Below are 57,671 nucleotides of genomic sequence, written 5' to 3' on the forward strand. Positions count from 1 at the left end.
GTGAGCGCAACGAATGGCCCACGGCTTTCGTGATTTGACTAAATAGGTTTCTGGCTTTCTGGCTCTCGGTCAGAACTTCTGCTTTGCCCGCTTCGGCATAAAATAGGTTCGGATATTGACGAGTGCTTCGGCGACGGCAGCAGCATCCTGGTGGGTCGCTTTCCGTTTTACCTCGCCGAGCTTGCGGATCGGCGCAATGATATCCCCAGTGACGGCATGACCTCGAAGGACAGGCTGCCAAAGCCTTGGCGCGTGTCGTGTTCCAATGAGAAAGCAGATGTCCCAATCAAATGGATCAAGGGTCTGATCATCGATCTGGGTGAACCTTGGCCGGTGGTCTTTCGGTCTCTCGGAAAGGCTTGCAGATATCCGATTATACTCTGCAACGATCGTCTGCACGGCCCGATGTTCGGTTGTTTCCATCGGCAGGTTTAGGGCATCCGGGCCGGTCAGTTCCGGGATCCATTGCCGTGGGTCGATGAACCTGGGGCCGATGATGAGGGCCGTAAGATAACCATCGAGTCTGCTCATTGACCAGATAGGCGATGGCGGACGACGTCTCCTGATAAAGGCTTCGAATGCGTCGTCATCGAGCTTCGGTCGCGGCGTCATCTCCTGGCTGTTCTGTGTCATGCCGCTTGTCGCTCCTGCTGTGTCATCGCTTCGCGTTCCGCCTTCCAGGCCCAAGGCAAAAGGCTCTCCATCTCGTTGGCTTTCACTTTGCCGGAGATGATGCGCTCCAGCACATCGGCAAGCCAGACGTCGGGGTCCACGCCGTTAAGCTTTGCCGTGTTCACGAGCGATGCCAGGACAGCGAAGGTCTTTCCACCCCGCTCGTTGCCCACGAATAATGAGTTCTTTCTCGTCAAAGCCACGGATTTCATGGAACGCTCGACGACATTGGAGTCCACCTCGATCCGGCCATCCTCTAGAAAGGCTGTCAATCCGCTCCAGTGGTTGAGCATGTAAGTGACTGCCTTGCCAAGTGCCGATTTCGACGACACCTCGTCGCTCAGTTCGGTGAGATGGACCTTCAGTTCTCTCATGATGGGAGCTGCCTCACGACGCCTGCCGCTAAGCCGGGTATCTTCATCTTCCCCTCGTAGTTTTGCTTCGATGCGATAGATTTCGGCAATCCTGGCAAGGATCGACAAGGCCTCCGAAGAGCCGGTCAGTTTGACGACGTCAACGAACTTTCGCCGTGCATGAGCGAGGCAGAAGGCCAGCCGCATGGGGGCAACGTTGCTCTTGCCGCGTCGTTTGACCATGGTTTTATAGGCTTGATATCCATCAACCTGAAGCACGCCGGCGAACGACGACAGTTGCCCCTCGATCTCGCGAGCGCTGCGGCTTTCGGCAAAAATGTAGGCCACCGCCGGCGGCGCCGGACCGTTCCATGGCCGATCGTCAACCGCTTGTGCCCATAACTGGCAGACCTTGGTTCGTTTGCGCCCCGGATCGAGGCGCGGAAGTGGCGTCTCGTCACAGAACACCCTCGGCTGCGAGCGGATGAAGGCGGTGAGTGCATCGTAGAGAAGTTCGAGCCACCAGGCGACCCGCGTGACCCATGCCCCGAGCGTACCGCGATCAATGATGACGCCGCAGGAGGCCAGCATCTGCGCCTGGCGATGCAGCGGCAAATGCCAGGCAAACTTCGAAACGGCGACATGGGCTGCAAACGCCGTGGTCACCATGCCGCCGTCCATGATGCGTGCTGGTGCGGGTGCTTGCACGATGCCACTCTCGCAAGCCCGGCATGCATAGCGTGGCCGGATCGTCCGTTTCACCCGGACTACTGCAGGCACGATGTCGAGCGCCTCGCTGACATCAGTGCCGATGCAATGAAGTTCGAACGAACAGCAGGGGCAAGTCTTGCTCGCTGGCTCGATGAGCTCGTCATAACGCGGAAGGTGTTTCGGCAAACGGCCGATATTGCGGGCTGGCGATCGCCGTGCCTGCGTTTTGTCTTCATCGACCGGCGCGACATCGTCATTGGCAGCAACGGGAATGTCGCCTAGATCGCCAAGATCGAGCATTGCCTGCGTTGGATCGATCGTCGTCATCTTCTCCGATTTCGTCCCGAAGAGCTGGCGCTCAAGGAAGGCAACGCGCGCCTTGAGATCGGCATTCTCTTCGTCGAGCGAGAGAATGATCCGGGTCAATTGCGCAGCATCCTGGGGCAAGGGATCGGGTCGAAGCGGCATGACAGACCCTACCACACGGGTCTGAATCTTCAAGCAAAACCAATAGGATCAGCCTGCTTTTGAGGGCCTCCTCACCGCGTTTCGTTTGACGCGCGTCCAGTCAATGCCGGCCAGCAAAAGCGAGAACTCCTGGGCACTCATCTGCATAGCGCCATCGCGGATCGGAGGCCAAACGAACTTGCCCGCCTCCAACCACTTCGTCGCTAGGATCATGCCTGATCCGTCCCAATAAATGCAGCGAAGCCGATCAAGACGCTTGGCGCGGAACACGAACACGTCGCCACAATAGGGATCGGCCGCAAGGGCTGACGCCACCAAAGCTACCAGGCCATTCATGCCGCGCCGGAAGTCGACGGGTTGCGTCGCAACCATGATCTTCACGCCATTTGGCGAAACTCCGATCACCGGCGCCCTCGCAACGCCGCTACCATCGCCTGCGCCAGTTCAGGCGCTACCGAGCCGATGACCGTCATGCGTGCGCCCGCAATCTCGATCTCAATTCGGCCAGCGAGAACCTCTGGGGCATTCGATGGCGAGCCTTCGTGTCGTGCGCCATCCCCAACCACTGTCACCGGCACGAACACGGCAGGCGGCAAACTAGTCTTTGCCGACCGTTGAGAGGTTAGTCCGGCTTCCCGTCGCCACACATTCAGCAAGCCGCGATTGACGCCCCAGCGCCTCGCAACAGCCGAAATGTTCACTTCAGGTTCTGCGCTCTCCGCGAGAATCCGCGCCTTCTCCTCGTCAGTCCAATTCCGCCGCTGCCGCCGACCGGTGATCACCTCGATCCGCCGATACTTTCCCTCATGCCTGGCTTCATGCATGCCTTCATCCATGACTTCAAGCATGGCATCAGCGCGATCTCCAACCATCCCGGTCCACTCCTATCAATGATAGAGCTTATCTCGAGGCCTCATTCACAAAAGAAAAGGTGGGCTGTTCGTCGCGCTCACCGTCCACGTGATACCGCCGACGTAACTTGGCGGTCAGCTTGCTGAGAGGGTGGTGTCTGCTAGGGCGCGGGACGGCGTCATCGTCATCGGCGCGACGAACTATCCGCACTTGATCGACCCCGCATTACTGCGCTCTCGCCGTCTCGAGCGCCATTTCGAAATCGGGCTTCCAGACGAGAAACCACGCGCGGATATCTTCCGGTTCTACCTTCGTGGACGCCTTTCCGACGAGGAGGTCCGGACTGTGGCGTCGGATTCCGAAGGCTGGTCTGGCGCGGCATTACAACACGAAATGCAATATGCGACATGCCCCGGCAATTCTATGGCCCGGCAAACAGTTACGATCCACCAATCTGTCCTAGGATGCGGGCTGCGCCACGGCCTCCGCAATCGGAGCGGGTCGTCGTTCCAATTCAGGTGGAATCCGGAACCACAGGACATAAAGCGCCGGCAGGAAGATCAACGTCAGCGCCGCGGCAACGACCAGACCGCCCACCACCGTAAAAGCAAGCGGCGACCAGAACGGGTCGCGGATGATCGGCAGCATGCCGAGGATCGTCGAGCCGGCGGTCAGGAAAACCGGCCGCAGACGCTGCGCGGTGACGTCGATGACGCCCTGCCAACTCCTGCCCTCCTCCTCCATCCGTCTATCGATCTGGTCGATGAGCACCACTGAATTTCGGGTGATCATGCCGATGAGCGCGATCATCCCGAGGACGGCGATGAAACCGACAGGCACGCGGGTGATGAGCATGATCAGCACCACGCCGATCAGCCCGAGCGGCACGACGCTGACGACCAGGATGAGGCGCTGCACGCTCTGCAGCTGAAACATCAGGACGATGAGGATGATGACGGCCATGACCGGCAGCATGGCTACGACTGCTGCGAGCCCATCTTCCGCACCCTCAACGGAGCCACCGACCTCGATGAGATAATTGGGATTGTCGCGAATGAGTGCGGCGATCTGCGGCGTGGCGGCGTCGACGATGTCAGTCGCCAGCACGCCTTTTTCCGCGTCGGCCTGCACCGTGATCGTCGTCGAGCGGTCATGCCGCCAGATCAACGGTTGCGTTGTCTGGTATTCCACCGTCGCGATGCTTGAAAGCGGCACGGTGTGATTGGGACCGACCGGTATCTGCAGCGAACGCAGCGTATTGATGTCGACGCGTTGATCCTCCGTCGCGCGTGCGACAACGTTGACCAGATAGATGGAATCACGCACCTGCGTGATCGGCAGGCCCGAGGAGGTCGCAAACAGCGTCTGCGCGATAACGGACGAGTTCAACCCGACCAGCCTGGCGCGGTCCTGGTCGACGTTGATGACGACCTTCCGGATAGGTTCGTTCCAGTCGAGGTGCGGTTGAACGGCGCCCGGGACGGTATGGAGAACGTCAGCAACCTTCCAGGCGAGATCGCGCACTCCGACGATATCAGGGCCGCTGACGCGATATTGAACGGGCCAGCCGACTGGTGGGCCCATTTCCAAGGGAGAGACACGGGCGATGATATCTGGAAACTGTTCGTCGAGGAGTTTTTGAAGCCTCTGCTGCAGGGCATCCCGCTCAGAAACGCTCTTGCTGATGACGACTGCCTGCGCGCGGAAGGGGGCGGGTGGATTGAGGTCCATCGAGAGATAAAACCGGATCGGGTCGGAGCCGACGTAGAAGCTCCAGTTGGCGACCCCTTCGTCGGCGGCGAGGATTTCCTCCACTCGCTTCACCTGGGCGGCAGTAGCCTCTTGCGAGGCATCTTGTGGCAGGACGAGCGACAGAAGTAGTTCCGGACGATCTGACGATGGGAAAAATTGCCGGCGCATATACTGTGAGCCGAAAAGCGACGCGGCAAACAGGGCGACGGTCGCCAGAATGACGAGAACGCGCATGCGGACGCAGGCGCCGAGCAGCCTCTTGAAACCACGCATAAGCTTGCTCTCGGTCTTTTCGCCGGCTTTTTCGCTCGGCTTCAGGACGGCGAGGCCAACGATCGGTGTCAGAAGCACCGCCACCAGCCAGGACACGATCAGGGAAAAGCCGATCACGAAGAACAGCGAGCGCGCGTATTCGCCCGAGGAGCTCTGGGCAAAGCCAACCGGAATGAAGCCTGCAATGGTGACAAGTGTTCCCGCAAGCATCGGAAAGGCGGTGGATGTATAGGCGTACGCTGCCGCCTTCACGCGGTCCATTCCTTCCTCGAGCTTCGCCATGGTGATCTCGACCGTCACCATCGTGTCGTCGATCATCAGCGTCAGCGCGATGATCAGCGCACCGAGCGAGACACGCTGCAATGCAATGCCGGTGATGTCCATGAAGAGGAAGGTCAGCGCCATCACCAGCGGGATCGAGACTGCGACGGCAAGGCCCGCTCGCACGCCAAGTGCAAGAAAGCTGACGCCGAGGACGATGATGACAGCCTGCGCTAGCGAAGTCGTGAAGCCGCGAATGGCGGTTTGCACGACCGTCGGCTGGCTCGCGACACGCGTCAGGTCGATGCCGATCGGCAGGTCGTGCTCGAAACGGCTCATGACGGTATCGATGTTTCGGCCAAGCTGCAGAATGTCGCCGCCGGAGGCCATCGAGACGGCAAGCCCGATCGCCGGCTTGCCGTCGACGCGAAAGCGCGGTTGCGGCGGATCGACGGTGCCGCGCACGATATCGGCGATGTCGCCGAGGCGAACGAAGCCGGAGGCGGTCGGAATATTGAGCTCACGCAGATCCTTTTCGCTGGCGAGACTGCCGGAGACCTCCAAGACCGTACGATCGCGCTCGGTCGTCAGCTGGCCGGTCGGAAGAACGGCGTTCTGCGCCTGAATCGTCGAGATCACGCTCGGCATGCTGAGGCCGAGGCTGGCGAGCCGATTGGTCGAGAACTCGATGAAGATCGTCTCGTCCTGCGTGCCAATAAGCTGAACCTTGCCGATATCGTCGAGCTTGAGCAGGCGGTTGCGCGCCTCGTAGACCCAGTCACGCACCTCGCGGTCACTGAAGCCATCGGCAGTGAAGCCGTAGATGATACCAAAGGTATCGCCGAAATCGTCATTGAAGAACGGCCCGCGGACGCCAGCCGGAAGCGTCGAGACGATATCCCCGACCCTGGTTCGGGCCTGATACCAGGATTCACCGACCTGGTCGGGCGGCGTTGCGTCGTCCAGCACCACGTAGATCACTGACTGGCCGGCGCTGGTCAGGCTCCTCAGGTGATCGAGATGCGGCACCTCCTCGAGTGTCCGCTCCAGCCGGTCCGTAATCTGGTCCGTCGTCTGCTCGATTGTGCCACCCGGCCACGCGGCAGACACGATCATCGTCTTGAAGGTGAATTCCGGGTCTTCGTCGCGGCCGAGATTGAAATAGGCGAGGATGCCGCCGACGGCGCTCAGAAATGCGAGGAAGACGATCAGGCTTTTGCGCTGAATGGCCCATTCGGAGAGATTGAATCCCCCGTTCATTGGACGCTTCCTTCAAGCAGGCGAACCGCCATGCCGGGACGCAGCTGCTGGACGCCGGCGACGACGACCTGATCGCCGCTCGACAGCCCCTTGCTCACGAGGAAATCCTGCGTATCGAATCGATGGACCTCTACCGGCACGAGCTTGGTGGTGTTGCTCGCCGGATCAACGACCCAGACGGCTGGCTGGTTGTTCTGGTTGAAGAGCGCCGTCATCGGCAGCCGCGCGACGGGCGCGCCTGCGATCTGGATCGTACCACGCACCGAACTGCCGAAACGGAACTCTTCAGGCGCGTTGTCGAGGCCGACACGGACGGTAAAGTTGCGCGTAACCGGATTGGCGGTCGGCGATATTTCCCTGACGGACCCACTCGCCTTCACATTTGGATTGCTTAGCAGCCGAACGTCGACCTGGGCATTGCTGTTGGCGGTCTGGATCGTCGCCTCCGGCACCTGGAACACCGCATCCCGCGGACCGACCTGCGCCACGCGGACGACCATCTGACCCCCGCCGACTACCTGGCCCACTTCGCCGCCGATACCGGTGACGACGCCGGCGCCATTGGCTTTCAGCGTGCGGTTGTCGAGGTTGGTCTGGGCAATCCGCAACGCCGCCTCAGCGGCATCGACCCCGGCCTGGGCGACATTGGCTTGGGCAATGGCCGCGTCTAACTGTTGACGGGTCGACGTCCTCGGAAAGAGCTGCTGCTGTCGATTGCGCTCGATCTCGGCATTCTGGAAGGTCGACTGCGCCGAAAACAGATTGGCTTCCGCCTTGCGCAGCGCATCCTGGGCATCTTCGGAATCGAGCCGGGCGATCACCATTCCGACCTCCACGCGATCACCGACCTCGATGTCGCGCTCCCGGATTTCCCCGCCCTGGCGGAAGCCGAAGCTGGTCTCGACCCGTGGCTGGATTTCGCCGACGAGGGAGCCGAACGTATCCTCGGGATTGAACGAGACGGCCTGCGTCTTGACTGGCCGCGTCGGCAGCTCGTCCTTTTCCTCGCTTCTCTGGCAGCCGGAAAGGACAAGGGCGGCGAGCCCCGCATACACGAAAATCGCTTTGTGTCTCGACATCAAGGAACGCAACGGCATGGCGGCCTCTCACTTCTCGAACACACCCACAAGTTGGCGCGGCTTACACCGTGTCAGCGATCGGCAACCCGGGCGACCGGAGCACGCGTAAGAAAGGTCAGTAATCGACCGCGTCGCGGATGATCGGGCAGGTCATGCAATGCCCGCCGCCGCGCCCGCGTCCAAGTTCAGCACCGGTAATGGTGATGACTTCGATACCTTCCTTGCGAAGCAGCGTGTTCGTGTAGGTATTGCGGTCATAGGCATAGACGACGCCCGGGGAAGCGCAGACAAGGTTGGCGCCGCTATCCCACTGGGTGCGCTCGCGCATGTAGTCATTGCCGCCGGTCTGAACGACACGCATCTTCTTCAAGCCAAGCGCGTCGCGAACCGTCTCGACGAAGCTGCCCTTGTCCTTGTGCAACTCGACACCGCCTTTGCCGTCCGGGCGGTAGGAGAAGGCATCGATCTTGTCGACGATGTCGGGATAGATCAGCACGCAATCACGGTCGGCGAACGTGAAGACCGTGTCGAGATGCATGGCGGCGCGCAGCTTTGGCATGGCCGCGACAATAACGCGTTCGGCTGCACCTTTTTCGAACAGCGCCTGGGCAACCTGGCTGATTGCCTGGCGTGAGGTCCGCTCGCTCATGCCGATTAGCACGTTGCCCTTGCCGATCGGCATGACGTCGCCACCCTCGAGCGTGGCAAGCCCCCAATCCTTGGTCGGATCGCCCCACCAGACGTTGACCTTTCCGGCGAAGTCCGGATGGAACTTGTAGATCGAGGTGGTGAGAATGGTCTCCTCGTGGCGGGCCGGCCAGTAAAGAGCGTTGAGCGTTACCCCGCCGTAGATCCAGCAGGTGGTGTCGCGGGTGTAGAGCGTGTTTGGCAGAGGCGGCAGCAGGTATTCGTTGACACCCGCCGCGTCGCGTATCAGCGCGAGCTGCTCACCACCGATCGATTCCGGAAACTCAAAGGTCGACAGGCCGCCGATCAGCGTTTCCGCGAGCTCGCGGTTGGAAAGCCCCTCCAGATAGGAGCGAACCTCGTCGAGCAATCCGAGCCCGATCTGGTTTGGAGCGACCTGATGGTCGAGGATCCACTTCTTCGCTTCCGGGATGGCCACTGTTTCGGCGAGCAGATTGTGCATCTCAACGACTTCGACGCCGCGATCGCGCATCTTCGTCATGAAGTCGAAATGGTCGCGTTTGGCATTGTCGACCCAAAGCACGTCGTCAAAGAGAAGATCGTCGCAATTGCTCGGTGTCAGGCGCTGGTGAGCCCGGCCGGGCGCGCAGACCATCACCTTGCGAAGCTGGCCCACTTCCGAATGCACGCCGAAAGGGATGTCTGTTGTCATGACGTTCCTGCCTTTCTGTTCAAGGTGTGATCATGCCCGTCAACAGGCCGTAGGCCCCGATCACGCCAGCAATCAATGTGACGGCGAAGATGATGAGCTCGGTGGAGGTAAACAGCTGCAATTTCTGCTCACGCCGCGCCCAGACATAAAGAATGGTGCCGGGCACCAGGAGGACGGCGACGAGAAGCACATATTTGAGACCGGCGGCAATGAACATGAAGATCGTGTAGATGATGGCGATCCAGGCGAAGATCTGGTCACGACCGCGCTCATTGGGCGTCGTTTCATAGCCCACGCCGCTGCGGGCAAGCAAAACGCCATAGCCGGCGACGAGGAGGTAGGGCAGTAGCGAGGTGACGCTCGTCATGTCGAGCATGAAATTGAAGGCGTCGCGCGACCAGTAGGTGGAGATGATGAACAGCGACACGACGATATTTGTGAGCCACAACGCGTTGGCTGGTACGCGATTGGCATTCTGGGCGGCAAAGAGCCTCGGCATGTCGTCGGACTTGGCCGCGGCGAAGAGCACTTCGGCGCAGATCAGCGACCAGGCGAGATAGGCGCCCAACACCGACACCAGAACGCCGATCGAGATGAATACGGCGCCCCAGTGGCCGACAACGGCTTCCAGAACCGCGGCCATTGAAGGCTGCTGGACGGCGGCAATCGCCGATTGCGGCATCACCGCATACGGAAGCATGGTCACCGCCACCATCAGACCGGTGACGCCGACAAAGCCCAGTATGGTAGCGGCGCCGACATCGGAGCGTTTTTCGGCAAAGCGTGAATAGACGCTTGCGCCTTCGATACCGATGAACACGAACACGGTGATCAACATGGTATCGCGGACCTGCGCGACGAGCGACTTTGCCGGCATGTCCGCACCGCCAAAGAAGTTCTCGGAGAACTGCGTATAGTTGAAAAAGAAGATCAGCAGCAGGATGAAGACGAGGATCGGCACGATCTTGGCGACGGTGACGACGGTGTTGATGAACGCTGCCTGCTCCACCCCCTTCAGGATCATGAAATGGAAGGCCCAGACGCCCACCAGCGACACGATGATCGCAATCGCGCTGCTTCCGTCGCCGAAGATGCCCGGGAAAAAGCGCCCCAGGGTCGAGCCGATGAGCACCCAGTAGAAGACGTTGCCGAGGCAACTTCCAAGCCAGTAACCGAAGGCCGAAAGGAAGCCCATGTAGTTACCGAAACCAGCCTTGGCATAGGCGAACACGCCCGCGTCGATGTCCGGCCGTTTCTCGGCAAGAGCCTGAAACACACGCGCCAGCATGTACATGCCGGTACCCGCGATTGCCCAGGCGATGATGGCTCCGAAAGGTCCTGTGGCGGCGCCGAAGCGACCGGGCAAGTTGAAAATGCCGGCCCCGACCATGGATCCGACAACCATGCCAGTGAGTGCCAAACGCGAAAATTTCTGCGTGGATTGAGATGCCATGTCGCCCTCTCATGCCAACTGATGTTGCTTTTTAAAGCTTATGCACGTCGTGTAATTATTTGCTTCGGAACGATAATTTCGTTTCCCTGCGACTGTGATCCGTATGAAATACCACGAATATGCGATGCCTGCAATTTTTTACGACCACTGGCTGTATTTGAACAACCATTCGTCGCGTTGCGCGATCGACTAAATGCTAATACGTCCCGTCGCGATGCCCAGTATCGCGACAACTGCGCCGACCGCCGCAACCATAAATATGGCGGTCTCTGCGGGAGTAAAGGTGCGCTTACTCTGTTCGCGTCTCGCCATGAGGTAAAGGATGGTTCCGGGTCCATAGATCGCGGCCGACAAGAGAAGGTGCTTGGCCCCCGCGGCATAGATCAGCCCGGCGGTATAGAGAAGCGCGATACCGGCCCGCACGAAGTCGCCACGATGACCGGACGAATCCCGCTCGTATGTCTCGCCAGTCCAGGCGAGCTTGAAGCCGTAAGCCGCAACCAAGAGGTATGGGATCAGGATCATCGAGCTCGTCAGCTCAAGCGCCAGGGTGAAGGCGTATTGCGCAAAGAGAGTGAGGACCAGGAAAACCTGGACCACAATATTGGTGAGCCAGAGCGCATTCGAAGGAACACCGCTTTCGTTCTCTTTGGAAAGAAAGCGCGGCATCGTGTCGTACTTCGACGCCGAATAGAGAATTTCGGCGGCGAGCAGCACCCAAGAAAGGTAGGCGCCGGCGACCGAGATTATCAGAGCGGCACTGACGAACAGCCGACCCCACGGCCCGACCACCGCTTCCAGCACGCCAGCCATCGAAGGATTCCTGAGCGTTGCGAGATCTGTGCGCGGCATTATCCCGTAGGACAGGAGCGTAATCAGAACCATCAGCGAAAGCACGCCGAGAAAGCCGGTCAGCGTCGCGATACCGACATCGGCACGATTGCGTGCGTAACGCGAGTAAACACTCGCGCCCTCGATACCGACAAAGACGAAGACCGTGACCAGCATGGTCGCGCGCACCTGGCTGGCAATATCGGCGAAGGTCGGGTCACCGCCGCCCCAGAAATTGGCGGCGAACAGGTCGTATCTGAAACCCGCAATCACGAAGACGATGAAGAGCAAGATCGGAACAATCTTCGCAAACGTAACGATCGTGTTGATTACCGCGGCTTCGCGAATGCCGCGCAGGATAACGAAATGCATGCACCAGAGGAGGATCGAAGACGTTGCGACCGCGAGTATCGTGTTGCCATCGCCGAAGATCGGGAAAAACAGCCCAAGTGTCGATTTGATGAGCACAAAATATGAAACATTGCCCAGGAGCGCCGCCGACCAGTAGCCAAGAGCCGAGAGGAAACCGAGATAGTTGCCGAAGCCGGCCTTGGCATAGGCATAAATGCCTGCGTCGAGATCGGGCCGGCGCCGCGATAGTGATTGGAAGACGAAGGCGAGCATCAGCATGCCGACGCCGGCGATCGTCCAGGCGATGATGGCACCGAACGGTCCGGTTGCGCGGCCGAAGGCCTGTGGCAAGGAAAATATCCCCGCGCCGACCATCGAGCCCACACACATCGCCATCAGGGTCCAAATCGAAAACTTTCCTTCAGAGGGAGAGGTCATGACACAAACCGAGTTGTTGGATGGGTGACGTTTAGCGCGTCATTTGACGCAAAGTGCTCAGCAAGAAATTGAGAAACTGCGCCTCCAGTCCCGTTTGCAGGATCACGCACGGGCCGCGCCTGTATTGAATACCGATAATCAACCACGTGCATAGGTCCCGAAAAGGTAAAGGACGATGATGTAACAGAGTATCTGCAGTGCGTAGGTCTGGCCATTGCCGGTATAGGCCTGGCGAACCCACTGCGCCGCTCCAATGACCGCAGCGCTGGTTCCGTTCCAGACGGCCCTGGCCAAGGGTTCGGTGACCGCTGCCAGCGCCGGTTTATAAAAGCGATAGAAGGCGTCGATGCCCGTTCTCGAAAAGCGGCCGAGATTGCCCCGGTAAATAAGCCAGGCGACGAGAAGGATCGCAGCCGACAGCATAAGTGCGACCGTCATCGCTGGCAGCGGATTCCAGTGCGCATAAACCTCTTCGAGCGACATTCCCTGCCAGACGAGCCTTGAGGAAAATTGCGGGTCGATTGCTGCCGAAATCGGACCCATCACGAATTTCGGGAAAAATGAGAGTGCCAGAATGGCGGCCGCAAGTACCGCCTGTGGCACAAGCAGGCTGATCGGGGCTTCACGCAGATATAGCCGGTCTCCTTTCGGTGGGCTCAGGAAGATCGCGTAGGCGAAGCGGAACATGTAAAGCAGACCGAGCAAGGTCGCAGCCACGCCAAGCGCGGCCAGCCCGTACCACCCACGATCGATCATGGCACTGAGGAGCAGCCATTTGGCGCCGAAGCCGACGAGTGGCGGCAGTCCCGACATCGACAGCAGCGCGACGACGGCAAGCACGAACGTGAGCGGCATTGCCGTCTTAAGTCCGCTGATTTCGTCGAAGCGGCGCGTGCCGGTTCGCAAAATGACGGCAGCTGCCACGAGAAAAAGAATGCCCTTGACCATCAGATGGTTGGCGATGAGATACATCGCCGTCACCCAGCCAAGATGGCTCATCATCGCGATTGCCGTCATGATATAGCCGATCTGGCTCATGCTCGAATAAGCGAGCATGAGCTTTACGTCATCCTGCTTGAGCGCCATCGCTGCACCGCCAAGCGTGGTCAGAAGGCCGATCCAGGCCATCACATGTGCAAGCTCCAACCCCGTATTTGCCCTTATCGCCAGATAGGTGACAAGAAACAGGCCGACGATCGCGACCTTGCTGACCACGGCCGACAGCATCGCCGACATGTCATCATCGGCTTCCGCATAGGCGCCGGGAAGCCAGACATGCAGGCCGATCGCGCCGGCCTTAATGAGAAAGCCAATCCCTAAGAGGGTGAATGCCATCGACGCCATGCTGGATGAAACGAGCGCGTCCAGGGAGATGGTGCCGCTCGCTGCAGCCGCAAGCCCGAAACCGGAAAGAATGCAGAAGGCCGAAATCAGGGAAAACATCAGGAAGGGCAGAGCATGCGGGTGCGCACTTCGCCCTTGCATGATGAGGAAATAGGTCGACAGGGTGACCAGTTCCCAGTTGAAGAAGAACTCGAGACTGGTGGGCGCCCAAAGCAGTCCGACGATCGCAAGCAGCAGGACCGTCATGAATGGATAGTAGCTGGGACGCTGATCGGTGCGATAAAGCCCCGCCATGGCAACGACGAGCCCGCCCCCAAGCAGAAGGGCGGCGAACAGCTGATTGAGCCCGGCCATCCCGGAGACTTGTGCCATGCCGAGAAAGAACACGAGCGCGAGCATCAGCACGCATTTGATCCGGCCGGGAAGAAAGTCCACGCAGAAGACGACGAGACCCGCCAGGAGCGGCAGGAAAAGCTGGAGCGAGGCAACCCCGGCAAGTCGTGATGCGATCCAGCCTCCCGCAGTCAGTAACATCACGCAGACAAGCGACGGCGCGAGTGCAGCGATATTGGGCCAGGCTTCGGCAATCTCGGCCGACGCCCGTGTCGACTGCTTGAACCAGCGAAACATATAGGCAGCTTCGAGAAGCGACCCAGCCAGAATGAGGATCACCCAACCGTAGCGCTCGCCCGCGGCAAGCCGCACCACGAGCTCCCACTTTGCCCAGAAGCCGGGGAAAGGTGGCAGACCGGAGATTGCAAGGAGCAACATGGCAAAGACGAGGAGCGTCAGCGGTCGGTTGGCGATGGCAGGCCATGCCGCAGTGCGTGGGAGCCCAACCGCACCAGCCAGCCAGAACAGGCCGGCCTTCGCGAAAAGATGGTTGAAGAACAGTCCGCCGACCACAAGCGGCATCGCTGCGTCGGCGTCGAGTTCTCGCAGCAAGGCAAGCGACAGCATCAAAAGGCCCATCTGGGCAATCGACGAATAGCCGAGCAGGCGCTGCACCTTCGCCTGCGGCAGACCGGCGAGATTGGAGAAGAGAAAGGTCAGGCCACCCGCCCAGGCAATGAGGTCGTAATGGCTCGCAAACAGCGGCAAAAGCTTGAACAGCGCAAAGAAGACGCCCGCCGACACACCACCGGAGATGAGGGCTGCAATCCCGGCGGGCGCGGTTTCGTAAACGTCGAGACCCCAGCCATTGGCGGGAAAGGGTTTCAGTTCGAGGATCAGCGCCGATAGGACAAAGAGAAGCGCCGTCGTGCCGATCGGGCCAGATATCAGCGCACCGTGTTCGATCATGTCGTCGATGTTGAGGGTTCCGGTGACGTGGTAGAGCAGCACCGCGCCCAACAGGAAGCATGACGAGGCGAGCACCGTCGCCATGATATACTTGAAGCTTGCCGAAAGTGCCGCAGGGCTGCCCGCCGTCCCCAGCAGGCCGTAGGTGGCGATCGACATGATCTCCAAAAAGACGAACTGGTTGAAGAGATCGCGGGTCATGACCATGCCGTTGATGCCCATGACCAGTATGAGATAGAGCAGCAGTGCCGCATAGGAGTTACGCAGCCGGCCCCATAGCTGCCAGACGCCGAGCATTGCGGCGAGATTGACGCTAACGGCGAAAAACCCCTCCCAAAGCCCGAAGCGCAGATTAATGGAAAAGGGTGGAATCGCTCCGGCGGTATAGATCTCGTTTGTCGACCCGCCATGGAGCAGCCACCACAACTGGACTACCGAGACCAGCGTCATGCCGGCAAGGGCGGTGAAGAAGACGATGGCCGGGAGCGGCTTGGCAATGCGATAGACAAGCGGGATGAGAAAGCCACCGCCAAGGCCGAGCAGGAAAATCGTCAGCGGTTGCAGCACGCCGCCTACCATTTCGATTCCGTCAGCGCGTCGATGGAAAGAGTTTTCCTGGCATCATGGATACGGATCGCAAAGGCAAGCATCACGGCGGTCACGGAAAAGCCGATGACGATCGCCGTGACCACCAGCGCGGCGGGGATGGGATCAACCGAACGCACCGTTGCCTCGGAGATTGAAAGCGCCTTGTCGATGATCGGGGCCGTTCCCCCGGTTACATAGCCTGTCGCGACCATCACCAGATGCAGGCCGGTATTGATCAACGAAAAGCCGATGATGATGCGCAGTATGTTGCGATGGCTAAGCATCCCCCAGAAGCCGATGAGGACGAGCGCGAAGCCCGTGACCATGAGAATGTGCGACACCGGCAGCCCCATGTTTCCTCCTTCAGCTTCTGAAGCGATCGATGACGACGCTGAGCTCCGCCCCCACCTTGATGCCCAACAGCGCCGAAATCACCGGGATCGCCCCGGCGCTGGCGAGTGAGCCAAACTCTCCCTTGGGCAGGATGTGGCTGTCGAGAAACCCGCCTGCGAACCAGAGTCCGCAAATTCCGAGCACGACGTAAATGACGCCGGCCAGCGATTCCGTTACGCTTAGAAAGCCTTGATGGAGGCCCGTATCGGGGCGGGCGAGCACTAGCAGCATCACGCCCGACGCCACCACAGCCCCTCCCTGGAAGCCGCCGCCGGCCGAAAGGTGACCGTTCATGATCACATAGGCGCCGAACAGGAAGATCAGCGGCAGGATGATCTTCGCGCCGTTTTCCACGAGCTCGCTTGGTCGCGGGGCTTCGTTCGTGCGGTCTTGCGCCGGCGATCCGCCAAGCAGGATGCCGACGCTCGCAGCCACCATGAAAAGGACGGCCACTTCGCCAAGTGTATCGAAGCCGCGAAAGGTGATCAGGATGCCGGTGACGACGTTCGCTCCGCCGAGATCCTGTGGCACCGCGGTGAGATAGTGCCGGGCAAGCGGCGAGAGCGTCTGGCGTTCGCTATATCCGCCTGCGACGCCGGCGAAGATGAACGCGAAGACGAGGATGGCAAGAAGGCTGAAGACGCGTTTTGTCATGCCTCGCCCTCCTTGGCCGCCTCATCTGCATCGCGAAGCGCGTCTACGACCGTCGTCTCCGCCATCGGCGTGCGCACCGCATGGGCCGCGCGCGACAGCGCGTGCGACGACAGGGGGTTGGTTATCAGAACGAAAACGGCGACAATCAAGAGCTTGAGCGACCAATCGGGATGGTAGATGCCGAGCCCGGCGACGACAAGGATGTTGCCGAGCGTCGAGGCCTTGGTCCCCGCCTGGATGCGGGTAAAGACATCGGGCATGCGCAAAAGCCCGAGGCCGGCGGAAAAGAGAAAAAACGCGCCGACAAGGATGACGATGCTGCCGACCAGCTCCTGCACGTCTCACTCCTTCTCTCTACCGGCGTCTCCGCCGCCGGTTCTGCGAATGGCATAGAGAAAGATCAGCGTCGCGAGCCCGGAACCGATTGCTGCTTCCGCCATGGCGACATCGGGCGCGGCAAGCAGCACGTAGGAGACGGCCGCAAGCAGGCTCGCGAGCCCCGAACTCACCATCGCCGTCATGAGATTGGGAAGGCGCACAGCAAGAACCCCGCTGATCAGGATGCAGCCGCACACCAGTATGACGAGAAGCTCTAGCATCGTGTCACGGCCCCTTTTCCAGGAAACGAGCGATAGCAAGCACGGCAAGGAAGCTGAGCAGCCCGTAGACGAGCGCCACATCGATATACACGAACCGGCCGGAAAGATGCGCATAAAGCGTCACCAGCGCGATCGAGACCACGGTCAGCATGTCGATTGCCACGACGCGGTCCATGAGGGTTTTGCCGATGATCAGACGCAGCGCCCCGAAAACGATGCTGAAGAAGATCAGGACGGCGGCAATGCGAACGATGAAATCAGCCAAACGCCGCCCCCAGGTGCTTTTCGAAGGGGCCGGCGATCATCGCGGCGGCTTGCTCCGGGTCTGTCGTCTTCACATCGAGCCAATGAACGAAAAGGGAGTCGTCCCTGATGTCCATGACCAGCGATCCGGGGGTCAGCGCGATCGCATTGGTAAGGGCAAGGCGACCGATTGGCGATTTCAGCCGCATCGGGATCCTCACGATGCCGGGATGAATGTCGATGCGCGGCGAATAAACGTAGCGCAGCATGTTGACGTTCGCCTTCACCAGTTCAATGAAGAATACCGACGCAAAGGCAAGGAAATGGTATGCGGCGCCCGGTGTCAGCGCGGTCTGCTGCCATAGTCCATAGCGACGAGAAAAGATCGCTGCGATGGCAAGGGAGATGACGGCGCCTGTCATCACGACCGGCAGAGCGAGAGAGGCGTTCACGATCAGCCAGAGCGCGAACAGCAAAACCCAAAGGCCGATCAAACCCTTGAGGGTTTCTGGCAAGCCGCGTTCGGTAGTTTCGCTCTCCGCCGGCATAGCATCGACCTTCGTCGCCACTGCTAGTAGCAATCAAGCAGGGTTACCCCTCGAAATCAAGAGGGGCCGCCCTCCCCAAGGCCGACACCGATCGAACGTAACCTGACATCGTCCATGAAGGTTGTGGCATTGCTCGCTCAAAATCTCGAAACCCGAGAAGCCGCAAGGTGATCAGAGCCTCAACCAAATGTCCTCGAAATCAAGCTTGAAATTTGCAGCAGAGCCGTTCAGGCTTTCAAAGCTTTTCTAAGAAATCGTTCAAAGGCCCTATTGCGTCGGAGACAATTCGAAGACAGTCGATCCTCGAAATTATCTTAATGCTCCGCTAACATTTCATAAGTTTAATCAGAGTTAGAAGCCGGGGAGTAACTTGGCGGCAAGGCGCTCTCTGCCGAATTGCTGCCAGTCCTAACGTTAGCAGCCACTTTCCTCCCCGACAGCTTCCTTGAAGCAATCAATGATCGACGAGTGGTGATCAAGATGTTTGCAAGGCTATTGGTATTAAGCCGTTATATCATGATCCTGCCAGTGGTCGTGACGTTGATTGGAGCCATATCGCTGATAATTTACGAAACTGCGGTCATGGCTTTAAGTATCCGCGATACAGTGGAGGACATTGCTATCTCGACGCAAGCAGTCAAAATGTTTGCGGTCGGAGTGGTCGAGGGCATTGATGTCTTCCTAATCGCGGTAGCCGCCTACATTATCAGTATCGGCCTTTATACGCTTTTCATTGACGAGAATTTGGATCGCCCCCGATGGCTCATGCTGAAGGATCTCGAAGACCTGAAAGCAAATTTGGTCAGCGTGGTAATTGCCGTGCTTGCGGTCCTGTTTCTTCGAGAGGCTGTTGCGTGGGATGGGTCGCAGAGAATTATCTATCTGGGGGTGGCGACAGCCCTCATCATCTTTGCGCTTGCTTTCTACCTTTCTAAGCACAAAGGCTCCCCGCCGTAATGGCGTCACGAAGATACTCCCGTTTTCGCCGCTTCCTGGTCCGGGCCTGCGCACCATTTCGGGCCCGGCAAATTGCCCGGAGAGCACCAATGACATCTATTGCGCCGGAGCCGTTTCCTCTATCCGCTCGCTTCCGCCGAGCGCCCATCGGGTGACTGGACGAGCAAGAAGGACGAGGACGATCCCGAAGCCGGCGCTGACAAGGAAGATGCGGGTGAACGCGTCCGGAAGGCCGGCGGCATGTTCGGTGTCCATGCCTGCGGCCAGCAATCCCGCCATCAAATTGCCGAGCGACGCGGCGACAAACCAGAACCCCATGATCTGGCTGGTGAAGCGCTCTGGCGCAAGGCGGGAGAAAGTTGAAAGCCCGACCGGACTGAGCATCAGTTCGCCCACTGTGTGCAGCAGGTAGGTACAGACGAGGAAGAGCCCGGTAACCTTTACGCCCGTTGCCGCCGTGTGCGCCGCCGGCACTAGGATCAGGTAGCCCAGGCCCATCGCGACGAGCGCCAATCCAAACTTCACGAAAACGGGAATGGTCCAGCGTTTCTCGGCGTAGATCCAGAACGCCGCAAAAGCCGGGGTCAGCAGGATGATGAAGAGCGAGTTCAAGTTCTGGAACCATGAGGCAGGCACGGTGAAACTGCCAAGCTGGCGCTGTGTGAGGTCGTTTGCGAAGAGGTTGAGCGAGGAGCCGGCCTGTTCAAAACCGGACCAGAAGAGCGCGGCAGCCACGAAAAGGAGCGCAAGGACGATCATGCGCCGCTTCTCCGAGCCACTAAGGTCCCCTGCCAAATATATGTTGAGGAAAAAGCCAATAGCCACTGTCACGATGATCAGGCCCATGGCCTGTGCCAACCCTTGCGCACTGGTCAGATTGATCTGACCGGTTAGCGCTGCTGCGGCGACCAGGACGACGACGAGGCCACCGATGGCACCGGTGAAGAGGTGGTCACGACGGCCGGTCGCCGCGTCGGGGTGATGGTGCACGGCAGGCGCACCACCCTTGTCGCGAAGCGAGGTGCGGCTCGCCCGCAGGAAGTTGATCAACCCGAAGAACATGGCAGCGGCAGCCGCGCCGAAACCCCAATGCCAGCCCCAGTTCTCGCCGAGATAGCCGGCAATAAGTCCTCCGAGGATCGCGCCGATGTTGATGCCCATGTAGAAGAATGAGAACCCTGCGTCGCGGCCGCCGATATCGTTCTTGTCGTAGAGTTGGCCGACCATGGTCGAGATGTTTGGCTTGAGAAGCCCGGTGCCAATCGCGATGCAGAGGAGGCCGAGGAAGAACACCATTGCAGCGGAGCCGGAAACCGCAAGCAGGACATGCCCGATCATGATAACGACACCGCCAACGACGATCGCGCGCTTGCAACCCCAGAAGCGGTCGGCGATCCAACCACCTGGCAGCGCCAAGATATAGGCCGACGCGGTATACAGGCCATAGATCGCTGCGGCGTCGGCTGTGGTGAGACCCAGGCCGCTATTCTCGACCCGATCCACGAGGTAAAGGATGAGGATCGCCCGCATGCCGTAGTAGCTGAAGCGTTCCCACATCTCGACGAGAAAAAGCGCAACCAGTCCTGGTGGATACTTGACAGACGTCGTCATCGGCTCCCCCCAACTAATGCATCTGCGCTAGTATAGCGCCAATCACCGGGGAAAGCGCGCGCTACTGACCGTAACCTTGGCGTCAGCAGCATATTGGGTGAGATTGATTGCAGCCTTGGGCGATCGCAAAGGTGATATCAGGTTAGGTCTATGAGGACAAAGCGTGACTAAACCGGACTTAAGGCGCGCACTGGCGGACTTCGAGTGTGCAACTTTGCTTAGGCGATGGGGCTGGATTGCAAGGGCGGTCCACAGAGCCGGCCGGGTGCTTCCTGCGAGGAGGTTTTTTCGTATCAATGCTGCTTGAGGCGAGTACGGCCACCTCTGGAAACGAATTTGCTAGATACGCGATTGATACTCGTGGTTGGCGCACCACTATCCTCCGTAGGAAATCTTGCCCGAGCAAACACAGTTGGTGGAAGACACAATCATGTTACGCTCATCGCTCCTAGTCATCTGCGTGACCATTGCAGGAGCCTCGCTTGTAGCGTGCGCTCCTCATACCGAGCCCATCGATGTTAACAGCAATGCCGCGCTCAGCACGAAGTCAGCAAATAGGAGCCCAGGCCCTACCCGCGTCAAAGGCAAGACTGACTGCAAGGCAAAGCCCAATTACGCAGGGATGCTTCGCACACTCTGCTATTGACCACTTAGAGCCCTTTCAAAACGGAGTTGGGTGGCTAAGCCGCGGGAACACTGACATAGCGGCGTTAGACGTTTTTGAAGTTGAGGCCCTGTGCTAAGTTGCCGACAATCTACCGATTGACTAAGACGGGTGCGGCGATTTCTCGCCGCACCCAACGCGTCTGGCTTTACGCCTTGATGAAGGCCTGGAGATCGGCGTTCAGGACATCGGCGTTGACCGTCAGCATCCCGTGCGAAAAGCCTGGATAGGTTTTGAGCGAACCGTTTTTCAAAAGCTTGGTCGACTTGAGTGCCGAATCCGCGATCGGCACAATCTGATCGTCCTCACCGTGTAGGACAAGCGTCGGCACGGTGATTTCCTTCAGGTCTTCCGTTTGATCGGTTTCGGAGAACGCTTTGATGCCATCATAGTGGGCCTTGGCGCCGCCCATCATGCCCTGACGCCACCAATTCTGTATCACGCCTTCCTGGATCTTCGCACCATCGCGATTGAAGCCATAGAATGGGCCGGCCGGAACATCGCGGAAGAACTGCGCGCGGTTGGCGGCAAGTGCCGAACGGAAGCCGTCAAAAACGTCGATCGGCAGGCCCTCCGGGTTCGAGGCCGTCTTGACCATGAGCGGTGGAACGGCGGAGACGAGAACCGCCTTGGCGACCCTGCCGGCCTTTTGACCATGCTTGGCGACATAACGAGCGACTTCACCGCCGCCCGTCGAGTGACCGATATGCACGACATTCTTTAGGTTCAGGTGCTCGACGACGGCAAACGCATCGGAGGCGTAATGGTCCATGTCGTGACCTTCGGAGACCTGGGCCGAACGGCCGTGACCGCGGCGGTCATGGGCGACGACGCGATATCCATTGGCGAGGAAGTACAACATCTGTGCGTCCCAATCGTCGGACGACAGCGGCCAGCCGTGGTGGAACATGATCGGCTGTGCGTCCTTCGGACCCCAGTCCTTGTAGAAGATCTCAACGCCGTCCTTGGTGGTTACAGTGCTCATGCTTTTGCTTCCTTCAGTGGAGTGCTTCGTGGATGCAGCGTTGGCTGCAACGCTGAAAGAGGTTGGAATTGCAAAGGACGCAGCGGCGGCAGCTCCAGTGATGAGGGCAGCGCGGCGTGTAAGAGGAAAGAGGTTATCGGTCATTTCGGCTCCGGTTTCCGTCGAGTTGGGTGCGCGACGGGTGTCTGATGGACGGATATTGTCGAAGAACATAGCCATCAGCAATTGCATCAATAATTCACATTTAATTGCGCATATTGAAATTATCGGCGGGCAACCACTCCCGCCACCCATGAGGAGAATCAGGCAGCCCCCGGACGGTTGATCGTCAGGAAATGTCGGACGACTGGTCTTTCCGAGCCTGAATGATAAGTCAGAACCTTGCTCTGCAGGTCCGCATCGGCTTGCGACACACGCTTGTGCTGGCGCAGATGCTCGGCCCAGGACTCCACCATGAACCATTCGACAATCTTTTGAGGATCGGCCGAATCCTCGGTGATGCCCCAGCCGTAGGCGCCATCGCGGCGACGTTCCTCCGAGAGTTCGTCGATTGCACGAAGGAAGGCAGTGCGGTGATGTTTTTCCACCTGGTACTCGATGAGGATCAGGACTGGGCCACGGTCATGGGCGACCGGTTCTGCGACCAGCGGTTCTGGCCAATGGTTTGAGGCCACGAGATCAGCATCGCCGGCCGGCAGTTTGATGCGATGCATGATGATACCAGCGACCAACAGGCCAGCAGCGCCGATCAGCAGTGTACCGGGTACGCCGGCAACTTCACCGACTGTGCCCCAGCCGATGCTGCCGGCCGTCATCGCGCCGTTGAAGACGGTCAGATAGACGGCAAGGCCACGGCCTCGCACCCAGTTGGGCAGAATTGCCTGGGCCGCGCCGTTGAGAGTCGTCAGCGCGGTGATCCATGCGCCCCCGAGGAAAAGCAGGACGATGATGGCGACCCATTGCGGCGGGGCGAGCGAGAGCGCTGCCATAACGAGAGCAGTAACGACTGCGGCGCCGAGAAGCAGTCGATCGGCATCGAAGCGCTCACGCAACTTCGGCATGACGAGCGCACCGCCGATGGCACCGGCACCGACCGCACCAAGCAGAATTCCGTAGAAGCCGGCATCTCCGCCAAGCAATTGCCTGGCGACGAGCGGCAGTAGTGCCCAGACGGCGCTGGCGAAGGCGAAGAAGATTGCCGCGCGCAGAAGCACGACATGCAGCGGACGGCTGGCGCGGGTATAACGAAGACCGGCACGGAATGCGCCAAGGAAGCCCTCGGCGAGCGCGTCATCGGCATTCTTTGCTCGTGGCCACCAGACGAGGGCAGCGATGACAACGAAATAGCTCGCGACATCGGCGCCATAAGTAATGCCGGCACCAAAAGCTGCCAGAAGCAGGCCACCAGCAGCAGGTCCTATCGAGCGTGCAATGTTAATGCCGAGCGAATTGAGGGCGACGGCGCTCTTTACATCCTCCCGCTTTACCAGTTCCGGCACGATCGCCTGCCAGGTGGGACCCATCAGCGCAGCACCAATGCCGCCGAGGAAGGTAAGTCCGATCAGGGCGCTGACAGAAAGCATTCCGGTGTGTGCCAGAACCATCAGCGTGATGCTGACTGAGGCGAGCAGGAATTGCACGGCGATCAGGAACTTGCGGCGATCGAGGATGTCGGTCAGCACGCCGGCCGGAATGGCGAGAAGGAAGATCGGCAATGTGCCGGCCGCCTGAACCAGCGCCACGGCAGCAGGCGAGGCCGAGAGGTCCGTCATCAGCCAGGAGCTTGCGACATCGCGCATGAAACTGCCTGTGTTGCCAAGCACCGTCGCTGTCCAAAGAACTGCGAAGACAGGTTGAGCGAGTGGGGCGAAACTGCCCCCTGAGGACCGTGCGGGGCTCATTTGGCTGCTCCTTTGGTGAGATCAACGGCGGCGACGAGAACGAAGGCGCCAGTCAGGCCCAGATGTTCGAAGAAGGCATTCGTTGCCATCATCCTCTCCATGCCAGGGGCGAGTTCCCAGAAACGCAGCGCCACGAGGGTTGCGAGAAGTGTAAACCCGGACAATGCCAATGCCCCTGCCCAACGCAGCAGGCCCGAGACCACCATTGCGGAAGCGGTGAGCTCAAAGGCGATCAGCCAGGGCAAAGAAACGAGCCGGATGCAGGCCGAAATGGTCCATCTCGGCGATCGCGCCATTGAAATCTGCGATCTTGAAAAGCGGTCCCTGGATATAGGCCGCGCAAAGCGCCAGAAGCGCAACCGTGCGCGTGGTGGGAGCGGTGACGACTGCTGCGAGCGCGCTCCGCTCTTTTTTGAATGATGCTTTGTCAGTCATGTCTGCTCCTTTGAATGTGGCCGGTCGTAAGAAACGGCGCTCTGTATGGCTGTTGGAGCGATATTGGCTGGAATTATTGCCGCCAGCAATTGCATCAATAATTTTGTATTAATTGCGAAATTTGCAATTAAGTCGGAGGTGGGAACGGGGCAGCGGTGATACGCTGCCCGCGCTAGACGCCTATGGTCGTGACGGGTCTCAGACGGCCCAGCAGGAGCAACCAAGCGCGCCGAAGAAGCCCTTCAGGTCGGCGATCGGCAGTTTCGAAGTCCAGGCGCCGGCATGGTCATGGCCGTGGACACCGCAGTCGTTGGCGCAGCCGCACGAAGCGATCGCGGTGCGGCGCAGCGAGTGGCGACCAGCCCCTTCCGGTTCGCCCCAGGCGGCATAACCGCCAAACTTTCTGACCGGCGACCAGTCGGGCATGGCTGGCGGCACGTCGCTTTCGTCGAGCGCCTTGAAGTCGCCGGCGCCATAGACGACCTTGCCGCCGACCATGGTGAGATCCGATGTCAGGTAGGAGATCTCGTCTTCGGCACAGGAGAAGAAGTCCTTGTCCGGCACGACGAGATCGGCGAACTGACCCTTCTCGATACGGCCCTTCTTGCCCTCCTCATTGGAGAACCAGGTCACCTTTTCCGTCCACATCCTGAGGGCCGTTTCGCGGTCGAGGCAGTTGGCACGTGGATAAAGCTGCATGCCGCCAACTGTCTTGCCGGTAACCATCCAGGCAAGCGAAACCCAGGGGTTATAGGAGGCGACGCGGGTGGCATCGGTGCCGGCCGAGACGTTGACGCCTTTGTCGAGCATGCGGCGGATCGGCGGGGTGGCTTCAGCGACGCCGTGGCCATAGCGCTCCACGAAATATTCACCCTGAAAGGCCATGCGATGCTGGGTGGCGATGCCGCCGCCAAGTGCTGCGATGCGGTCGATCGAACGCTCCGAAATGGTCTCGGCATGGTCGAAGAACCAGTTCAGGCCTTCGAGCGGAATATCCTTGTCGACCTTCTCGAAGACGTCGAGCGCGCGCGAGATGGTTTCGTCATAAGTGGCGTGCAGACGCCAGGGCCAGCGGTTCTGAGCCAGCACCCGAACGACCTCTTCGAGCTCGCCTTCCATTTCCGGTGCCATCTCTGGTCGCGGCTGGCGAAAATCCTCAAAATCGGCTGCCGAGAAAACCAGCATCTCGCCGGCGCCGTTGTGGCGGAAATAATCATTGCCCTGCTTGTATTTGACCGAGGACGTCCAGTTGAGGAAGTCCTCCTTTTCCTGCTTGGGCTTCTGGGTGAAGAGGTTGAAGGCGAGGCGGACAGTGAGCTGGTTTTCGTCCGACAGTTTCTGGATGACTTCGTAGTCATCGGGATAGTTCTGGAAGCCGCCGCCAGCATCGATGACGCCGGTGATGCCGAGCCGGTTCAGTTCGCGCATGAAGTGGCGGGTGGAATTGACCTGGTAGTCGAAGGGCAGTTTCGGGCCCTTGGCCAACGTCGCATAGAGAATGCCGGCATTCGGCTTGGCCAGAAGCATGCCGGTCGGATTGCCATTGGCGTCGCGGGTAATCTCGCCACCTGGCGGGTTCGGTGTGTCCTTTGTGTAGCCGACGGCACGAAGGGCTGCACCATTCAGCAGTGCCCGGTCATATAGATGCAGCAGGAAGACAGGCGTGTCGGGCGCAATCGCATTGATCTCCTCGATCGTGGGCAGGCGCTTTTCGACGAACTGATGTTCGGTAAAGCCGCCGACAACGCGCACCCATTGCGGGGCGGGTGTCACCGCGACCTGGCGCTTCAGCATGTCCATGGCATCGGCAAGCGAGCGAACGCCATCCCAGCGCAGTTCCATGTTGAAGTTCAGGCCGCCACGCACGACGTGGGTGTGGTTGTCGATCAGGCCCGGCAGGACACGCTTGCCCTTGAGGTCGACGATCCTGGTGTCGGGGCCAGCGAAAGCCATGATTTCTGCATCCGTGCCAACCTCCAGAAAGGTACCGTCCTTGATCGCGACGGCAGTGGCATTCGGTTTCGAACGGTCGAGCGTGGTGATCAAACCGTGGTGGAGGATGAGGTCGGCGAACATGAGATATGCTCCTGGCTTCATTATTAAGATTGTTTTCAATGCTTTGCGCCGGGGCAACTGGGCATCGGCCCCATCGCAAGCGGATCCCCTCTTGCGGCCTCAGCTATCAGACTTCGTCTGAGCTTGGCGAGACACGACGATGTCATTGCGGACGTCGCCTTTCGGCATATGGCCGAACATGTGCGGCTTGATCTGGTTGATCCACGACACTGCCGCGGGCTCCTTGGCGATCAGCGTTCTTGCGAAGGGAATGAGCTGTTCGCCAACCAGAATGCCAAGCAGGCCGACCAGGGCGACCACCGGGGGAGCGGGAGAGCGGACATTGAGCAGGCTGTAGACAATGCCGACCAGAAGACCGGCGCCCAGGGAAAGAAGATAGAGTTTCATCGCAGCGTCCTCAACGATGGAGGCGCCGTTTCGGCAAGACATGCTTTCATGCTGCCGAAGCGGGCCGAATGGGTTGGATGGGGGACTTACTTGGCCGGGTTCGGGCCGATGCGCTTGCCGTGGGTGACGCGTTCGTCTACGTCGTGGACCATCGTGTAGGCATAGTCGATGCCCATGCCGTAGGCGCCGGAATGCTCCTTGGCCAGCGAGGTGACCCCGTCATAGGTCTCGCGGTGAGCCCAGTCGCGCTGCCATTCGAGCAAGACCTGCTGCCAGGTCACCGGAACCACGCCGGCCTGGACCATTCGGTCCATCGCGTATTTGTGGGCCTCGGAAGACGTGCCGCCGGAAGCGTCGGCCACCATGTAGATCTCGTAGTCGGGCATGTCGTGCATCGCAGACAGCGCGAAGGTGGTGTTGCAGACTTCTGTCCACAGGCCGGAAACGACGATCTTCTTGCGACCTTCGGCGGCGTTCTTGGCCAAGGCATCGCGAACATTCTGGTCATCCCAGGAGTTCATAGAGGTACGTTCGAGGATGTCGTTGTCAGGGAAGACGGCGAGGAGTTCAGGGAAGGTGTGGCCGGAAAAGGACAGCGTTTCGACGGTGGTGATGGTCGTCGGGATGTTGAAGATCTTGGCAGCCTTGGCGAGGCCGACAACATTGTTCTTCAGTACCTGGCGATCCATCGACTGGACGCCGAACGCCATCTGCGGCTGCTGGTCGATGAAGATGAGCTGGCTGTTCTTCGGGGTCAGGACTTCGAGCTTCTTGGACATTTCAGGTTCCTCTTCCGTCTGCTTGAACCGCTGATGCGGCGGGTTGAACTGTGAAGCACTTTTCTGGCCGGCGCGGGGTGGCCTTCAGAGTGCTCTTGGGTGGCCGGAGCCGCTTAATCGGTGTTAGCCGCCAATCTCTTTTCGTTCGTCTCGGCTGCTGAAATGAAACCTAGATCGATTTGGCGGGTGGCGGAATTGCAATATTATTTCCGATTGAATTGCTCCAAATGCAATAATCTACGCGATGAAAGCCCCTTCCAGATTGCGGGTGCTCACCGAAAAAACCCTAGTTTTAAGGGGGTGACAAATCGCTCAATTGTCGAGGCGGGTCTTGTCCAAAAGTCAGATCGATTGGACGAAATGCACTTGCGCTCGATCAAAACCTGGAAATCGCCGCTGCCCCAGGCGTGGTCCTCAGCAACTGCGCCGCCAGCTTCCAGGCGTCGTGCCGACAAGATTGGTGAAAACACGAGTGAAATGGCTCTGGTCGGCAAAGCCGCATGAGATTGCGACTTCCGACAGCGGTATATCGGGCGTGCGCAAGAGTACTCGAGCACGCGAAACCCGTTCGTTGAGCAGCCACTGGTAAGGCGTCATGCCCGTCGTCTCGCGGAAGGCTTGAATGAAGTAGCCGCGCGAAAGGTTGCATGCTTTGGCGACGTCGAGGACAGATATCTCCCCATCGAGGTTCTCGAGGAGAAGGCTCTTGGCCCGCTTCTCCTGAACGCGCGACAGCCTTCTTGAGCGGAGCGCCAAGGGGCTCGATCTCTTGCCATAGCGCTGCACGAGGTAGCTGCCGATTGTGGTCGCCATCTGGTCGACAAATAATTGCGGCGCTTTTTCGGGGCTTTCCAGCGCGGGTATCAGCAGGCGGGCAAGGTTGGAAAGCACGACGTCCTTCGACGCCGTTTCCGCAGTGAGCGAATTCACTCCAGCTAGCTCGGCCTCCTCTGATATCCGTTCGAGCGAAGCCGGTGAAATTTGAAGGAGCAGAAAGTCGAAAGCGCCGCCGAGGTCAGCCTTGTAATGGTCGGACAGGTCTCGGATGTAGATCGCGTCCCGGTCGAAGGCATGATTGGTCGCGTGGTGCTCATGGAAGACACGCCGGGTGTGCCTTCCGGTGGCGGATACGCCCACGACAAAACCGCGATTGCTGGCCTCGGCCTCGATCTGCTGCAGATGGCCGTCGCGACTACCCTTGCGGAAAAAGACGATATCGGCCCCCACAATCGACTGGTCCTTGTAGAGCTTGTCGAACGGGCAGCCAAAACTGTCCGTTGGCTTTGACTGGGCGGGTTTGATGTGATCGATAGAGATGAGTCCCAAGTCAGCAACCTTCCGTTCGAAGCATTCGGCACGGCATCTCGATGCCGCGGCTCACGACGGCGATCGCCTGGTGAGCCGGAAGTTCGTTTACGGGCGGCGCCTTGCCTCTTCAAGACAGGTTTGCGGCAATCCCCAGAACACAAAATCGTGAAGCGCCGCAGGGGGTTAGTCCTGCGGCGCGGGAAATTGTGGGTGTCTGCCACCAAGGATACCGTCAGGCAGCCAGCGGCTGGAGATTGGCTTCGATCTTATCACGGAACGGCTCGTAGCGGGTCGGCAATTTCAGTGCTTCGCCGAGATGCGCGGTGTCCTCATCACGATTAAAGCCAGGTTCATTGGTGGCAATCTCGAACAAGACCCCACCCGGCGTACGAAAATAGATGGCCCAGAAGTAGTCCCGGTCGATGACAGGGGTTACCTGATAGCCCGTATCCATTAGCGCCTTGCGCACTTCGATCTGCTTTTGGCGATTTTCGACGGCAAACGCTATATGATGGACCGATCCGGCGCCCTGGCGAGCAAAGGGCGTTTCTGGCAAGGCGGCGAGATCGATTGTGTCGGCACCATTGCCGTCGGGCATTATAAAGCGGGTAACATTCCCTTCGTTGCCGGTCCGCTCGTAGCCCATGAAGCTCAGCAGTTCTTCCGTCGCAGCCGTGTCACGCAGGTTGAGGCGAGCCCCGGAAAAACCTCGGATCGCAGCCTCCTGCGAGACATCGCCGCCAGTCCAGGCCGGTCTGGCGTCATCGGCCGTCTCGATGAGCGCAAAACCGTCGCCGTCCGGGCCGTTGAAGCGCAGACGCCGGGCGCCGAAGACCGTGTCTTCCTGCAGGCCGCCAATATTTTGTGCGGCAAGGCGCTCACGCCAGAAGGCAAGCGAGCCCTTCGGTACGGAGAACTGGGTTTCGCCAACTTCGCCGACGCCGGCCCGACCGCGCATCATGTGCTCGAAGGGGAAGTAAGTCATGACTGTTCCGGCCGAACCGTTCTCATCGCCATAATAGAGGTGGTAAACACTCGGGTCGTCGAAATTCACAGTCTGCTTGACGCGGCGAAGGCCGAGCGTGTCGGTGAAGAATTGGTTGTTCTGGCGGGCATCCGACGCCATCGATGTGACGTGATGCAGTCCCGTGATATCCTTGATCATGTTCCTGGCCTTTCTCTCGGACGTTGTCTGTTTGATGCCCAAGATGTATGTCGGTTGATCAGTCCCCGGAATTGCAATATTACTTTCGATTGAATTGCTATTTTTGAAATAATCGAGATGAACGACTATAAAGCCCTGAAAACATTCCTCTTGGCGGCCGAGAAGCGCAACTTCGCCCAGGTCGCACGCGAACTCGACATGACCCCCGCGGCGGTGACCCGAGCGATTGCCGCACTGGAGGCCGATCTCGGCCTCCAGCTTTTCGTGCGCACCACGCGGCAGGTGTCGCTGACGACTGACGGTGCTGTGTTTGCCGCCCAGATACAGCCGGCCATCGCGATGCTGGAAGATGCGCGCAAGGAGGTGATGAATGCACACAAGGCCGATGAGGGGCGGTTGCGGATCAGCGCGCCGACCTGGTTCGGCAAAGCTGTGCTGCCGCCGATACTGTCGGGCTTCAGGGAGCGTTATCCAAGGATAAGCTTCGAGATTTCGCTGTCGGATGGGCTCGTGAATATCGTCGATGACGATTATGACCTGGCGATCCGCATATCCTCCCAACCGTCCGACAAGTTCACCATCTGGCGCAAGATCCGCGTCGTTCCTCGTATTCTGGTGGCAGCGCCGGGAAGCCGATACGTGACCATGCAGCACCCGGGCGAGCTGACGCCAGACGATTGCCTTGCCTATAGCGGCGAGAGCCGAAGAGAGACCTGGGTGCTTTCGGACGGCGGATCGAGCATGACGATCTCGGCGGGGCGCTCCTTCAGTGCCAACAATGGTGAAGTGCTGGCCGACATGGCTGCCGATGGGACCGGTGTCGCGATGCTGCCCGGATTTCATATTGCCGAGCATTTGCGAAGCGGTCGACTCGTGCACGTGTTCCAGGGCTGGGCGCCGCCCGACCTGTGGCTAACGCTCTATTACCCGCCCTATCAGGCGCTGCCACCGCGCATTGCTACTTTTTCCAAATTCTTCGAGGAGCAAGTGGGCTCGCAAATGACGCTGCTCGGCTAGTATCGAATTTGGAGTTTCAAGGTGTGATTGACGATGGGGCAGACTCTTAGGAGCCCTGACCTGGAGTCATTGAACGTGACTTGGCCTTATGGACTGGTCTTTGGGGAGGCGCTCTGATGGATCCGCCGCAGCCTCCCGATTGTGCTTCTCCAATAGACGCAAAACGTTCTTGCGCCTTTTCTTTCCCTAAGACGACTTCAGTGCCGTCGTCGAGCGACACGGCCAGATCATCCAGGCTGAGCACCACCTCACCTTCGGTTTCTCCGCGCTTGATGCGCCCCAAGGCGTCGCTCTGTTCTGCGCGCTCAAGTTCGTCAAGAGACATCATGAGCGATGCGATGCGCCGACAGGCGTTCCAATCCGGAAGGCGCGGGTAGTTGTCGACCAGCCATCCAAACGCGCTCTGCACGATGGCGAAGGCGGACGGCGCCTGCCCGACTTCGCCAAGCGTCATGCTGCCCTATTGCGCCGCGTGGCCGCCCTGCTTGAATGCTGGACGCTCGAGACCTAGATTGGCTAAATGCTTGACCATTCGTCTCGACCGTTGTCGCCATCAAACATTCCAATGGATGCGCTAAGTGAAGTCCTGCAAGACTTTCGCTTGAGTGGAGTCAACTATGGGCGCTGCGAACTCAGACATCCATGGAGCATCGCCTTTCCACAAAAACAACTGCTTCGTTTTCATTTTGTCAGCCACGGTCCGTGCTGGATCCATACAGCCTCCGAAGGATGGCAACAGTTGAACGATGGCGATCTGGTCCTTCTGCCGCAAGGCATCGAACATCGATTGGCCAGCGCACCAGATGTTGAAGGTGACTCGCTTAAAGGCTGTCAGATAACGAGGGTCGGAAGCAACGTTTGCGAAGTGGTCCGCGAAGGAACGGGTGCAACGAGCACCCTCTTCTGCGGCTCCATGGCTTTGGGTGCGCATGCGCTTAACCCCCTGATCGCTCTGATGCCACCAATCATCAAGGGCTGCGATGTGGCCGGCAATGACGCTGTCGTTGGCCCCCTGCTGGCAGCTATGTCGGCGGAGGCGACGCAGCCCCAAATGGGGAGTGCTACCGTCTTGTCGCGAATGGCGGACTTGCTCGCAGCGAGGCTCATTCGCTGCTGGGTCAATTGCAGCGGAGCATCGACGACGGGCTGGCTCGCCGCCATCCGCGATCCTCACATCGGTCGTGTGTTGGCAGCCATGCATCGAGACCCAGGCCATAACTGGACCCTTGAAAGCCTTGCCGGCGTTGCAGGCCAGTCGCGCTCGATCTTTGCCGAGCGCTTCAGCGCTATTCTGGGAGAGGGCGCAGCACACTATCTCGCCCGCCTGCGCATGCAGCTTGCTCGCGAGTTGTTGGGGCAAGGAGGCTTGTCGGTTGCCGAGGTTGCTTCCCGCTTAGGCTATGAGTCTGAGGCATCCTTCGCTCGCGCCTTCAAGCGTATCACTAAAGTCTCACCCGGCGTTGTGCGTCGCACCAATTCCGGACGAATAGACATGGATTTCGGATTTTAAGGCACATATCATCCCGAACAGTTCGTTTATGACATCTCCAACCTAAGGAGATACACGGGATGACGGACACAACATCGCAGCTTGACGTAGCAGCAATTGACCTGGATACCGCCGAGCCGTCCACGTGGAGCGCGGCGACCTGGTTTGCCGTACTTTCGATGGCGGCCACCAGCTTTGCGCTGGTATCGGCTGAGTTCCTGCCCGCGGGTCTGTTGACGCCATTGGCGCACGATCTCGGCATCACCGAAGGAACAGCCGGCCAGGTCGTCACCGCCACCGCTTCGGTCGGTGCGGTCACCGCTCTTTTAAGTAATGTGCTCATCGGCAGATTGAACCGAAAGACGGTGCTGGTCAGCCTCAGTGCATTGGCGATCGGCTCCAATATACTTGCAGCGCTAGCGACCGATTTTTGGCTGTTGTTGTTGGGCCGGGCTGGATTGGGCATCGCACTTAGCGGTTTCTGGGCCCTCTCAGTTGCCGTCGTGGCAAGGCTGGTCGGCGCCAATGCGACGGGCCGGGGCATGGCTATCGTCACCCTCGGCGTGTCGCTGGCGACAATAGCTGCACCATCGTTGGGTGCTTTGATCAGCGACTGGCTGGGATGGCGCACCGCCATGGCCGTGACAGCGGGGCTTGCCGCGCTTGCAATGCTTCTTCAGGCACTTAGCTTGCCAACACTGCCTGCAAGTACGAGCAACAGTCTCGCTGATGTTTTCAGCCTGACACGGCGGCGTGGGATTCAACTGGGCATGCTTGCTATCCTTTTGCTCATGACTGGCCATTTTGCTGGCTCGGTTTACGTGCGTCCCTTCCTTGAAAAGGTGACGCTCCTTGAAACCAGGTCGATCGCCGTGGCGTTGCTTGGATTTGGCATCGCCTCCGTCATCGGTAATGTCGCTGGTGGCAGAATGGCCGACGCCAGTATCCGCCTGGCACTCGTTGTCACGGCAGCGTTAATGGCGTTTGCTGCACTCTCTTTGGTCCTCTGGGGCGCTCATAGCGGTATTGCGTTTGGCCTCGTCACGCTTTGGGGCTTCGCCTTCGGCATGGCGCCGGTCGTGCTGCCCACCAATCTTTCCCGCGGGGCACCCGACGCTCTGGAGGCGGCAGGCAGCCTGATGGTCGTCTCTTTTCAGGTCGCCATCAGTATCGGCGCGGTTTTCGGTGGCTATATCGTTGACCACTATGGCGCTGTTGGGCCCCTGACCCTTACCGCAGTCCTGGCTGCATCGACGCTCGCCTTGGCGTCGGTCCAGCCTCGCAGTTGATCCTTGCTTCTGGGTTGAGAAGCAAAGGCAATCGGACCGAAGATGCTGTGAGAGAGTGGGACTCTTGCCTCGCTCTGGATATGAGGCAGCCCGGCCATCGTCGGGCTTGTCGGGTGCCCTACCGTCAGCTTTGACGAATGTGCTGCCTCATTAGATCCTTCAGCCGTTCGGTCTCACCGGCACCGATTGCATCAATCATCAAGTGATGCTCCCGGCCCGACTGTTCGATGCGGGCACGCGTGCGCCATTGGGACACCGGCGCGGACGAGGTTCTCTGGCGGATCTCCGTGATGAGATCGACGAGTTCCAGATTGCCGCCGAGCACAAGCAGCTGGCGGTAAAAGGCAAGATTTGCCTCATAGAGCTCCAGCATCGTGCCGTTCAGCGCCATTTGGTCGAAGTGCTCGGCAAGCTTCCTGAGAGTGCTGACATTCTCTGCCGAGGCGTTCTGGACGATCGTTCCAGCAATGGCCGTTTCGAGAATGACGCGAATTTCGCTGACCTCCCGCGCCCGGCGGCCGTCCGGGCTCGTCGCGCAAGGCAAGCTTCCGGCGGCCCACAAGGGCACTGAGCATGCCGCGAAGGTCATGGCGAGCACCGCCATTGCGCTGATTTCCAATCCGGCGCTGATTAAGGCGGCCAAGGCGGACCTTCAGGCTCACCTCGAGGGGACGCCATTCGTCAATCCGATCCCTGAGGACGTAGAGCCACCGCTCCCCGAAAGGCAGGCATCCAGCCCGGGATCCTCGAGCTCGCAAGCTTCGGCGCCGACGAATGGGGCAAGGCGCTGCTTGCCGGCGCGTGGATGACTGTTCTGATTGCCCTTGCCGGCTACTCGATCGGCGCAGTCATCGGTTCGTTTGGCGCCTGGGCGAAAATATCAGGCGGACGGGGAATTCGCATCGCCGCCGATACCTACACGACCGTCCTGCGTGGCATTCCGGATCTTCTCGTCATCTATCTCTTCTATTTCGGTGGCAGCGCGGCCGTCACCGCCATCGGCCGACTATTCGGAGCGGAGGGCTTCCTCGGCTTCCCCGGTTTCCTCGCTGGTTCGCTTGCGGTCGGCGTCACTTCGGGCGCGCAGTTCACCGAAGTTTTCCGCGGCGCCTTCAGAGCCGTGCATCACGGCGAGATCGGGGCGGCGATTGCCTGCGGCATGGGCAGGACCCTACGCTTCCGGCGGATCATCGCACCGCTCACCCTTCGCCATGCGCTTCCGCCGAAGCGCTGCTTGCCAAGGTCGGCATTGCTGAGAAGCGCAATTTTCATCCGGCCCACCTTTCTGGCGGCCAGCAGCAGCGGGCCGCAATCGCACGGGCCCTCGCGATGCGGCCGAAAGTCATGCTCTTCGACGAGCCGACTTCCGCGCTCGATCCCGAGCTCGTCGGCGAGGTTCTGCGCGTCATGCGTGCGCTCGCCGAGGAAGGCCGCACGATGCTGGTCGTCACCCACGAGATGGGCTTTGCCCGCGACGTCTCAAGCCGTGTCGTGTTCCTGCATCAGGGCCGCGTCGAGGAAGACGGCAAGCCGCAGGAGGTGTTCGCCACTTTCGCGCTCGGACCGTTTTCGCCAATTCATCAGCAAGGAAATCTCTCAACCCAAACCAACAAAAGGGGAGCAAAACATGACAATTCTTTCGCGGGCACTTTTGACAGCAGCCGCAACGGCGCTTGTCGCCACCGCCGGTGTTGCACACGCCGAAGAGAAGAAGTGGACGACCGTGACGATCGCCACCGAAGGCGCCTTCAAGCCCTATAATTTCACCAAGCCCGACGGTTCGCTCGACGGCTATGAAATCGAGCTGACAAAGTATCTCTGCGACCACATGAAGGTCGAGTGCAAGATCGTCGTGCAGAACTTCGACGGCATGATCCCGGCGCTCAATGCCGGCAAGTTCGACGCCACTATTTCCGGCATGTCGGCGACCGCCAAGCGCGAGGAAGTCATCGCCTTCAGCAATTCCTACGGCTCCACCGGCCAGGCGTTCGCGACCGCCAAGGAAGGCGAGCTCGCAAACTTGCCAGAAAACGGCCAGGTCTTCTCGCTTGCCAGCGACGAGGCCGGGGCTGCCGCCGAGATCGAAAAGATCAAGCCTGCCCTGCAGGGCAAGATCATCGGCGTTCAGACCGCTTCGACCGCGGCGACCTTCGTCGACAAGTATTTGAAGGGCGTCGTCGAGGTTCGCGAATACAAGACGACGGAAGAACATGATCTCGACCTCAAGGCCGGCCGCGTCGATCTGGTGGTGGCGTCCATGGCCTATTTGACGACGGCCTCGGCAAAGCCGGGCAACGAGGACATGACGACTGCCGGACCGCGCTTCCAAGGCGGCTTCCTCGGTCGCGGCAGCTCCGTTGGCCTGCGCAAGTCCGACACCGAGCTGAAGGCTATGTTCAACGACGCCATCGAGGCCGCCAAGGCCGACGGCACGATCAAGACGCTTTCAGAAAAGTGGTTCGGCTTCGACGTTACGCCGAAGTGAGTGTAAGCGTTCACAAAGGTGGGCCCGGCGGGACTCCCTGCCGGGTCGCGACAGCGGAGCTTAAAACTCAGCGTCATGGCAGGGGTTGAAACGTGGGACCGACTGCCACACGACCGCATATCCTGTTTCTAGCCGAACTCGCAATCAGTCATTGTCCTTGCAACCGATCGCCGGCCTACCCGCGTCTTGCCAGCGACCGCGCGATGTCGACGATATCATCGCGGCCAGCGGTCGGGTCCTCCCTGTTCCAGGCGATCCCAAGCCCGATCCTAAAGTCGATCCCGCTTACCTTCTTCAGTTCAAAGCCGCGATTGGGAAGATCAAGGGTCCACTCCGGGGCAAAGCCGATGCCAAGCCCGGCAGAGACCAGCGACACCAGCGCATAGGTATCATCGCAGCTGAAGGCAATGTTGGCGGTGAGGTCGTATTCCGCAAACTTCTCATTGAAGTATCGCTCGGTGAACGACAGGTTCTGCCGGTTGAAGGCGATGATCTTCTGAGTGCGCAGATCATCGATGCTGATCTCGTCCCTGGCTGCCAGCGGATTGGCATGGCCGACCGCCAGATAGTAGCGCTCATGCGCAAGCGAGACGAAGCGCAACGAGCCGATGTTTTCCACCGGCCGGATGAAGCCCAGATTGAGCTGGCCGGTCTCCAGGCCGCGGATGATCTCGCCGGTATTGCCCGACGCGATGTGGATGCGGACATCGGGATACTTGCGGGCGATCTTGGCAAGGAAGGTTGGCAGCATGCCCATGGTGGCCGGGTAGATGCTGCCGATCCTGATCTGGCGGATGCGACTGCCGCCGGCTGCCCGGGTCAGTTCGGTGGTCAGGTCGATGTCGCTCAGGATCCGCACACAGCGATCATAGAAGGTTTCCCCTGCCCTGGTCAGTTCCACCCGTCTCGTCGAGCGGATGAACAGCGGACAGCCAAGCTCCCTTTCCAGCGACATCACATGATTGCTGAGCGCCGGCTGGGCAATGCACATCCTGGCTGCCGCCCGGCCGAAGTGCAGTTCCTCGGCCACCGCTTTGAAATAGGTGAGTTGGCGCAGTTCCAAAGGTTTCACAGCCTCGCGCAAAATATCTGAATTTAAGATAACTGAAAATCAGATATAACGGAAGACCCCATCTCCTCGCAGGTGGGTGTCACGTGGCAAAGACCCTAGGCAGTGAAAGACATAAGGCCTTGATCGAGTTGCTGATCGCAAAACGCGAGGCAGCTGGCCTGACACAAGTAGACCTCGCCACTAAGCTCGGTGAATATCAGTCGTTTGTCGCACGATTGGAGAGTGGCCAGCGCAGAGTTGACCTTGTTGAATTCTTGGAGCTATCCGAACTTCTCAGATTCGATGCTGTCGAGGTTTTGAAAGCTATCGAGAAAGTTCCATCGCGTTGAGCGGATTTCGAAGATGACCTGGCTCATAACCGCTTGGTTGGGGGTTCGAGTCCCTCCGGGCCGCAGCCGCTTTAAGTGCTATCTCGCGGGCTGCCCGACAGAGGCAGGAACAGGTTGCGCGCGTACCGATGCCCAACTCGCTGTGAAGATCGAACCGTCCTCCGATTTCATCGGCAAAATGACCGACGATCGTCAAGGGGAGGCCCCCAAGTCCAGTCGCTTTTGTCCACCACCATTTCCAGGCTTTCTGCACCGGACAGCCCGTTTTTCCGGTGTCTCCTGGGCATCAGAACGAAGTCTTAGATCGCTCGGTCAACGAAATCATTTTCGCCAATTTTCCACGTTAGATCAATGGATTATACGCGCGGCTCTTGGGCATCACCGAGCCCTTTCGCCCGTCAGCGGACAACGGACCTTTGGCCGCAGGTTCGAGTCGACCCGTAGATCGCCTCACAGCGCCCTAACTTCGAGCCGAAAAGGTCAGCGAACGAAATCTTTTGGGCAGCGATTTGGGCGGCATCGGATGATTCTAGTCAACGCGTGAGCGCTGTGATTGGGTGAGACTGCATTCATACCCCATCCATACGTGCTGAGCCGATCAACAATTGGGTCGCGTCAGACACCAGAGAACCTGCCACTTTGTCCGGGCGGCAGAGCTTCCCACCATCAGTACCACCGCTGCTCCATCGACAGTCCCCGCTCCCCGGCTTTCCGCGGGTGGTGGAGCGCACTGAGACACCTCGGCCGAGATAAATCAGCCAGAGGCGGCCAAAACTGCACGAAACGAGATTTCGATGAGCTGCTCGGTGAAGGCGAGCCGGGAAATTCCGATCAAGTTGCTGGCGTACGGCGGCTGCTCTGCCCATACATTTCTTTTCGGACCTCTCCGGCTACCGCGAAGGCGGCGTCGATGTCCAGAACGAACAGGGTTTCCTCGACCACGTCGTCAAGCGTGGCTCCGAATTTTTTGAGGAGTACCTCGGCGTTGGCGTAGGTTTGCCGCATCTGGGCTTTCATACTCGAGAAATTCAAAGGACGGCCCGATGCGTCCAGCTCAGCAGGAGCGACGAGATTGCCGTCGCTGTCGGGGCTGAGCTGCCCGGAAAGGTAAACCACATCCTTGACTTGGACCGCTTGGCAGTAGCCATAGGCCGTTTCCCAAGGAACTCCGAAGTTGACGGTCTTCTTCGACGGTTTCATGACATCTCTGGTGAAGAACGGCTCGATGGCGCGCCGGAGAGTCTCGCGTTCCATACCAATGCCGTTATCGACAATTCGAAGTTCTACGACGTCAGAGAGGGGACCATGGCGCTTCGAAGCCACTGCGATCGAGATCGAACCTCCTGCTGGCAAAGCTTCGCGAGAGTTCGCGAGCAGTTCGATGACGGCGTCGCGAAGACGGTCACGCGGGCAACTCAAGCGAGGGATGGCTGAGGGACATCGATGTCCAGGACGAGCGAATTCGCATCCAAGCCGACGGCGATCGATCAATTGCAACAGGCATTGCTGGGTCTATTCAGGATCAGTATGGCCGCGTTACAAAGGGAAACGTGCCAATTGTAATACTTTTTGATCGCGTCAGGGAACTAGACGTCAATCGACTGTGACGAGAGCCTGAGCACATCGGAGCGGCTACACTGCTTCTGAGACCGAATTCCTTCGGCGATCAGCGCGCCTAGTACCGCGATGCCATGGAACATATTGTCCCTGCCGGCCGCAACTTGATCTGCGATCCGAGCTGCTTCCTCGAGCGCTTGATCCCTGATCCGAGCCGCGACATCGTCACATAGAAATAGCCCGTCGGCGTACATAGACTGATTAATCGCCGTACGGTCCGACCAGCTCTTACCTGTCAAACCCGGTTCAACAGCGTCCTTTGCGCCGCTCCGGTTGGACAGTGGATCAGCCTTCGTCTCGGGCGAGAATGAGCGTTCGAAAGCGTTTTTCAATCCTGAGCCGTGCATTGCGAACCTCACGTGCCTTGGGAGAGCCTCTCCGATTCAATGACTTCATGAGACACAATTTAGCGCTCCGATATGTAGGGAGATAGCTACCCATAGGTTTCGCTCATCTAAACCAAAGTCGTGCGTCGCAGAGTCCGTACTTCCCGAACCCATAACCGCTACGCTTTGCGATCTCGGTCGCTCCAAGAAACTACTGGCAGGCGGCGGGGAATTGGGAAATCCGTGAGACGGATCGGTTTCGTCCGTATGTATGCGGCCCGCAGGTCGGCACGGCGCAAATTGCATGGCTATATCTTTACCAATCCATACAAGTCCACTCCTTTATTTACGCCGTTCTTTCCCGGGCATTTTGCCGCAGGCATGCGGTTTTTGCCGCGGCGTCCGTTGACTATCGTTGTTCAGCGGCTTAGCGCATGCGTACAATACACGAACTAATGTATGGCTATAACGCGTATAATTGTACGGATCAATCAGATGCATGGCATTTCCAGGGGCTCATTCGCCTCGCATTCTCACACAATCACCCATCAAGGAGAGACGTGATGGCTCGCCTTTCCCGTTTACTTCACTTGGTAGGAATTCTCCTTCTCATTCCGCTGTCTTCATGTAGCGAGCTCGAGCTTCTGAATCCAAAAGGGGAAATCGGGGCACAGGAAAAGACGTTGATCCTGGTTGCGCTCGGCCTGATGCTCCTCGTCGTCATACCAGTCATGTTCCTGACGGTGTATTTTGCCTGGCGCTACCGTGCGAGCAACGTCAGAGCGACTTACGCGCCGACCTGGACGCATTCAACGGCCGTGGAAGTGGTCGTATGGACCGTTCCCTGCCTGATCGTCGCGATACTGGCGGTGATGATTTGGGAGACGACGGATTCGCTCGATCCATTCCAACCGTTGAAATCGAAGGTGCCGCCCGTTCGCGTCGAGGTCGTCGCCCTGAACTGGAAATGGCTCTTCATCTACCCCGATTACGGTGTGGCCTCCATCAATTACCTTTCAATCCCGGTTGATACGCCGGTCGAGTTCAAGTTGACGGCGGAATCGATGATGAACTCGTTCTTCATCCCGCAACTCGGCAGCCAGATCTACGCGATGGCGGGCATGCAGACCCAGCTTCATCTGATCGCCAACGAGCCTGGCACTTATGCAGGCCTTTCCTCGGCGTTCAGTGGTCCCGGTTTCTCCGACATGCACTTTGCCGTGGCTGCCACCAGCCAGAAGGAATTCGCGGATTGGGTACACCGGGCCAAGAGGTCAACGCAGGTACTTAACGCCGCAACCTACAGATCGCTGGAACAGCCGAGCATCAAAAACCCCGTCACCTTCTTTGCAAAGGTCGACCCTGGCCTCTTCGAGACAATCGTGAACCGGTTCATGTCAGGCAAGATGTCGGAGATGGCCTTCGCGACATCCGACCTCTGCACGGCTGAAGCACTCCCACCAATCGCCCGGAGCGAAAACTAATGTTTGGTAAACTTACCCTCGACGCAATCCCCCTCGACGAGCCGATCGTCATGGGGACGGGTGTGGTCGTTGCCTTACTCGGCCTCGCAATCCTCGCCTGGATCACCTATCACGGCTGGTGGAAATACCTTTGGACGGAATGGATCACGTCGGTCGACCACAAGAAGATCGGAGTGATGTATTTCGGGCTCGGGCTGGTGATGTTGCTGCGCGGCTTCGCCGACGCCATCATGATGCGCGCCCAACAGGCAGTCGCGAACAGCGACGCCGCCGGCTATCTCCCGCCCCACCATTACGACCAGATATTTACCGCCCACGGTGTGATCATGATTTTCTTCGTGGCCACGCCCTTTATTCTCGGCTTGATGAACGTTGTTGTCCCGCTCCAGATCGGAGCGCGCGACGTCGCCTATCCCTTCGTCAATTCGCTCGGCTTCTGGCTCTCGGCGGTCGGCGCGGTGCTCGTAATGGCATCTATGTTTGTCGGCGATTTCGCAGCCACCGGGTGGGTCGCCTATCCCCCGCTGTCGGAACTGGGCTACAGTCCGACAGTCGGTGTCGACTATTACATCTGGTCTTTGCAGATATCGGGACTCGGAACGACCCTTGCCGGCATCAACTTCGTGGTGACGATCCTGCGAATGCGGGCACCCGGCATGACGCTGATGAAGATGCCGGTCTTCGTTTGGACGTCGCTAATCACAAACATCCTGATCGTGGCAATCTTCCCGGTCCTGACAGCGACGCTCGTGCTGCTGTCGGCGGACCGCTATCTCGACATGCATTTCTTCACCAACGAATTTGGTGGGAATGCGATGATGTACATCAATCTCATCTGGGTTTGGGGTCATCCAGAAGTCTACGTGCTGATCCTGCCATGCTTCGGCGTTTATTCCGAAGTGATCGCGACCTTCTCGAGCAAGCCGCTTTTCGGATACAAATCGATGGTCTACGCGACGTCTTCGATCGGTATCCTCTCCTTCGTCGTATGGCTGCACCACTTCTTCACGATGGGCTCGGGCGCGAACGTCAATGCCTTCTTCGGCATCATGACCACCATCATCTCGATTCCGACCGGCGTGAAGCTTTTCAATTGGTTGTTCACGATGTTTCGGGGCCGCGTCCGTTTCCATTCGGCCACACTTTGGACCATCGGCTTCATGTTTACCTTTGCAGGCGGCGGCATGACCGGCGTGCTGCTCGCCGTTCCCGGAGCTGATTTCGTGCTTCACAACAGCCTGTTTCTGGTCGCCCACTTCCACAACGTCATCATCGGCGGTGTGGTTTTCGGCTGCCTTGCTGGCATGAGCTTCTGGTTCCCGAAAGTCTTCGGCTTCACGCTCAATGAATTCTGGGGGAAGGTTTCCTTCTGGTGCTGGATGGTCGGCTACTGGCTGGCTTTCACTCCCTTGTACATCCTCGGATTCAAGGGAATGACGCGCCGCATGAACCACTATGATGTGCCCGGTTGGCATCCTTATCTGGTGGTCGCGCTGATTGGCGCAATAATTATCGGCGTAGGTATCCTTGCGCTTCTCATCCAACTTTTCGTCAGCATTCGGGACCGAAAGCTGAACCGCGATGTCACCGGAGATCCATGGGATGCGCGCAGTCTTGAATGGGCTACCGCCTCGCCAGCCCCCTTCTACAACTTCGCCCATATCCCCGAGATCACGTCGCTCGAGCAACACTGGGAGAACAAACAGACTGGCCGCGCCTATGAGCGACGCTGGCAATATGAAGACATCCATATGCCTCGCAATACCGCCGCAGGCTTCGTCATCTCCGCCTTTAGCTTCGTCCTTTGCTTTTCGCTGGTTTGGCACATCTGGGTCGCGGCTGCCGTTGGGCTGCTCGGCATGATTGGAACGTTCATCGCCCGAACCTACGACCGGAATGTCGATTACTACGTGCCCGCGGTCGAAATCGCCCGTATCGAAACCGAGCGCTTCGCCCTGTCGCGAAGAAAAGGAGCATGACGGATGAACATCCTCGTAAAGTCCATACACGGAAACAACGCAATACCGGCTCACCAGGAGCATGAACACGACAGCGGTTCCAACACCGTGCTCGGTTTCTGGATATACCTGATGAGCGATTGTCTCATCTTCGCGACGCTGTTCGCCACGTTCGGCGTCCTGGCATCAAGTACGGCTGGCGCACCAGGCGGAAAGGAGCTTTTCGACCTTCCGTACGTCGCGATCGAGACCGTCATACTCCTCATCAGCAGCTTCACATTCGGCATCGCGGGGCTCCAGGTACAGGCTGGAGCCAAGAGCCAGGTGGTCAGGTGGCTGGCCATCACCTTCATTTTCGGCGCTGCCTTCATCGTGATGGAGGTGCATGAATTTCTCGGCCTCATCGTGGATGGAGCCGGGCCCCAGCGAAGCGCTTTCCTTTCGGCGTATTTCACGCTGGTCGGCACCCACGGACTACATGTAGCCGCGGGCCTCGTCTGGTTAGCGACGATGATGCACCAAGTCTTCCGCTTTGGCCTCGATGGCATCGTCCGGCGGCGGCTCGCCTGCCTTAGCCTGTTTTGGCATTTCCTCGACCTTGTCTGGATCTGTGTCTTCACTTTCGTCTATCTGCGCGGGGTTATGTAATGTCCCAATCCGCCTCCGAGGCTTACGTAGCGGCTTCGCATGCGAGCATGAAATCCTATGTGATCGGCTTCGGCCTCTCGCTCTTGCTGACGGGGTTGTCCTTCGGCACTGTGATGAGCGGCCTCGTTCGCGACGATCTCGTGCTGCCCGCAATCACGGTTCTCGCCGTCGCGCAGCTCGTCGTGCAGCTGGTGTTCTTCCTGCACCTCGGCACTGCGCCGGAACAGCGCAACAACACGACCATTTTCGTCCTGACGATCATGCTGATCGCCATCATTGTGAGCGGCTCTCTCTGGGTGATTCACAATGCCAACAACAACATGATGCCCACAACCATCACGATCGACCGCGCGAAAGCGCGTGATTAGGACGGCATGGGTCCCGGAAGGTCCACCGTAAAGACGTCTCGGCAACACAACAGGAGACCGGTTGCGGCATGGAGCAATGATGCTGCCCCGGCCTAGTCGGTCGCCGCACAATCCGCTCAAGGAGTAACATATGCCTGTACACTTGATTACCGCGAACCGACTTGGTGATGGCGTTGCCGTGTGGCTGGACGCGGGGCAGTGCTGGACAGAAGATATCGAAAATGCCGCGGCGGCTGAGGAGGCAACTCTCGCCGCATCGTTGGAGGCAGCGCGTTCAAGCGAGCGTGACAACGTTGTCGTAGGCGTTCGTGAGATCGCCGCCGAACTCATTGACGGTGAATCTGTGCCAGTGGAGCAGCGTGAACGATTGCGCGGCAGGGGACCGAGTGTGCGCCCCGACCTGGCGGGCAAGCGCCCTGGTGGCCGCTGGGACAATCCGCCTTTCCCCGAGCCGCCGTCGGCAACTTCGACGTCTCCCTATGCAGGCATCTATCGCTACGACGAATATGACCGACAGTTCCTTAGAAATCGGGCTGAACAATTTCGTGAGCAGGTAAAAAGGCGATTGTCGGGAGAACTGACCGAAGAGGAATTCAAGCCGCTCCGGCTGATGAATGGCGTGTATCTGCAGCTTCACGGTTACATGCTGCGGGTCGCCCTGCCTTATGGCGTCCTCAGCGCGGCGCAAATGCGCCAGCTCGCGTATGTCGCGCGGCATTACGATCAAGGGTACGGTCATTTCACCACACGCCAGAACATTCAGTTCAATTGGCCGAGACTTGAGAACGTGCCGGATATCCTTGCTATTCTGGCTGAAGCGGACCTGCATGCAATCCAGACCAGCGGGAATTGCGTACGGAACGTCACGACCGACCATTTCGCGGGTGCCGCCGCGGAAGAAGTCGTAGATCCGCGCCTTTACGCCGAAATCCTCAGGCAATGGTCGACCGATCATCCGGAGTTCACCTATCTTCCACGGAAGTTCAAAATTGCGATCACCGGCAGTCCGCAAGACCGTGCTGCCGTCCGTGTTCACGACATCGGCATCCTGGCGAGCCGCAATACTGCTGGCGAGCCGGGCTTCACGATCTTTGCGGGCGGCGGTCTCGGACGCACACCAGTTGTAGGAACGCTGGTTCGAGAATGGCTGCCGGTACGCCATCTGTTGCGTTACGTCGAGGCGATCCTGCGGGTCTACAACGCGCTTGGGCGGCGGGATAATATCTACAAGGCTCGCATCAAGATCCTGCTTCGTGAGATGAAGCCCGAGAACTTCATCCACATGATCGAGACCGAGTTCGCGGCAATGCCGGATGATCACGGCGTTTTGGATGACGATGTAGTCGAGGCGGTCGCCGCCCGTTTCTTGCCACCGCCCTTCGAGAAACTTGAGCGCCAGCCCGCGGGCTTCGAACGTGCCTTCAGTGATGATCAGGCCTTCCGGGCTTGGGTGAACACGAACACACACCCGCACAAGCAGATCGGCTACGTGTCGGCCGTCATATCGCTCAAAACCGTCGGCGGCATACCGGGCGATATCAGCTCCGGGGAAATGGAGACTGTCGCGGATCTGGCAGACCGCCATTCTTTCGGTGAAATCCGCGTTTCGCATGAACAGAACCTGGTGCTGCCTCATGTGCGCAAGGACAGCTTGCATTCCCTATGGGGGGACCTGGTGGCCGCCGGCCTTGCCAGCGGGAACGTCGGCTTGATAACCGATATCATCGCTTGCCCGGGCATGGATTATTGCAGCCTTGCGACGGCGCGATCCATTCCGGTTGCGCAGCGCATCGCGGAACGCTTCGCCGATCCTGAGCGACAGCGGGAAATCGGCAAAATCGATCTGAACATTTCTGGCTGCATCAATGCCTGTGGACATCACCATGTTGGCCATATCGGCCTTCTGGGAGTCGATAAAAACGGCGAGGAAGTCTACCAGATCACACTAGGCGGATCTTCAAGTGACAAACCATCGATTGGCAGCATAATCGGCCCCTCTGTCTTGTCCGGGCGGGTTGTCGATGCCATCGAAGCGATCGTCGATGTCTACGTGGCCGAGCGGGTCGACGGTGAGAGTTTCAACGACACCTACAGGCGTATCGGCGCGGCCCCGTTCAAGGAGGCTATCTATGGCGCTGATTAATCAACTCGGCTACGAAATCCCCGACCGCTGGATTTACCCCGCAGCTGGCGAGCACGGGTCGTTTGCTGCGTTCCATGTCGGATCGGTTGACATCATTGAACGGCTCGACGCCGCTCCAGTCTGTGGCCGGCCGACTGGCGTGTTGCTAAACTCGGAGAGCCCGCTGGGCGTGGTCGCAGAATTGCTGGAACGGATCGACTTGATTGTCGTCCCCTTTGCCAAGCTCAGAGACGGCAGAGGATTCACCCTTGCCCGCGCATTGCGCGGGCAACACGGCTATATGGGTGATGTTCGAGCGATCGGAGACCTACTCCCGGACCAACTCCAGCTATTGGTGCAGTGCGGCTTCACGTCAATCGTATTGCCGCCGAATCATCCCGCCTCCCAATGGAGGCCAGCCCAGCTTCCCACCAGCGGAGCCGCCGTGCAGCCAAAGCCACTCTTGCAGAGGCTCGTCAGACGCAGCCAATAGCATCGGTCGTTAGCGCCCCGCTGAGGAACGATGCGCGGATCAGGGAGGGGATCGCCATGGGATACCAACCCGTGCTCGAACGGCGATGGTAGCCGGCGCTATTGAAAGCGCCGGCTTTGGTTTATGCCTTTGCGAAGGCCAGCAGGTCGGGATTCACGATATCCGCGTGGGTAGTGCACATGCCATGCGGTAGGTTTTTGTAGATCTTGAGAGTGCTGTTCTTGAGCAGTTTCGCCGAAAGCGGTGCCGAATCCGCGATTGGGACGATCTGGTCGTCGTCGCCGTGCATCACAAGGGTCGGTACGTCGATGACCTTGAGATCCTCGGTGAAGTCCGTTTCAGAAAATGCTTTGATCCCCTCGTAGTGCGCTTTTGCGCTGCCCATCATGCCTTGACGCCACCAGTTCTGGATAACTGGAGCGATCGGGGTCGCGCCGGGTCGGTTGAAGCTGTAGAAAGGACCCGTGGGAAGATCGACATAGAATTGGGACCGGTTGTCGGCCAGCGCTTTGCGCAGGCCATCGAATACTTCGATTGGCAAGCCGCCGGGGTTCTTCTCGCTCTTCACCATAACCGGTGGCACCGCGCCGATGATGATGAGCTTGGCGACACGCTTGGCCGGCTGACCGTGGCGTGCGACGTAGTGCACGGCTTCGCCGCCGCCTGTCGAATGGCCGATATGGATCGCATTGCGCAGATTAAGATGTTCGACGACAGCGGCCACGTCCGCAGCGTAGTGATCCATATCGTGGCCGTCGCTGACCTGGGCCGAACGGCCGTGGCCACGTCGGTCATGGGCGATCACCCTGTAACCGTTCTGGAGGAAGAACAGCATCTGGTTGTCCCAATCATCACCGCTCAAGGGCCAGCCGTGATGGAAGACAATCGGCTGCGCGCTCTTCGGGCCCCAATCTTTGTAGAAAATTTCGACGCCGTCGCGTGTTGTGACTGTGGTCATGGTTTCATTCCTTTCGGGGGCCAGGGTTTTAGTTGCTGGCGACTTTGCGGCTGCTGAGAAGTATGGGAGCATTGTCAGCGCCGCCGCCCCAACGCCCAACGCGAGTAGATCGCGTCGGGCCGGGTCTTGCGGCTCGTCTGAGTTGACGTCTGTCATCGGATTGCTTTCGTGGTCGATTGTCAGTGGTTGGTCTCGAGATGGCCTAGTCTAAGCCACGCCCGGGAAATGGTGCACCCCCACCAAAGTTTGCCGTAGGCGATAGCGGATTTCCTACTGGAACCAGGACTCGATGTGTTCACGCCGCTGGGATGGAAGGTGGCTGCGCCGTCGGGGGAGACAGAAGCGCCATCCATGCAATCACCTGACGTCGTCGGTTGGTGGTGGTGCCGGAAACTGATATCCGATAAATAACTAGGACGATCCATCCTTCCACGTCCGAGATTCTGTCGTGATCGTCCAAGATGCTCCAAATGACGCTTTGTCCGATGTGCTGCGTCTTGTCGATGCGGAGGCCATCGCTTCCATCGCACTAACCGCAGGAGGCGATTGGGCTGTCCGCTTCCCGGAATCTGATTTCGTCACGTTTTGTGCAGTGCGTCGCGGATCTTGCTGGCTAGTCAAAGACGATGGGACCGAACCACTCTGGCTTGTGGAAGGCGATTGCTTTGCCGCCATTCGAGGGGAGTTTGGGTTGGCCAGTTCGCGCGAGGTTCGGGTGGCCGCCACGCAAATGTTCCGGCCGGACGACCAAGCTCGCCAATATGGCAGCGGCAACGACGTGTATCTGATCGGTGGGAATGTCCGTTTCGATACCGCCAATGGCGGGATCCTTACCGACGTGCTGCCACCGATGCTTCTAATCTCCGGTGAAGCTGCGGAAGCGATCCACTGGCTGCTGGATCAACTGGACAAGGAATGGCGGCGAGCGGAGCCAGGCGCGCGCATCGCCTGCAATGACCTCCTGCGCCTCATGTTTATCCACGCGCTTCGGACCTACATCGCCGAACTGCCGCCTTCGAGTGGAAACTGGCTGGCTGCGCTCTCAGACCCGCACGTCGGAAAGGCCTTTGAAGCAATCCATGCGGATCCTGTTCGCAACTGGACACTCACCGACCTTGCCAGTCTCGCATCCCAGTCGAGATCGACCTTCGCCACGCATTTCAAAGCAACGGTCGGCGTTTCGCCGATACACTACGTGTCCCGTTGGAAAGTGCGCCTTGCCGCTGCCCGGCTCCGGCGTGGCCGCCAGCCCATCTCTTCGGTAGCCGCCTCATTGGGCTTTCTCTCCGATAGTGCGTTCAGCGCGACGTTTCGACGAATTATGGGTATTACGCCCACGGAATATCGCGCCCTTCACCTTTTACCGAATGCCGATCCGTTGGGTCACCGCGGCGACCTTGAGCGTTCGCGGCAATCGCCTGATGCATCGGCCGCGGGATAGCGCGCATCGTCCCGCCTTTGGCTGCCCTTGCTTGTTTCCCGCGAGAGTGGCGGGAAAGATTTAGTCGCAGGACCGCCTAGCTCTGGTAAGCTTGGACAGCTGCGAATGCGCTCATGTTGACCACGCCACGCGATGTAACGGATGGCGTCAGAATATGTGCCGGCCGCGCAGTGCCGAGCAAAATCGGACCGATATGGAGCGCGTTGGTGACCTCTTTCAGGACGTTGAGGGTGATATTTGCAGCATCGAGATTCGGGAAGACCAAGAGATTGGCCGCATCCTTCAGCCGCGAGTGCGGATGAACGCGATCCCGCAAGATCTGCGACAGAGCCGCGTCTCCGTGCATTTCGCCATCGAGTTCAAGCTCTGGCGCTCTCGCAGCGAGTGCGGCCGCGGCTTCTCGCATCTTATCCGCACTATTGGAGTCCCTGGAGCCGAAATTCGAGTGCGAAACGAGCGCCACTTTGGGCCCGATGCCGAAACGGCTGATTTCTTTGACTGCGAGGATGACCGTCTCGGTGATCTGTTCGATGCCTGGATCGACGTTGACATAGGTATCGGCAAAGAAAAGGACACGGTGAAGCGTGAGGAGCAAACTCAACGCTGAGTATCCCCGCACGCCGTTCGCTTTGCCGATTATCTGCTGTACCGCCTTGAGATGGCTTTCATAGCGGCCCTCCAGACCGCTAATCATCGCATCGGCCTCGTCCCGAACCACAGCCAGGGCGGCAATGACTGTGGGATTTGTGCGCACTACCGTTCTGGCTGCGTCAGGTGTTACGCCTTGGCGACAGGTCGTGGCGAGGTATAGATCAACATACTCCCGGTAACGGGGATCGTCCTCGGGATTGATCACATCGAAGTCGCGGCCCGGGCGAATTCGCAGGCCATAGCGTTGCAACCGGCTTTCCACGACCTGCGGGCGTCCGACAAGGACCGGTTCGGCAATCCCCTCCTCGATCACAACCTGGGCGGCGCGAAGCACACGCTCGTCTTCGCCCTCGGCATAGATGACGCGTTTAGGTTTTTTCTGAGCACGGGCTGTTGCGAAGACCGACTGCATAACAACCCCGGAGCGGAACACAAGGCGGTGCAGTCTATCGATGTAGGCTCGCATATCCTCGATCGGTCGCGTTGCTACACCAGTTTCCATTGCGGCCTCGGCAACCGCGGGCGCGATACGCAAGATCAGGCGAGGATCGAACGGTGACGGAATGATGTAGTCCCGTCCGAACGTTACCGTCCCGGTTTCACAAGATCGCGCTGCGTCTTCGGAGGGCTCCTCGCGTGCGAGCGCGGCAATCGCCTTCACCGCAGCCAGTTTCATCTCTTCGTTGATCGCGGTTGCGCCGACATCGAGGGCCCCGCGAAAGATGTAGGGAAAACATAGGACGTTGTTGACCTGGTTTGGCTGGTCGGAACGCCCGGTGCAGACCATGGCGTCGGCACGTGCTGCACGAACCTCCTCGGGCATAATTTCGGGCGTTGGATTCGCTAAAGCCAGAATCAGAGGGGACGCCGCCATCTCCTTCACTAACTCCGGCTTCAGTGCTCCGCCCGCCGACACGCCGAGGAAAATATCTGCGCCGCCGATGACATCCGCGAGAGCACGCGCTTCAGTTTTTTGCGCGTAAGCCTCCTTCCACCGGTCCATGAGCGTGGAGCGACCCTGATAGACAACACCATCTATATCGCAAACCCAGATATTCTCGCGTCTGGCTCCAAGCGTCACCAGGAGATTGAGGCAGGCAATGGCAGCAGCACCAGCACCGGAAGTAACAATTTTGGCTTGCCCGATCGTCTTGCGCGCAAGCTCCAGACCGTTGAGAACAGCAGCTGCGACAATGATCGCCGTCCCATGCTGATCGTCGTGAAAAACAGGCACGCTCATACGACGACGCAGTTCCTCCTCGATCTCAAAGCACTCGGGTGCCTTGATATCTTCCAGGTTAATGCCGCCGAAGGTCGGCTCGAGGGCGGTCACCACCTCGATCATCCGCCGTGGGTCGCTGGCGTCAACCTCGATATCGAAGACGTCGATGTCGGCAAATTTCTTGAATAGGACTGCCTTGCCCTCCATCACGGGCTTCGCAGCGAGCGCACCGATATTGCCCAATCCCAGCACGGCCGAGCCGTTTGAGATTACGGCGACAAGATTGCCTCGTGCGGTGTAGTCCGCGGCGGTGGTGGGATTATCACGGATCGCCAGGCACGGCACCGCAACGCCCGGAGAATACGCAAGCGCAAGATCCCGCTGATTGCCGAGAGTTTTGGTCGGCTGGATTTCTAGCTTGCCCGGTCTCGGATAGCGATGGAAGAACAGGGCGGCTTCTTCAAATGCAGAGGTAGCTCGCTGATTCTCAGTCATTGTCGTTCCTTTCAGGGAGCTGCGGCCGAGCAGCCGCGGTCACATGGCGGCGCGGTCGTCTTTTTTGCGTATTGAGAGTTGTCGCGTGATTCAGGCGGTCATTCCCGCGGCATTGAGAAAGAGCCGGACTACTGTTGCCACAGCGCCGAGCACAATGACGCTCGCCGCCCAGAGCAGGATCATCCAGCTCAGCCGTCGCAACCAGCTCGCTGGGGCAGTAACCCGGGTCATCAATGATATCCTTCTCCGGGTTTCACTTTTCCGCGGAACACGTAATAGGACCATGCCGTGTAGGCGAGAATGAACGGGATGATGAATAGGGCTCCGACGAGGGTGAAGCCCATGCTCTGCGGGGGCGCAGCCGCCTCCCAGATCGAGACAGACGGCGGAAGGATGTTCGGCCATAGACTGATTGCGAGACCGCTGTAGCCCAGGAAGAGCATAAAGAGCGCCAGCACGAAAGGACTGGCATGGGCGTCGCGTTGCAGCCTGTTGAGGATCGCGACTGTTGCCAGCAACACGAGAATTGGTACAGGTGCGAAAAACAATAGGTCCGGCAGCGAAAACCAGCGTTCAGCGACGGCAGGGTGAGCGAGAGGCGTCCATAGGCTGACGAAGACGATCACGCAAAGCAGCACAAGCGTTACTGGTTTTGCAAGTTCTTTCATGCGCTGTTGAAGCGCGCCTTCCGTTTTCATGATCAGCCAAGTCGAGCCGAGAAGCGCATAGGCGACCAGGAGTCCGAGGCCGGTAAACAGGGAGAATGGCGTCAGCCAGTCGAACAGTCCGCCGTCATAGGCTGAGTTCACCACCGGAAAACCATTGATAAAGGCACCCAACGCCACCCCCTGTGAAAACGTCGCGATGTAGGAGCCCCACGCGAATGCCTTATCCCAGAACGGCTTGTGCGCCTCGTCCGACTTGAAACGGAATTCGAACGCAACGCCCCGCCAGATCAGGCCTGCCAGCATTAACAGAAGCGGCAGGTAAAGCGCGCTTAGGATGACGGAATACGCCAGCGGGAATGCCGCCAACAATGCCGCTCCCCCGAATGCCAGCCAGGTTTCGTTTCCGTCCCAGACAGGGGCCACCGTGTTGACCATGGTGTCGCGGTCCTCACGATCGGCCACGAAGGGGAAGAGGATGCCGATACCTAGATCGAAGCCATCCATGATGACGTACATCATGATTCCGAAACCAATGACGATCGCCCAGATCAGCGGAAGATCGATGCCCATCGCCGTCATGCCTCCGTGTGTTCTGCGGCTTCTATGGCCGGCCCGATATGGTCCGGTGCGGCCGAAAGCGGCCTGGCCGGCCGTGACGACTGACCCTCGTCCTGTGGCGGATGGTGGCCGCCGTCAGGATCAGGCCCCTTGGCAACAAGCTTCAGCATATAGCTGACCCCGGTGCCGAAAACGGCGAAGTACATCACGACGAAGACGACAAGCGTAGTGGATAGCGCGAATGCGGAATGGTTGGAGACTGCGTCCTTGGTCCGCATGACTCCGTAAACGATCCACGGCTGGCGACCGACCTCTGTCGTCATCCAGCCGGCAAGAATCGCAATGAGACCCGCCGGCCCCATGAGTGTGGCGAAGCGCAGAAACGCTTTTGAACCATACATTCCGCCACGTCCACGTAGGTATAGGCTCCAAAGCCCAAGCAGGAGCATCAGGATGCCAAGTCCGACCATCAGCCGAAAACTCCAGAAGACTACAGCGGAGTTCGGACGGTCTTCCGGGCTAAACTCCTTGAGACCGGGAATGTGGCCATTGATGTCATGCGTCAGGACCAGGCCGCCGAGATAAGGTATCTCGATTGCATAACGTGTCTTCTCTGCCTTCATGTCCGGAAGGCCGAAGAGGATAAGCGGCAGGCTTTCGCCGGGGGTGTTCTCCCAGTGGCCTTCGAGGGCGGCGACTTTCGCGGGCTGATGCTCAAGGGTGTTGAGGCCATGTGCATCGCCTACGATCACCTGGATCGGGGCGACTAACAGCACCATCCACATTGCCATTGAGAACATGGTGCGGATCGCCGGAGTCGCCCGCCCGCGCGAGAGATGCCAAGCGGCCGACGCACCGACGAAGAGAGCCGTGGCGAGATAGGCTGCGATCGTCATGTGTGCCAAGCGATAAGGGAAGGATGGATTGAAGATCACCTTCAGCCAATCGACGGGCACGACGCGGCCATTGATCATCTCGAAGCCCTGCGGCGTTTGCATCCAGCTGTTCGACGCGAGAATCCAGGTTGCCGAAATCAGCGTTCCGAGCGCCACCATAATCGTTGCGAAAAAGTGCAAACCGGGGCCGACCTTGTTCCAGCCGAATAGCATCACGCCAAGAAAGCCGGCTTCCAGAAAGAAAGCAGTCAGCACTTCGTATGTCAGGAGCGGACCCGTAATGCTGCCTGCAGTCGCGGAAAAATAGCTCCAGTTGGTGCCAAACTGATAGGCCATGACGAGGCCGGATACGACACCCATGGCAAAGTTGACTGCAAAGATCGTCGACCAAAAATGGTAAAGCTCGCGATAGACCACATCCTTCCGCCACAACCACATCCCTTCAAGAACGGCGAGGTAGCTGGCGAGTCCGATGGTGATCGCCGGGAAGATGATGTGGAACGAAATCGTAAATCCAAATTGGATCCGGGCAAGTTCCAGTGCTGTCAAGCCGAACATGGCTGCTCTCCTTCCGCAAAAGCCTGGCCTACATCGGTCGGCTTGCGCGGCATGGCTGATAAGAGCACGGCATGCTACGGGCCGCACCCCCACTTTGGGTTTAGGTTTAGTGGTGAGGTTGGAGATTTCGGGCATTGCGATCTGACCTGACTCCGATCGCTATCGGTCAGGTTCTGAGATCCCTCCAGTCTCACCCGTGAATTCAGGCCCGAGGAATTAAGCCAATCAACGGCCGCACCGCGACCATCGGCCCCGTTGGAACGAAGCAGTCATCAAGACGACCTGCGATTTTTTTAGACGACGGCTCTGGATCCCAGCGATGGTTGCGCGATCAGGCTAGAAAGCAACGTTAGTGCATCTTCCAACGCACCCCGATCGGGAGCCACGCCAAGAGAGATTCTAACGGCTTGTAGCGGATAGGCGGTCGTCGCGAAGGCAGAGCTCGGCACGATCGAGACGCCAGCCCGGTCGGCGTGCTCGGCGAAGGCCGCAGCAAGCCAGTGGTCCGGCAATCGGAGCCACAAGTGATGCCCATGGGGGTCGGCTGCGAAAGCACTCTCGCCCAAAATCGACGAAGCGAGCTTCTGGCGCTCGATGTTTTCAACGCGAATGGCGTTGGTGATCGCGTCCAAAGTGCCATCGGAAATCCAGCGGCTCGCCAGCGCCGACATCAAAGGCGGTGCCATCAAAACCGTTGCCCTCAGGATGCCCGCAAGGCGCAATGCCTGACTGGCGTTCGGTGCAATCACGTAGGCCACTCGCAGGGCAGGAGTCGCACATTTCGAAAGCGTAGCGATATGCCATGTGATGTCATGCGCCAGCTCGGCGAGCGAGACCAGCCTTTCGGGTCTCAATGGAGCATATGGGTCGTCCTCGATGATCGCGACACCGTGTCTGCGTGCCAGCGCCACCAGCGCACGACGCCGTTCCTCCGGCAAGGTTGCCGTTGTCGGATTGTCGATCGTGGGAACCAAATAGAGGACCTTAGGACTCTTATCCCGGCAAACCTTCTCAAAGGAATCGGGGATCATTCCGAGATCATCCATGGCGATGGGTTCGATCACGATCCCCTTCTGAGCCGCAACCGCCTTCAGGCCGGGATAGGTCACAGATCCGGCGGCGATCAAGTCGCCCGGTCCGAGCAAAAGCTCGCACACCGCAAATAGCGCGCTTTGAGCCCCTGAAGTGACGACAACACGGTCGGCCACCACGTCTTCCACCCGGTGACCGAGCCACACTGCAGCCGCCTGCCGGTCGGCGTCCGATCCGTTGCTCTCCTGATAATAGGTACTCAACGTTCCGCGCGGGCCACCAAGGATTTCAGCGATCCCCTGTGAGAAATTCCTCTTGAGATGCGCAGCCGGCGGCTGAGGTGGCATATTCATGCTTAGGTCGATCAGCGGCTGGCTTTGGACAGCCGGCTCACCGTCGAGCCTTTCGCAGATGAAAGTTCCCCTGCCCGCCTGGGCCTCGACGATGCCGCGGCGTCGGGCTTCGTTGAACGCACGCGTCACCGTTGTCAGGTCTACGCCGAGCGCTTCTGCAATGGCTCGCTGCGGCGGGAGCCTGTCACCTCTCGAAACGCGCCCCGAGCGGATATCCGCTTCCAGCGCCTCGACGATACCGAGGTACTTCATACGGGCGCTTTCGTTCAGCCTCGGCTTCCACATTGCCTGCGATCTCCATTTTGTATGGCTCATTGACATACAGCTTATACGCCGTGTATGGGCAAAAGGAAAGATTGCAGAATGGAAAAAATGTCGCGGCCATCAAGCGCCGTAACCAACCGTAGAATCCCGAAGCGTTCCCTGGGAGATCTAGTTCACGAATGGCCTACGTCGTCACTGAAAACTGCATACGGTGCAAATACATGGACTGCGTCAATGTCTGTCCCGTTGATTGCTTCCGAGAGGGCGAGAACATGCTGGTCATTGATCCTGAGGAGTGCATCGACTGCGGCGTATGCGATCCAGAGTGTCCCGCGGAAGCGATTGTCCCCGACAGTGATCCGATGGCAGACGCATGGACGGAATTCAACGCCCGCTTCTCCCTCCTCTGGCCGAATATAACGATCGCTCGTACGCCGCCGGGCGATGCCGCGAAATTCGACGGGGTGAAGAACAAACTGCGCGACCATTTCTCTGAAAAGCCTGGGGACGGTGATGAATAGCAGATCAAGCCAGGCTGATGCCGATCACCAATCCGGCGAGCCGCTGTACACCTTGGAAATCACAGGCAAGGATATTGCAAAGATCGAGGCAGCGAAGGCTTGCATCCCTGCAGGGACGCCGATCAACATCGCTTTTCTAGGTAACGAGGACCACGGCCAACGTGTCAACGCGGCGCGAGTCATTCGGTCCTGCGGCTTCGAGCCCGTGCCGATAATCTCATCGCGGCGACTTCATTCCGAGGAAGATCTCGACGGCTTGATCTCGAACCTTGTCGGATCCGCAGCTCCTTCACGATTCATCCTTGTTGGCGGCGATCCTGCTTCCCCAGTCGGTCCGTACAAGGATTCACTGGCCTTGCTAAAAAGCGGTGTCCTGGAGCGCCATTCAATTCGGCAAGTGGGTATCGTGGCCTATCCCGATGGCCACCCCAAGATTGAGACGAGCGCACTTTGGCAGGCGTTAAAATGGAAGGTTGAGTTTCTAAGGGACGCTGGTTGCTCTGTCGAAATCACGACGCAGTTTGGGTTTGATGCGGCCGCCGTCATAAGCTGGCTCAAGCGGTTGCGTGACATGGGGATCACATCGCCGGTTCGCATTGGTGTACCGGGTCCGGCAGACGTCGCCAAACTGCTCAGGTTCGCGAAGCAGTTTGGTGTCGTCGCGTCGGCGTCAATTGCCCGTGGATATGGTCTATCGCTTACCGATCTCCTCCTGCCCGTCGGACCCGAACGCTTTTGGGATCAGCTTGGTGCCGGGATCGGCAAGTACGATCTCGGCGGCGTGCTTTATCACCTCTACCCATTTGGCGGCGTCATGGAAGGTGTTCGTTGGATAAACGACCACCTGCCCAGACGCTAGCGAGCCGTCTCGCCCTCGTGATCCGCTGGTCGTTGGATCCCGTCAAGACAGTTAGCTGTGGGGGTACTTTACGAGCGCAGTCCTCCACCATCGCCTCTTATCGTCGCGGCGGCTTTGCGAAGCCGCTGTATTCCATCATCGATCTCTCCGTCGGATACGACCAGCGGCGGAAGAATACGCAACACGTTATCCCCTGCTGTCACGGTCAAAAGGCCATTTAGCCGTGCTGCCGTTGCGACGAGATCCACCGGAACATTGCAGCGGATGCCGAGCAGCAAGCCTTCGCCGCGCGCTTCTGCAAAAACGTCGGGGGATTCGGCGGCAATGTTCCGGAGGCCTTCGAAAAGCCGTTCGCCCTTTTGGTGCACGTCTCTTAGAAACGGCTCCTCTGCAGTGAGCTCGATGACCTTTGCGGCTATCGACATAGCAAGCGGGTTGCCACCAA

The 57,671-nt window shown here is 59.0% G+C and carries 48 protein-coding genes and 9 pseudogenes (1 of these 57 running past the window's edge); 19 read left to right on the forward strand and 38 right to left on the reverse strand.

Features of this window, described 5'->3' with window-relative positions; translation table 11 throughout:
- Positions 1–69: 69 nt before the first annotated feature.
- The 4 genes from AS026_RS03885 to tnpA are packed head-to-tail and all read right to left on the reverse strand — an operon-like array spanning position 70 to position 3,076.
- Positions 70–633 carry a UPF0149 family protein gene (locus AS026_RS03885; protein ID WP_062368490.1) on the reverse strand — a complete coding sequence of 188 codons (564 nt, stop codon included), beginning with the start codon at positions 631–633 and terminating at the stop codon, positions 70–72.
- Positions 630–2,204, reverse strand: coding sequence for an IS66 family transposase (gene tnpC, locus AS026_RS03890; protein ID WP_028749712.1), 1,575 nt, complete (start codon positions 2,202–2,204; stop codon positions 630–632). The genes AS026_RS03885 and tnpC overlap by 4 nt, the downstream gene beginning before the upstream one ends.
- Before the next feature lie 48 nt (positions 2,205–2,252).
- Positions 2,253–2,609: an IS66 family insertion sequence element accessory protein TnpB gene (gene tnpB / locus AS026_RS03895; RefSeq protein WP_028749713.1), complete on the reverse strand. Its 357-nt coding sequence runs from the start codon at positions 2,607–2,609 to the stop codon at positions 2,253–2,255.
- A complete protein-coding gene (gene tnpA / locus AS026_RS03900) occupies positions 2,606–3,076 on the reverse strand; it encodes an IS66-like element accessory protein TnpA (protein ID WP_062368489.1) in 471 nt (156 codons plus the stop codon). Before tnpA ends, tnpB begins: the two co-directional genes overlap by 4 nt.
- A 133-nt stretch (positions 3,077–3,209) precedes the next feature.
- On the opposite strand from tnpA, the pseudogene AS026_RS42980 reads away from it, so the two are divergent.
- Positions 3,210–3,278, forward strand: a pseudogene (locus AS026_RS42980) (hypothetical protein); the annotation flags it as partial.
- A gap of 237 nt (positions 3,279–3,515) precedes the next feature.
- Here the strand turns inward: AS026_RS42980 and AS026_RS03905 are convergent.
- The 12 genes from AS026_RS03905 to AS026_RS03960 form a co-directional block, all read right to left on the reverse strand.
- Entirely contained in the window at positions 3,516–6,602 is a 3,087-nt protein-coding gene (locus tag AS026_RS03905) for an efflux RND transporter permease subunit (RefSeq protein ID WP_062368640.1), read from the reverse strand.
- Positions 6,599–7,699 (reverse strand): efflux RND transporter periplasmic adaptor subunit, encoded by a 1,101-nt coding sequence (locus AS026_RS03910; protein WP_062368641.1) that lies wholly within the window; start codon positions 7,697–7,699, stop codon positions 6,599–6,601. Before AS026_RS03910 ends, AS026_RS03905 begins: the two co-directional genes overlap by 4 nt.
- Before the next feature lie 97 nt (positions 7,700–7,796).
- On the reverse strand, positions 7,797–9,041 hold the full coding sequence (gene arcA / locus AS026_RS03915; protein WP_062368642.1) for an arginine deiminase: 1,245 nt from the start codon (positions 9,039–9,041) through the stop codon (positions 7,797–7,799).
- 19 nt (positions 9,042–9,060) lie between these two features.
- Positions 9,061–10,494: a basic amino acid/polyamine antiporter gene (locus tag AS026_RS03920; protein WP_062368643.1), complete on the reverse strand. Its 1,434-nt coding sequence runs from the start codon at positions 10,492–10,494 to the stop codon at positions 9,061–9,063.
- Between the two features lie 189 nt (positions 10,495–10,683).
- A complete protein-coding gene (locus AS026_RS03925) occupies positions 10,684–12,114 on the reverse strand; it encodes a basic amino acid/polyamine antiporter (RefSeq protein WP_062368644.1) in 1,431 nt (476 codons plus the stop codon).
- A gap of 138 nt (positions 12,115–12,252) precedes the next feature.
- Positions 12,253–15,339: a complex I subunit 5 family protein gene (locus tag AS026_RS03930; RefSeq protein ID WP_062368645.1), complete on the reverse strand. Its 3,087-nt coding sequence runs from the start codon at positions 15,337–15,339 to the stop codon at positions 12,253–12,255.
- Positions 15,333–15,701 (reverse strand): sodium:proton antiporter, encoded by a 369-nt coding sequence (locus AS026_RS03935; protein WP_018856274.1) that lies wholly within the window; start codon positions 15,699–15,701, stop codon positions 15,333–15,335. Before AS026_RS03935 ends, AS026_RS03930 begins: the two co-directional genes overlap by 7 nt.
- A gap of 10 nt (positions 15,702–15,711) precedes the next feature.
- Positions 15,712–16,395: a hydrogen gas-evolving membrane-bound hydrogenase subunit E gene (gene mbhE / locus AS026_RS03940; RefSeq protein WP_062368646.1), complete on the reverse strand. Its 684-nt coding sequence runs from the start codon at positions 16,393–16,395 to the stop codon at positions 15,712–15,714.
- Entirely contained in the window at positions 16,392–16,733 is a 342-nt protein-coding gene (gene mnhG / locus AS026_RS03945) for a monovalent cation/H(+) antiporter subunit G (RefSeq protein ID WP_062368647.1), read from the reverse strand. Before mnhG ends, mbhE begins: the two co-directional genes overlap by 4 nt.
- A 3-nt stretch (positions 16,734–16,736) precedes the next feature.
- On the reverse strand, positions 16,737–16,994 hold the full coding sequence (locus AS026_RS03950) for a Na(+)/H(+) antiporter subunit B (RefSeq protein ID WP_062368648.1): 258 nt from the start codon (positions 16,992–16,994) through the stop codon (positions 16,737–16,739).
- Positions 16,995–16,998: 4 nt separating this feature from the next.
- Positions 16,999–17,259, reverse strand: a complete 261-nt coding sequence (locus AS026_RS03955; RefSeq protein ID WP_018856270.1) for an MrpF/PhaF family protein — start codon at positions 17,257–17,259, stop codon at positions 16,999–17,001.
- Entirely contained in the window at positions 17,252–17,818 is a 567-nt protein-coding gene (locus AS026_RS03960; RefSeq protein WP_245307306.1) for a Na+/H+ antiporter subunit E, read from the reverse strand. The genes AS026_RS03955 and AS026_RS03960 overlap by 8 nt, the downstream gene beginning before the upstream one ends.
- Positions 17,819–18,253: 435 nt before the next feature.
- Here AS026_RS03960 and AS026_RS03965 point away from each other — a divergent pair, with 435 nt between their 5' ends.
- Positions 18,254–18,742, forward strand: a complete 489-nt coding sequence (locus tag AS026_RS03965; RefSeq protein WP_245307307.1) for a YqhA family protein — start codon at positions 18,254–18,256, stop codon at positions 18,740–18,742.
- Between the two features lie 96 nt (positions 18,743–18,838).
- On the opposite strand, the gene AS026_RS03970 is transcribed toward AS026_RS03965, so the two are convergent.
- The 9 genes and pseudogenes from AS026_RS03970 to AS026_RS04010 all read right to left on the reverse strand — a co-directional run bounded on the left by AS026_RS03970 (position 18,839) and on the right by AS026_RS04010 (position 30,053).
- A complete protein-coding gene (locus tag AS026_RS03970) occupies positions 18,839–20,353 on the reverse strand; it encodes a peptide MFS transporter (RefSeq protein ID WP_062368650.1) in 1,515 nt (504 codons plus the stop codon).
- 812 nt (positions 20,354–21,165) lie between these two features.
- Positions 21,166–22,002, reverse strand: a complete 837-nt coding sequence (locus AS026_RS03975; RefSeq protein ID WP_205634444.1) for an alpha/beta fold hydrolase — start codon at positions 22,000–22,002, stop codon at positions 21,166–21,168.
- Between the two features lie 302 nt (positions 22,003–22,304).
- On the reverse strand, positions 22,305–23,903 hold the full coding sequence (locus tag AS026_RS03980; RefSeq protein ID WP_062368651.1) for an MFS transporter: 1,599 nt from the start codon (positions 23,901–23,903) through the stop codon (positions 22,305–22,307).
- Positions 23,900–24,338: pseudogene (locus AS026_RS03985) on the reverse strand (DoxX family protein). Before AS026_RS03985 ends, AS026_RS03980 begins: the two are co-directional and overlap by 4 nt.
- A 198-nt stretch (positions 24,339–24,536) precedes the next feature.
- Positions 24,537–26,414: an amidohydrolase gene (locus tag AS026_RS03990; RefSeq protein WP_062368652.1), complete on the reverse strand. Its 1,878-nt coding sequence runs from the start codon at positions 26,412–26,414 to the stop codon at positions 24,537–24,539.
- Positions 26,415–26,513: 99 nt separating this feature from the next.
- Complete coding sequence (locus tag AS026_RS03995) at positions 26,514–26,801, reverse strand: XapX domain-containing protein (protein WP_025659279.1); 288 nt, start codon at positions 26,799–26,801, stop codon at positions 26,514–26,516.
- Positions 26,802–26,887: 86 nt separating this feature from the next.
- The gene (locus tag AS026_RS04000; RefSeq protein WP_025659280.1) at positions 26,888–27,580 is read right to left on the reverse strand and encodes a hydrolase; all 693 of its coding nucleotides are present in this window, start codon (positions 27,578–27,580) and stop codon (positions 26,888–26,890) included.
- A gap of 414 nt (positions 27,581–27,994) precedes the next feature.
- Positions 27,995–28,906: a helix-turn-helix transcriptional regulator gene (locus AS026_RS04005; RefSeq protein ID WP_082728420.1), complete on the reverse strand. Its 912-nt coding sequence runs from the start codon at positions 28,904–28,906 to the stop codon at positions 27,995–27,997.
- Between the two features lie 214 nt (positions 28,907–29,120).
- Positions 29,121–30,053, reverse strand: coding sequence for a VOC family protein (locus tag AS026_RS04010; protein WP_062368653.1), 933 nt, complete (start codon positions 30,051–30,053; stop codon positions 29,121–29,123).
- 117 nt (positions 30,054–30,170) lie between these two features.
- Here AS026_RS04010 and AS026_RS04015 point away from each other — a divergent pair, with 117 nt between their 5' ends.
- Positions 30,171–31,070 (forward strand): LysR family transcriptional regulator, encoded by a 900-nt coding sequence (locus AS026_RS04015; protein WP_062368654.1) that lies wholly within the window; start codon positions 30,171–30,173, stop codon positions 31,068–31,070.
- 133 nt (positions 31,071–31,203) lie between these two features.
- Here AS026_RS04015 and AS026_RS04020 read toward each other — a convergent pair.
- Positions 31,204–31,530 (reverse strand): annotated as a pseudogene (locus tag AS026_RS04020) (ABC transporter ATP-binding protein/permease); the annotation flags it as partial.
- Positions 31,531–31,590: 60 nt separating this feature from the next.
- Here AS026_RS04020 and AS026_RS04025 point away from each other — a divergent pair.
- Positions 31,591–32,580 carry an AraC family transcriptional regulator gene (locus AS026_RS04025; protein ID WP_062368656.1) on the forward strand — a complete coding sequence of 330 codons (990 nt, stop codon included), beginning with the start codon at positions 31,591–31,593 and terminating at the stop codon, positions 32,578–32,580.
- A gap of 59 nt (positions 32,581–32,639) precedes the next feature.
- Positions 32,640–33,848 (forward strand): MFS transporter, encoded by a 1,209-nt coding sequence (locus AS026_RS04030; RefSeq protein WP_062368657.1) that lies wholly within the window; start codon positions 32,640–32,642, stop codon positions 33,846–33,848.
- Positions 33,849–33,972: 124 nt separating this feature from the next.
- Here AS026_RS04030 and AS026_RS04035 read toward each other — a convergent pair whose 3' ends face one another.
- Positions 33,973–34,452 (reverse strand): GntR family transcriptional regulator, encoded by a 480-nt coding sequence (locus AS026_RS04035; RefSeq protein ID WP_245307308.1) that lies wholly within the window; start codon positions 34,450–34,452, stop codon positions 33,973–33,975.
- Between AS026_RS04035 and AS026_RS42985 the strand changes: the two are divergent.
- The 4 genes and pseudogenes from AS026_RS42985 to AS026_RS04050 form a co-directional block, all read left to right on the forward strand.
- Positions 34,376–34,576 (forward strand): annotated as a pseudogene (locus AS026_RS42985) (amidohydrolase); the annotation flags it as partial. The gene AS026_RS04035 and the pseudogene AS026_RS42985 sit on opposite strands and share 77 nt — an antisense overlap.
- A 2-nt stretch (positions 34,577–34,578) precedes the next feature.
- Positions 34,579–35,070: pseudogene (locus AS026_RS39230) on the forward strand (ABC transporter permease subunit); the annotation flags it as partial.
- Positions 35,064–35,436, forward strand: a pseudogene (locus AS026_RS39235) (ATP-binding cassette domain-containing protein); the annotation flags it as partial. The pseudogenes AS026_RS39230 and AS026_RS39235, both read left to right, overlap by 7 nt.
- Before the next feature lie 39 nt (positions 35,437–35,475).
- Positions 35,476–36,333 carry a transporter substrate-binding domain-containing protein gene (locus AS026_RS04050; RefSeq protein ID WP_062368660.1) on the forward strand — a complete coding sequence of 286 codons (858 nt, stop codon included), beginning with the start codon at positions 35,476–35,478 and terminating at the stop codon, positions 36,331–36,333.
- Between the two features lie 175 nt (positions 36,334–36,508).
- On the opposite strand, the gene AS026_RS04055 is transcribed toward AS026_RS04050, so the two are convergent.
- Positions 36,509–37,396: a LysR family transcriptional regulator gene (locus AS026_RS04055; protein ID WP_062368661.1), complete on the reverse strand. Its 888-nt coding sequence runs from the start codon at positions 37,394–37,396 to the stop codon at positions 36,509–36,511.
- A gap of 92 nt (positions 37,397–37,488) precedes the next feature.
- On the opposite strand from AS026_RS04055, the gene AS026_RS04060 reads away from it, so the two are divergent.
- Positions 37,489–37,734 carry a helix-turn-helix domain-containing protein gene (locus AS026_RS04060; RefSeq protein ID WP_062368662.1) on the forward strand — a complete coding sequence of 82 codons (246 nt, stop codon included), beginning with the start codon at positions 37,489–37,491 and terminating at the stop codon, positions 37,732–37,734.
- A gap of 604 nt (positions 37,735–38,338) precedes the next feature.
- Here the strand turns inward: AS026_RS04060 and AS026_RS42990 are convergent.
- The 3 pseudogenes from AS026_RS42990 to AS026_RS44145 form a co-directional block, all read right to left on the reverse strand.
- A pseudogene (locus AS026_RS42990) lies at positions 38,339–38,437 on the reverse strand (damage-inducible mutagenesis protein); the annotation flags it as partial.
- Positions 38,438–38,488: 51 nt separating this feature from the next.
- Positions 38,489–38,934: pseudogene (locus AS026_RS42995) on the reverse strand (RidA family protein).
- A 12-nt stretch (positions 38,935–38,946) separates the two neighbouring features.
- Positions 38,947–39,231 (reverse strand): annotated as a pseudogene (locus tag AS026_RS44145) (ATP-binding protein); the annotation flags it as partial.
- Positions 39,232–40,240: 1,009 nt separating this feature from the next.
- On the opposite strand from AS026_RS44145, the gene cyoA reads away from it, so the two are divergent.
- The 6 genes from cyoA to AS026_RS04100 all read left to right on the forward strand — a co-directional run bounded on the left by cyoA (position 40,241) and on the right by AS026_RS04100 (position 46,750).
- Positions 40,241–41,161 (forward strand): ubiquinol oxidase subunit II, encoded by a 921-nt coding sequence (cyoA, locus tag AS026_RS04075; RefSeq protein ID WP_082728421.1) that lies wholly within the window; start codon positions 40,241–40,243, stop codon positions 41,159–41,161.
- Positions 41,161–43,140, forward strand: a complete 1,980-nt coding sequence (cyoB, locus tag AS026_RS04080; protein ID WP_062368664.1) for a cytochrome o ubiquinol oxidase subunit I — start codon at positions 41,161–41,163, stop codon at positions 43,138–43,140. The genes cyoA and cyoB overlap by 1 nt, the downstream gene beginning before the upstream one ends.
- Positions 43,141–43,143: 3 nt before the next feature.
- A complete protein-coding gene (gene cyoC / locus AS026_RS04085) occupies positions 43,144–43,767 on the forward strand; it encodes a cytochrome o ubiquinol oxidase subunit III (RefSeq protein ID WP_062368665.1) in 624 nt (207 codons plus the stop codon).
- On the forward strand, positions 43,767–44,135 hold the full coding sequence (gene cyoD, locus AS026_RS04090) for a cytochrome o ubiquinol oxidase subunit IV (RefSeq protein WP_062368666.1): 369 nt from the start codon (positions 43,767–43,769) through the stop codon (positions 44,133–44,135). Before cyoC ends, cyoD begins: the two co-directional genes overlap by 1 nt.
- 130 nt (positions 44,136–44,265) lie before the next feature.
- Complete coding sequence (locus AS026_RS04095) at positions 44,266–46,278, forward strand: DUF2849 domain-containing protein (RefSeq protein WP_062368667.1); 2,013 nt, start codon at positions 44,266–44,268, stop codon at positions 46,276–46,278.
- Positions 46,265–46,750, forward strand: coding sequence for a DUF934 domain-containing protein (locus tag AS026_RS04100; RefSeq protein WP_062368668.1), 486 nt, complete (start codon positions 46,265–46,267; stop codon positions 46,748–46,750). Before AS026_RS04095 ends, AS026_RS04100 begins: the two co-directional genes overlap by 14 nt.
- A 121-nt stretch (positions 46,751–46,871) precedes the next feature.
- On the opposite strand, the gene AS026_RS04105 is transcribed toward AS026_RS04100, so the two are convergent.
- Positions 46,872–47,708 (reverse strand): alpha/beta fold hydrolase, encoded by an 837-nt coding sequence (locus AS026_RS04105; protein ID WP_062368669.1) that lies wholly within the window; start codon positions 47,706–47,708, stop codon positions 46,872–46,874.
- A 448-nt stretch (positions 47,709–48,156) separates the two neighbouring features.
- Here AS026_RS04105 and AS026_RS04110 point away from each other — a divergent pair, with 448 nt between their 5' ends.
- Entirely contained in the window at positions 48,157–49,149 is a 993-nt protein-coding gene (locus AS026_RS04110; protein ID WP_062368670.1) for an AraC family transcriptional regulator, read from the forward strand.
- A 76-nt stretch (positions 49,150–49,225) separates the two neighbouring features.
- Here AS026_RS04110 and AS026_RS04115 read toward each other — a convergent pair whose 3' ends face one another.
- From AS026_RS04115 to AS026_RS04130, 5 genes are all read right to left on the reverse strand, one after another.
- Complete coding sequence (locus tag AS026_RS04115) at positions 49,226–51,517, reverse strand: NADP-dependent malic enzyme (protein WP_062368671.1); 2,292 nt, start codon at positions 51,515–51,517, stop codon at positions 49,226–49,228.
- A 90-nt stretch (positions 51,518–51,607) separates the two neighbouring features.
- On the reverse strand, positions 51,608–51,748 hold the full coding sequence (locus AS026_RS39240) for a DUF2474 domain-containing protein (RefSeq protein ID WP_082728423.1): 141 nt from the start codon (positions 51,746–51,748) through the stop codon (positions 51,608–51,610).
- Positions 51,748–52,755 (reverse strand): cytochrome d ubiquinol oxidase subunit II, encoded by a 1,008-nt coding sequence (gene cydB / locus AS026_RS04120; protein WP_062368696.1) that lies wholly within the window; start codon positions 52,753–52,755, stop codon positions 51,748–51,750. The genes AS026_RS39240 and cydB overlap by 1 nt, the downstream gene beginning before the upstream one ends.
- 5 nt (positions 52,756–52,760) lie before the next feature.
- On the reverse strand, positions 52,761–54,197 hold the full coding sequence (locus AS026_RS04125; protein ID WP_062368672.1) for a cytochrome ubiquinol oxidase subunit I: 1,437 nt from the start codon (positions 54,195–54,197) through the stop codon (positions 52,761–52,763).
- A 293-nt stretch (positions 54,198–54,490) separates the two neighbouring features.
- Entirely contained in the window at positions 54,491–55,867 is a 1,377-nt protein-coding gene (locus AS026_RS04130) for an aminotransferase-like domain-containing protein (RefSeq protein WP_062368673.1), read from the reverse strand.
- A gap of 158 nt (positions 55,868–56,025) precedes the next feature.
- On the opposite strand from AS026_RS04130, the gene fdxA reads away from it, so the two are divergent.
- Together fdxA and AS026_RS04140 are read left to right on the forward strand one after the other, a co-directional pair.
- Positions 56,026–56,367: a ferredoxin FdxA gene (gene fdxA / locus AS026_RS04135; RefSeq protein WP_062368674.1), complete on the forward strand. Its 342-nt coding sequence runs from the start codon at positions 56,026–56,028 to the stop codon at positions 56,365–56,367.
- Positions 56,360–57,226 (forward strand): methylenetetrahydrofolate reductase, encoded by an 867-nt coding sequence (locus AS026_RS04140; protein ID WP_062368675.1) that lies wholly within the window; start codon positions 56,360–56,362, stop codon positions 57,224–57,226. Before fdxA ends, AS026_RS04140 begins: the two co-directional genes overlap by 8 nt.
- 68 nt (positions 57,227–57,294) lie before the next feature.
- Here the strand turns inward: AS026_RS04140 and AS026_RS04145 are convergent, their stop codons facing one another.
- Positions 57,295–57,671, reverse strand: partial view of an aspartate aminotransferase family protein gene (locus AS026_RS04145; RefSeq protein WP_062368676.1) — the 3' portion only. 850 nt of this gene lie beyond the right edge of the window; the window shows 377 of its 1,227 coding nt (coding positions 851–1,227); its start codon lies off the right edge, out of view; it ends in the stop codon at positions 57,295–57,297.

This window comes from Rhizobium altiplani, from assembly GCF_001542405.1.
In the GTDB taxonomy this organism is placed as follows: Bacteria; Pseudomonadota; Alphaproteobacteria; order Rhizobiales; family Rhizobiaceae; genus Rhizobium; species Rhizobium altiplani.

Excerpts from the sequence above, each read along its gene's own strand:
- AS026_RS04125 (WP_062368672.1), bottom strand. The coding sequence starts at position 54,197 with ATGTTCGGCTTGACAGCACTGGAACTTGCCCGGATCCAATTTGGATTT.
- AS026_RS04030 (WP_062368657.1), top strand. The coding sequence starts at position 32,640 with ATGACGGACACAACATCGCAGCTTGACGTAGCAGCAATTGACCTGGAT.
- tnpA (WP_062368489.1), bottom strand. The coding sequence starts at position 3,076 with ATGGTTGGAGATCGCGCTGATGCCATGCTTGAAGTCATGGATGAAGGC.
- cyoC (WP_062368665.1), top strand. The coding sequence starts at position 43,144 with ATGAACATCCTCGTAAAGTCCATACACGGAAACAACGCAATACCGGCT.
- AS026_RS39240 (WP_082728423.1), bottom strand. The coding sequence starts at position 51,748 with ATGACCCGGGTTACTGCCCCAGCGAGCTGGTTGCGACGGCTGAGCTGG.
- AS026_RS03975 (WP_205634444.1), bottom strand. The coding sequence starts at position 22,002 with ATGAGCACTGTAACCACCAAGGACGGCGTTGAGATCTTCTACAAGGAC.
- AS026_RS03935 (WP_018856274.1), bottom strand. The coding sequence starts at position 15,701 with ATGGGGCTGCCGGTGTCGCACATTCTCATGGTCACGGGCTTCGCGCTC.
- AS026_RS03885 (WP_062368490.1), bottom strand. The coding sequence starts at position 633 with ATGACACAGAACAGCCAGGAGATGACGCCGCGACCGAAGCTCGATGAC.
- cyoB (WP_062368664.1), top strand. The coding sequence starts at position 41,161 with ATGTTTGGTAAACTTACCCTCGACGCAATCCCCCTCGACGAGCCGATC.
- AS026_RS04035 (WP_245307308.1), bottom strand. The coding sequence starts at position 34,452 with ATGGCGGTGCTCGCCATGACCTTCGCGGCATGCTCAGTGCCCTTGTGG.
- AS026_RS03910 (WP_062368641.1), bottom strand. The coding sequence starts at position 7,699 with ATGCCGTTGCGTTCCTTGATGTCGAGACACAAAGCGATTTTCGTGTAT.
- AS026_RS03950 (WP_062368648.1), bottom strand. The coding sequence starts at position 16,994 with ATGCTAGAGCTTCTCGTCATACTGGTGTGCGGCTGCATCCTGATCAGC.
- AS026_RS04140 (WP_062368675.1), top strand. The coding sequence starts at position 56,360 with ATGAATAGCAGATCAAGCCAGGCTGATGCCGATCACCAATCCGGCGAG.
- AS026_RS04000 (WP_025659280.1), bottom strand. The coding sequence starts at position 27,580 with ATGTCCAAGAAGCTCGAAGTCCTGACCCCGAAGAACAGCCAGCTCATC.
- AS026_RS04010 (WP_062368653.1), bottom strand. The coding sequence starts at position 30,053 with ATGATCAAGGATATCACGGGACTGCATCACGTCACATCGATGGCGTCG.
- AS026_RS03970 (WP_062368650.1), bottom strand. The coding sequence starts at position 20,353 with ATGACGACGTCTGTCAAGTATCCACCAGGACTGGTTGCGCTTTTTCTC.
- AS026_RS04050 (WP_062368660.1), top strand. The coding sequence starts at position 35,476 with ATGACAATTCTTTCGCGGGCACTTTTGACAGCAGCCGCAACGGCGCTT.
- tnpC (WP_028749712.1), bottom strand. The coding sequence starts at position 2,204 with ATGCCGCTTCGACCCGATCCCTTGCCCCAGGATGCTGCGCAATTGACC.
- AS026_RS03980 (WP_062368651.1), bottom strand. The coding sequence starts at position 23,903 with ATGAGCCCCGCACGGTCCTCAGGGGGCAGTTTCGCCCCACTCGCTCAA.
- AS026_RS03990 (WP_062368652.1), bottom strand. The coding sequence starts at position 26,414 with ATGTTCGCCGACCTCATCCTCCACCACGGTTTGATCACCACGCTCGAC.
- AS026_RS03905 (WP_062368640.1), bottom strand. The coding sequence starts at position 6,602 with ATGAACGGGGGATTCAATCTCTCCGAATGGGCCATTCAGCGCAAAAGC.
- AS026_RS03925 (WP_062368644.1), bottom strand. The coding sequence starts at position 12,114 with ATGACCTCTCCCTCTGAAGGAAAGTTTTCGATTTGGACCCTGATGGCG.
- fdxA (WP_062368674.1), top strand. The coding sequence starts at position 56,026 with ATGGCCTACGTCGTCACTGAAAACTGCATACGGTGCAAATACATGGAC.
- cydB (WP_062368696.1), bottom strand. The coding sequence starts at position 52,755 with ATGGGCATCGATCTTCCGCTGATCTGGGCGATCGTCATTGGTTTCGGA.
- AS026_RS04025 (WP_062368656.1), top strand. The coding sequence starts at position 31,591 with ATGCTTGACCATTCGTCTCGACCGTTGTCGCCATCAAACATTCCAATG.
- cyoD (WP_062368666.1), top strand. The coding sequence starts at position 43,767 with ATGTCCCAATCCGCCTCCGAGGCTTACGTAGCGGCTTCGCATGCGAGC.
- AS026_RS04105 (WP_062368669.1), bottom strand. The coding sequence starts at position 47,708 with ATGACCACAGTCACAACACGCGACGGCGTCGAAATTTTCTACAAAGAT.
- cyoA (WP_082728421.1), top strand. The coding sequence starts at position 40,241 with ATGGCTCGCCTTTCCCGTTTACTTCACTTGGTAGGAATTCTCCTTCTC.
- mbhE (WP_062368646.1), bottom strand. The coding sequence starts at position 16,395 with ATGACAAAACGCGTCTTCAGCCTTCTTGCCATCCTCGTCTTCGCGTTC.
- AS026_RS03995 (WP_025659279.1), bottom strand. The coding sequence starts at position 26,801 with ATGAAACTCTATCTTCTTTCCCTGGGCGCCGGTCTTCTGGTCGGCATT.
- AS026_RS04015 (WP_062368654.1), top strand. The coding sequence starts at position 30,171 with ATGAACGACTATAAAGCCCTGAAAACATTCCTCTTGGCGGCCGAGAAG.
- AS026_RS03930 (WP_062368645.1), bottom strand. The coding sequence starts at position 15,339 with ATGGTAGGCGGCGTGCTGCAACCGCTGACGATTTTCCTGCTCGGCCTT.
- AS026_RS04130 (WP_062368673.1), bottom strand. The coding sequence starts at position 55,867 with ATGTGGAAGCCGAGGCTGAACGAAAGCGCCCGTATGAAGTACCTCGGT.
- arcA (WP_062368642.1), bottom strand. The coding sequence starts at position 9,041 with ATGACAACAGACATCCCTTTCGGCGTGCATTCGGAAGTGGGCCAGCTT.
- AS026_RS04100 (WP_062368668.1), top strand. The coding sequence starts at position 46,265 with ATGGCGCTGATTAATCAACTCGGCTACGAAATCCCCGACCGCTGGATT.
- AS026_RS04115 (WP_062368671.1), bottom strand. The coding sequence starts at position 51,517 with ATGACTGAGAATCAGCGAGCTACCTCTGCATTTGAAGAAGCCGCCCTG.
- AS026_RS03920 (WP_062368643.1), bottom strand. The coding sequence starts at position 10,494 with ATGGCATCTCAATCCACGCAGAAATTTTCGCGTTTGGCACTCACTGGC.
- AS026_RS04095 (WP_062368667.1), top strand. The coding sequence starts at position 44,266 with ATGCCTGTACACTTGATTACCGCGAACCGACTTGGTGATGGCGTTGCC.